Source organism: Planobispora longispora, from assembly GCF_016863135.1.
In the GTDB taxonomy this organism is placed as follows: Bacteria; Actinomycetota; Actinomycetes; order Streptosporangiales; family Streptosporangiaceae; genus Planobispora; species Planobispora longispora.
Genome location: NZ_BOOH01000021.1, coordinates 343253 through 400923, shown reverse-complemented (window position 1 = coordinate 400923; position 57671 = coordinate 343253). Strand labels below are relative to the sequence as shown.

Below are 57671 nucleotides of genomic sequence, written 5' to 3'. Positions count from 1 at the left end.
CGAGCCCGGGGAGAACCCGTCGGCGGCGTTCCACTGCGCCGGGTCGACCGGCGTGCCGGCCGCGTTCCGCGGCATGGCCTCGGCGGCGACGTTCACCCTCAGGCCGGTGGGGGTGCGCGCGGCCGCGGTGAACCAGTCGTTGGGGAACGGGAGCAGGCACTCGGCGCCGGCGATCGGGTCGCATCCCGGCACGGCCGGGGCGACCGGCGCGGCGGAGGGGACGGGGGGCTCGGGGACGTCCGAAGCGAGGGCGGGAGCGGCCGACACGGATGTCACGACCAGCGCGAGACTCGCCACGATCATGCGAAGACGCATGCGACTCCTCCTCGGACCTCACCCCCCGACGAAGATTCCCACAGCAGACCCCAGAATTGACAGCCTCGTCAACAAAACATGCAGAATCGTGTTCTAAGCCGACATCTCTCCCAGGTGACCGACGTCATTGAAGATCACCAGTTCACCGCCCCGCCAGACGGAGACCGAGGTGTTGCCGATCGCGACGTGATCGATCGACTTGGCCGCCTCGGCCAGCACCTGCCGCAGCGTCAGCACCACGGCGTCGTGCGCCACGACCAGCACCCGCCGGCCCGCGCACTCGGCCCGCATGTCCCGGACCGCCTCCGCGACCCGGGCCGCGACGTCGGCGAAGCTCTCCCCCGCCGGGGGACGGTGGTGATGGTCCCGCCGCCGGAGGAACTCGGCCTCCTCCGGGTAGTACTTCTCGATCGCGGCCAGGTTCATCCCCGACAGCCGGCCCATCCGCCGGTCCCCGAGCCGGGAGTCGAACCGGATCGCGGGGGTCGCCGGCAGCTCCGCGGCGATCAGCTCCCAGGTCTGCACCGCCCGCCGGTACGGCGAGCACCACACCACCTCCTGCGGATCCCCCTGGGCCAGCCGCCGGCCCAGCGCCGTCGCCTGACGGCGGCCCAGCTCGCTCAGCCCCACCCCCCCGTCGGGCTGGCCCAGGACGACGGCCTTGCCCTCCGCCTCGGCCCGCGCGAACGCCACATTCGACTCGCTCTCTCCGTGACGTACAGCGGTGATCGTCAGAGGCATGCCTCCAGCCAACCCCCACGAGCCCGCCCCATCAAGCCCCGTTTCCCGAGAGGCCGGGAGGGACCACCGGAGGCGGCGGCCCGGCCTCCGCCCGTGTCGGGGTCACATCAGGTCGACGTCCGCGTACGGCCGGCCGTCCGACAGCGACGGGAAGCCCGGGCCGCGGTCGAAGAACGGCCCGTCCTGGGGCAGGAGGGCGCGGAGTTCCGCGCGGCGGGCCTCGGTGGCCTCGGCGTCCACCCTCGGGTCGTCGCGGGGGCCGTGCAGGACGACCCCGTAGTCGTCGCGGGCGCCCTCCGCCGAGACCTTGCCGTCGCGCACGTCGGCGGCCACCGTCTCGGCCGGGCGGTCCAGCGGGCAGCCCCAGCCGCCGCCCCCGGTGGTGCGGACCCGGATGACCTCGCCCGCGCGGACCGGTGAGTCGTCGACCAGGCCCTCCATCTCGCGTCCCTCGATCTCGACGCGGAACGGCCGCCCGGCCCGGCCGCCGTTCACGCCCCAGCACGACAGGATCGAGCGGTCGGCGATGGACATGAACGAGGCGTCGCGGAGCATCCGGATGTGCTTGTCGTAGCCGAGGCCGCCCCGGTACAGGCCGGGCCCGCCGGAGTCGACGGCCAGGCCGAGGCGTTCGACGCGGAACGGCCAGCGGGACTCGGCGAACTCGACCGGGATGTTGCGCGAGTCGGGCACGACGTGGATCGTGTCCTCCCCGTCGGCGTACCAGCGCCCGCCCGAGCCCCCGCCCAGGACCTCCCGCATCAGGTACGGCGCGCCGGAGGCGTCCTCGCCGTGGACGCCGGTGTAGCGGATGGTCTCCTGGTCGGCGGGCATCCGGCCGCCGGTGGCCTTGGCCAGCACCCCGGCCAGCACGCCCAGCAGCCGCAGGATCACGAACGTGCGGGCGTTGGTGGGCGCCGGGAAGATCGGGGTGAGCAGCGTGCCCTTCTCCGGGAAGCGCATCTCGATCAGCGGGACGACGCCCTCGTTGACGTCGAGCTCGGCCATGCGCTCGGGGGTGTCGGCGAGGTTGCGCAGGATCGGGGCGAGCCACTTCTTCAGGAACACCCCGTCCGCGTAGTCGCCCGCGTGGTTGATCGGCCCCTTGGCCTGCGGCGACGTGCCGGTGAAGTCGATGACCAGCGGGACGTCCGCGGAGTGGTCGACGGTGAGGGTGATGCGCTGGGCGTGCAGGCGGGGATCGTCCACCCCGTCGTGCTCGGCGTAGTCCTCCCACACGTGCGCGCCTTCCGGGATCTTGGCCAGCAGCTCCCGGCGGAACGTCTCGGTGGTCTTGGAGATGATCGCGTCGAAGCACGCCTCCACGGCCTCGCGCCCGTAGCGGGCGAACAGCTCGCCCAGCCGCCGCGCGCCCATCAGGCAGGCCGAGCACTCGGCGTCCAGATCCCCGGCGAGCGAGTCGGGCATCCGGGAGTTCCGCGTCATGATCGTCAGCGCGGCCCGGTTGGGCACGCCCCGGTCCCAGAGCTTGATCGGCGGGACCATCAGCCCCTCCTCGAACACGCTGCGCGCGTGCGAGGGCATCGAGCCGGGGACCGCCCCGCCGATGTCGTCGTGGTGCCCGAACGCCTGCACGAACGCGACCACCTCGCCGTCGTGGAAGACGGGCACGGTGACGCACAGGTCGGGCAGGTGGCCGATGCCGCCCTCGGACAGGTAGACGTCGTTGTGGAAGAACACGTCGCCGGGGTTCATCTCCCCGATCGGGAAGTCCCGGACGACCGGCTGGACCAGCGCCGAGTAGGACCGGCCGGTCAGCTTGCGCAGCCGTACGTCGTGGATGCCCGCGCGGAAGTCGTGCGCGTCGCGGATCATCGGCGAGCGGGCCGTGCGCGCGATCGCGGTCTCGACCTCCTTCTCCACCGAGGCGAGCGTGCCCTCGACGATCTCCACCAGCACCGGATCGGCGGCCCGCACGGCCTCGTCAGTCTCCCCCACGACGTACCTCCAGGTTGCCGAACTCGTCCATCGTCGCCGTGAAGCCGGGGTGCACCGGGAGCGTGGAGCCGTACTCCTCGATGACCGCGGGTCCGGTGACCACCGCGCCCGCGCCCAGGTCGGCGCGGCGGTAGAGGGGGGCCGGACCCCACTCGTCGTAGCAGACCTCGCGGGCGCCCGCCGGCTGCGGATCCGCGGCGCCGTACGGCCTGCGCCTGATCGCCGGGCGGGTGATCGGGCCGATGCCGGAGACCCGGAGGTTGACCCACTCGACGCCGTGCCGGGGGTCGTCGCGGTAGCCGTACCCGTAGAGCTTGCCGTGCTCGCGGTGGAAGCGGTCCAGCACCTCCTCGCGCCAGGACTCGTCCAGCGGACCGGCCGGGGCGGGGACGCGGACCTCGTACGCCTGGCCGTAGTAACGCAGGTCGGCGCTGCGCGCGAAGACGTGGCCGGTGAACCCCTCGCGGTCGAGGGCGTCGGCCGCCTGGCCCTCCAGCTCGCCGAAGATCTCGGCGGCGGCGTCGAGGGAGAGGTCGCGGGTGACGAAGGTGCGCACGTAGTCGTTCTTGACGTCCACGGTGAGCAGGCCGAACGCCGAGACGTTGCCCGGGTCGGGCGGGACGAGCACCGCGGGCAGGCCGAGGATGTCGATCAGCCGGCAGACCAGCAGCGGGCCGGAGCCGCCGAAGGCGACCATCGGGAAGTCCCGCACGTCCAGGCCGCGCTTCACGGTGATCTGCCGGATGGCGTTGGACTGGTTGAACGCGCTGATCTCCAGGATGCCGGTCGCGGTCCGCTCCGGGCTCAGCCCGAGCTTGCCGGCCAGCGCCTCGACGCCCTGCCGGGCGGCCCCGGCGTCGAGCGGGATCTCCCCGCCGAGCAGGTGGGGCGGGACCCGGCCGAGGAAGACGTGCGCGTCGGTGACGGTGACCTCGGTGCCGCCCCGGCCGTAGCAGAGCGGGCCGGGGTCGGCCCCGGCGGACTGCGGGCCGACCTTGAGCGTGCCCTCGGGCGAGATCCACGCGATGGACCCGCCGCCCGCGCCCACGGTCACGATGTCGATCATCGGGATCTTGCACGGGTAGCGGCCGATGCTTCCCTCGGTGGTCAGCGACGGCTCCCCGTCGACCACGACCGCGACGTCGGTGGAGGTGCCCCCGCCGTCCAGCGTGATCACCGAGGGATGCCCGGCGGTGGAGGCGATCAGCGCCGCGCCGAGCGCGCCCGCGGCCGGTCCGGAGAGCACGGTGGTGATCGGCTGGTGCACGACCTCGGCCGCCGACAGCACGCCGCCGTTGCTCTTCATCACCGAGAACGGCATGCCGAGCCGTTCGGCCAGGTTGGCGATGTAGCGGCGCATGGTCGGCTTGACGGCGGCGTCGACCAGCGTGGTGACCGACCGCTCGTACTCGCGGTACTCGCGCAGCACGTCGCTGGAGATCGAGACGGTCGCCTCGGGGTGCTCGCGGGCCAGGACCTCGCGCATGCGCGTCTCGTGCTCCGGGTTGGCGTAGGAGTGCAGGAAGCACACGCCGATCGCGGTGATCCCCCGGTCCCGGAACCACCGGGCGACCTCGGCGGCCCGCTCCTCGTCGAACGGCCGGACCTCCGCGCCGGTGTGGTCCAGCCGCCCGCCGACGGTCCTGACCCGGTGCACCGGGACGATGCGGGGCGGCTTGATCCAGAAGTAGGAGTTGCCGTAGCCGTCCGGCACGCTCTGGCGGGCGATCTCCAGGATGGACTCGAAGCCCTCGGTGGTGACGAAGCCGAGGTCGGCGATGCGGTCCTCGAGGAGCTGGTTGGTGGCGACCGTGGTGCCGTGCACCACCGACGACACCCTGACGCCGTCCGCGGCCGCCGGCGCCGCGGGATCGTGCTCGCCGAGCACCTTCCGCACGCCCGTCATGAATCCGTCGGCGGGATTGGCGGGGGTGGAGGGGGTCTTGGTGGTGGTGATCTCACCGGTCTGCTCGTCCACCGCGACCACGTCGGTGAACGTGCCCCCGGTGTCGACACCGATACGGACGCTGCGCATGCCCCCGTGTCTACCCAGTCGTGCCGAGCCCGCAAATCGGCGGACCCTGCCGAAACCGGCCCGGATCCTTGGCAATCTCATCGGCCCGTTCCTCCTCCGGGCGTCCCCGCCGCTCTCCGGAACTCCCACCCGGTCCCGTTCGTCACAAAAGATGCGGTTTCGAGACGAGACCCAGTCGACGAGAGGGGCGGTCTCCGTGCGCAGCGCGTTCTTCGGCAACCTGAACGAGGGTCAGGCACCCGGGCACTTCGTCCTGCAGAACAACAAGATGCTGCGGGTACAGCTCAACGGGGAGGTGCTGGCGCGGCAGGGCTCGATGGTCGCCTTCCAGGGGAACATGGACTTCAACTACGAGGGATCCGGCGGGGTCGGCAAATTCCTGAAGAAGATGATGACCGGGGAGGGCGCGCCGCTGATGCGCGTGCGCGGGCAGGGCCTGCTCTTCCTCGCCGACAAGGCCCAGGATGTGCACCTGTTCTACCTGGAGAACGAGGCGCTGACCGTCAACGGCAAGAACCTGCTGGCCTTCGACCCGCAGCTCACCTGGGACATCCAGCGGGTGCAGGGCGCCGGGATCGCCGCCGGCGGTCTGTTCAACACCACGCTGACGGGCACCGGCTGGGTGGCGGTCACCGCGCACGGCACGCCGGTGCTCCTCGACGCCTCCCAGGCGCCGACCTACGCCGACGGCCAGTCCGCGGTGTGCTGGAGCGCCGGGCTGCACGTGGGCGTCAACCACACCTTCAAGGCGGGCGCGATGATCGGGCGCGGGAGCGGCGAGGCCGTGCAGCTCGCCTTCAAGGGGCAGGGCTTCGTCCTGGTCCAGGCCAGCGAGGGCCCGATCATCCCCCAGTCCGGCGGCTGACCGTCCGGCCCGCCCGGCACCACGCTCACGGACCGGTGAGCAGCACTCTCACGAGCCGGTGAACAGCACTTTCACGGACCGGTGAACTGCACTTTCACGGACCGGCGGCCGGCACCGTAAGCCTGGCGGAAGGAGATCGTAAGGACCTCCCGGCACGGTGGAGTCATCGACGACGAAGAGCCGCCGAAGAACCGGAAGGAAGCACCTCGTGCGCAAGCTCAAGCTCCAGGTCCAGACCACCGCCGACGGCTACATGGCCGGCCCGAACGGCGAGATGGACTGGATGAGGTTCCCCTGGACCGACGACATCAACGCCTACATCGAGGCCCTGACCGCGCCGGTGGACTGCATGGTGCTGGGCCGCAAGCTCGCCGAGGGCTTCATCCCGCACTGGGCCTCCCTGCCCGAGGGCGAGGACAAGGCCTCCATCGACTGGATGAACGAGACGCCCAAGGTCGTCATCTCCGACAGTCTCACCGAGTCGCCCTGGGACAACGCCGTCGTGGCCGGCGGCGACCTCACCGAGGCCGTCAACGCCCTCAAGGCCCGGCCGGGCGGGGACATCGTCGTCTACGGGGGCAGCACGCTCGTGTCGAACCTGATCGCCGAGGGCCTGGTCGACGAGCTGCACCTGTTCGTCAACCCCACCGCGATCGGGACCGGCCTGCCGGTCTTCCCGGCCACCGGCGCCAACCAGCCCTTCCGCCTGGTCGGCGCGCACCCCTTCGAGTGCGGCATCACCGCGATGCACTACGAGCCGGAGCGCTCCGCGCCGCGGGCCGCCCCGGACGCCGACCGCTCCGAGAGCGGCGACTCCGGCGCCGCCCACCGCGCGCAGGACGGGCCGCCGCGGCCCACGCAGGGATCTTCCGGCGTGGGGACCGCGGAGCGGCCGGTTTCCGGGACGGGCCTCAGCGGCGGCGAGCTCCCATGGTGGAGTTGATCACAGCGTCGGCGTCGTGCGCGTGGATCTTGGCGGCGAGCCGGATCGCCAGCTCGTTCGTCCGGCGCAGCTCGGCCTCGACCCGGGCCTTGCCCGACTGGCCGACCTGAACGCCGAAGTAGGCGCCGATGATCGCCCCGGCGACCCCGACGAGCCCGGCGAACTGCACGCCGCCCCCGTCACTGGTCAGCGAGATCACCACGAATCCGGCCAGGATGACGATCAGGCCGGTCAGGACGATGTAGAACCCGTACCTCCAGCGAGCCGCCTCCGACTCGGCCGCGACCCTCTCGTCGTCGGTCATCATCGCGGCGAGGGCGGGAGGGAACTCCGCGGTCGCGGGAGCGGCGGGGGCCGTGGGGGCCGCGGGACTCTCCTGGGCCGGGACCGGCCTGGCGGCGGGCAGGGTGGGGGTTTTGGCTGTCGTCACATGTTCTCCCATGTCTCGGTCGGCCAAAAGAATCTCCCACGCTTTCTGGAAACCGACCAAGTCGGACATTGACCAGCGTGGGACCTGACACCCCTACCAAGAAGCGCGCCTGCCCAAACACTCCTCGCGAACCCACTAAGCTGGCCCCCTGTGACCGAATTGTCCGCCCTCTCCGCCGTCCCCGCCGGGCCCCGGGACGGGGTGCTGCGCTTCTACTTCGGCCCGATGGACTGCGGCAAGTCCACTCTGGCCCTGCAGATGAACTACAACCACGGCCGGCAGGGCAGGCGTGGTCTCGTGCTGACCAAGCACGACCGTTCGGGCGGGCCGCGGATCACCAGCCGGATCGGCCTGGACAGCGAGGCCGTCGAGGTCGAGGACGATCTCGACCTGGTGGCGCTGGTCCTGTCCCGCAAGCCGATCGACTACGTGATCTGCGACGAGGCCTGCTTCTACACGGTCCCCCAGATCGAGCAGCTCGCCCACCTCGCCGACGAGCACGGCGTCGACGTCTACGCCTTCGGCCTGGCCTCCGACTTCCGCTCCCAGATGTTCCCCGCCTCCCAGCGCCTGTTCGAGCTCGCCGACGAGATCAGCCGCCTGCAGGTCGAGGTCCTGTGCTGGTGCGGCCGCCCCGGCCGGCTGAACGCCCGGGTGGCCGGGGGCAAGCTGGTGCGCACCGGCGAGCAGATCGTGATCGGCGACACCGGCGACGCCCCGGTCCGCTACCAGGTCCTGTGCCGCCGGCACTACCTCACCGGCGACCTCGGCGACGCCTGATCCGGTACGGCCCGCCGCACCGCCTCCCGGCGGGCCGCCCAGAACCCCAGCGCCACCAGCGCCGCGACCTCGGTGACGGCCATGCCCCGCTCGACCAGGCCGAGCGGCATCACCCGCCACCAGGGCAGGCCGCTGCGCTCGGCGACCACCACGGCCCCGGCGATGCCCAGCACCCACAGCAGCGATCCCAGCCCCAGCACGGACACGACCAGGGCGGAGCCGCGCCACTCGGGGTGGCGCCGCCACGGCCGGGAGATGATCAGGGCGGCCAGCGGCAGGCTGAGGAAGGCGACGATGCCGCCCACCCGGTGGATGCTCCCGCTGAGGCTCGGGCCGACGGACCAGTCGTGCTTGGGGAACCAGGCGGTCACCAGCAGCCCGGCGCTCCACGCGAGCAGCGCGAGCACCCCTGGCGACCGGATCGCGGCCAGCCCCCGCCGTACCAGCGACAGCCCGATGGCCAGGGAGCCTGCGGCGAGCAGGCCCAGGCCCAGCGAGAAGAGCCAGCCGTGCTCGCCGATCCCGTGCTCGCTGATCGTCCGCCGGAACGGGTCGACCTCGGCCAGGTAGGCCAGGTCCAGGCCGAGGACGATCATCGCCCCGGCGCCCACCGCTGCCAGCCCCGCACGTGCGGCTCTCTGCACGATCGTCCTTCCACCGGTCCTTTCCTCATCCCAACGGGAACCTCCCGCCCGGGATTCCGGCGCGAGCCGGAACGGCCGGAGATCAGCTTTTCAGTTTCCTGAACGTGCGGACGGAGAGCGGAAGGAAGACGGCGGTGATCAGAACCGGCCAGGCGACCGACATGAGAGCCGCGTTCTGCGCGATCCACGACTCTCCCCCGTAGCCGGGGTTGCCGAAGAGCTCACGGACGGCCGAGGCGGTCACCGACAGGGGGTTCCACGCGGCGATCGCGCCGAGCCAGGGGGACATCGTCGCCGGGTCGACGAAGACGTTCGACAGGAAGCCCACGGGCCAGACCAGGATCTGGACCGCCGTCACCGTCTCCGGCCCGCTCGCGGCCAGGCCGATGAAGATCCCCGCCCAGAGCAGGGCGAAGCGGAGCAGCAGGAGCAGGCCGACGGCGGCGAGGGCGGCGCCGATCCCGCCGTGCCACCTCCAGCCCAGCAGCAGACCGGCTCCGATCATGACGGCCAGGCCGACGACCGAGTTGAGCATGTCGGCCACGCACCGGCCCAGCACGACGGCCGAGGAGCTCATCGGCAGCGAGCGGAACCGGTCGGTCACCCCCTTGGCCGCATCCGTGGTGACGGCCATCATGGTGGACTCCAGGCCGAAGAGCATGGTCAGGGCGAACATGCCGGGCATCAGGAACTCGAAATACCCGCTCCCGCCGGGGGCGTCGATCGCGCCGCCGAACAGGCCGCCGAACATCAGCACGATCATCACGGGGAAGAACCATCCGACGATGACGGCGCCCGGCCGCAGGACCCAGTGGTTCAGGTCGCGCAAAGTGACCGTCCAGGCGTCCGCCAGGGCCCAGCCGAGCCGGGACAGCGGCGAGCCGGCGGAAAGGGGGTGCGCCTGCGTGCTCATACGGACTCCTCCGTCGCGTTGTCGGATCCGGCGGTCGCGCTCGCGCCGGTCTTCACCCGGCCCGCGGGCGCGGTCGCCGTACTCGCGCGAGCGCCTCCTCCCGGCTCCCGCCCGTGCGCCTCCCCCGCCCCCTCACCCGTCAGGTGGAGGAAGACCTCGTCGAGGGTGGGACGGCGGAGCACGATGTCCTCCGGCTCGATCCCCGCCTCGTTCAGCGCGGTCGCGACCTGGATCAGCGCCCGGGTGCGCTCGGCGACGGGGATGCCGATCCGGCGGGCCGGAGCCTCGACGAGCGGCTCCCCCGCGGCGAGCCGGGCGGCGATGGGCCGGGCCGCCTCGACGTCCGCCGGCCCGGAGAGCACCAGGTCGACCCGGTCCCCGCCGATGGCGGACTTGAGCTCGTCGGGGCTCCCCTCCGCGACGACCCGGCCCGCCCCGAGCATGCAGATGCGATCCGCCAGCCGGTCGGCCTCCTCCAGGTACTGCGTGGTCAGCAGCACGGTGGTCCCGGCGTCCACCAGCTCGCGGACGGCCGTCCACACCTCCTGCCGGGCCGCCGGGTCCAGCCCCGTCGTCGGCTCGTCGACGAACAGCACCGGAGGCGACACGATCAGGCTCGCCGCGAGGTCGAGCCTGCGGCGCATGCCGCCCGAGTAGCCGCCCGCCGGGCGTCCCGCGGCCTCGGTGAGCGAGAACCGCTCCAGCAGCTCGTCGGCCCGCCGCCTGGCCGCCGCCACGGGCAGGTGGTTCAGCCTGCCGAACATCACCAGGTTCTGCCGCCCGGTCAGGATCTCGTCGACCGCGGCGTACTGCCCGACGAGCCCGATGCGCTCGCGGACCCGCCTGCCCTGCGTCCGGACGTCGAACCCGGCCACGCTCGCCCGGCCCGCGTCCATGTCCAGCAACGTCGACAGGATCCGGACCGCCGTCGTCTTGCCGGCCCCGTTGGGCCCCAGCAGCCCGCAGACGGAACCCGCGGGCACCCGCAGGTCGAACCCGTTCAGGCCCGCGCCGCCCGCCTGTCCTCCGTAGTTCTTGCGCACTCCCTGTGCGGTGATGGCACTCTCCGGCTCGTTCACGCCGCCCTTCCTCCCGCTCTCCGTCCCGTCGCGCCGCCGCTTCTCCGGCGCCGCGACGCAAAGCTACCGTATCCTGTACCGTACAGCGTACGGAAGCGCTACGATGAAGGCAACGACGAGAATTTGGAGTCTGTTCCCGTGAGCGGAAAAAAGGCCCCCGGCGTGGACCCGGCCCGCAGCCTGGCACTGCTGTGGGGCTCGCACACCAAGCCGGGGCGCTCGGGCCTGACGGTGCGCGCCATCGTCGAGGCCGCCCTCGGGATCGCCGACGCCGAAGGGCTCGACGCCCTGTCCATGCGCCACGTCGCCGAGCGGCTCGGGGTGGGCACCATGTCCCTCTACACCCATGTGCCCGGCAAGGGCGAGCTGACCGATCTCATGATCGACGCCGCCTACGGGGAGCTCTACCGGGACGTGGACGAGCCGTCCTCCCAGCCGGACGGCTGGCGGGGCGCGCTGGAGTTCGTCGCCGCGCGCAACTGGGACCTCTACCGGCGGCACCCCTGGATGCTGCAGATCGTCACCCCCCGCCCGGTGCTGGGCCCCAACGCCTCACTCAAATACGAGGCCGAGCTGCGCCCCCTGGACGGCGTCGGGCTCTCCGACGTCGAGATGGACTCCGTCCTCGCCCTGGTCCTGACCCACGTGGAGGGCACGGCCAGGGTCCGGGCCGGCCTGGCGCAGGTCGAGCAGGCCACCGGGATGAACGAGGCCGAGTGGTGGCTGGCCAGCGCGCCCGTCCTCGACAAGGTCATGGACGCCTCCCGCTTCCCCGTCGCCTCCCGGGTCGGAACGGCGGCCGGTCAGGAGCACCAGGGGGCCTCGGACCCCGCGCACGCGCTCGCCTTCGGCCTGGCGCGGATCCTCGACGGGGTGGCCGACCTGATCACGAGGAGGTAGGCGGGCCGACCGGCAGGATGACGGTGAAGACGGTGCCGCCGCCCTCTCCGGGTGCGGCGGTGATGGCGCCGCCGTGCGCGGTCACGATCGCCTTGGTGATGGCCAGGCCCAGCCCGGTGCCCTTGACGCCGGCCTCACGGGCGGTGGAGGCGCGGAAGAACCGCTCGAACAGCCGCCCGTACTGCTCGGCGGGGATGCCGATGCCGGTGTCGGCGACGGTCAGCACGACGGAGGGGTTCCCGGCATCGGCGGCGGCGGCGGGTCCCGCGGCCACGGTGACGATCCCCCCGTCGGGGGTGTACTTGACGGCGTTGGACAGAAGGTTGTCCAGCACCTGGCGCAGCCGCAGCGCGTCGGCGTGCACGGGCAGGTGGCCGGGCAGGTCGGCGGCGAGGGTGAGGCGCTTGGCGAGGGCGGCGGGCCGGTGGTCCTCCACGGCCTGGCGCACCAGGCGGGCCAGGTCGCACTCGCGCGCCTCGATGGCGATGTATCCGGCCTGCAGGCGGGCCAGATCCAGCAGGTCGTCGACCAGACGCTGCAGGTGGGCGCTCTTACGGTCGATGACCTCCACGAAGGCGCGCTGGGCGTGGCTCAGCTCCGGATCGTCGGTGAGCATCTCGGCGTAGCCCCGGATGGCCCCGATCGGGTTGCGCAGCTCGTGGGTGACCAGCGCCATCAGCTCGTCTTTCATGCGGTCGAGCTCCTGCAGCTGCCGTACCTGGCGCTGCTGCTGGTCCAGCAGGCGTTCCCGCTGGTCGGCCAGCTGGTGGCGTTCGGTGATGTCGGTGGAGATGCCGTCGACGAACAGGCGGTCGCCCTCGTGGCGCGGGATGGCGCGTATCCAGACCCAGCGGGTGCGCTCGTCCAGGCCGAGGATGCGGCACTCGATCTCGACCGGGTGCTCGCCGGCGCACAGTTCCCGGACGAAGGCGGCGTAGGCGGCCCGGTCCTCGGGGTGGACGCGCTCGGCCATCACCTGGGCCAGATCCTCCTGCGGCGGCAGGGGCCGGCCCAGGATGGGGGCGGCGTTCTGGCTCTGGTACACCGAACGGGTCGTGCCGGCGTCCAGCACCTCGGCGGTCCAGACGTTGTCGGTGATGTGGGAGACGACCCGGTCGAACTGGCGGCGGCTGGCGGCCAGGGCCAGGGCGAGTTCCTCGGCGCGGCGGCGCTCCACGTACCGGCCCACATGCGCGCACACCCCGTCCAGCATGCTCACCAGGTCTTCGTCGGGTTCCTGGACGGTGTCGGTGAAGAACACCAGCACCCCCAGCACCTGCGCGCCGCTGCGCACCGGCAGGCCGATCGCGGCGCGCAGCCCGGCCGCCAGCGCCTGCCCCCTGGCGACGACGGCCCGCCGGTCGCCGGCCGGACCGGCCGCCGGGTCACCGTCCAGGTCGTCATCCGGATCCTCGCCCAGATCCTCGCCCAGGTCACTGACCCACAACGCGCGGCGACCGGCCCAGGCGGTCCCGGCCACCCCCTGGCCGGGCCGCATCGCCTGCGGCCGGGCGGCGAGGAAGGCCGACAGGTCCCGGCTGGGCGCGGTCCAGGCGCCCAGCCGGGTGATGACGCTCTGGTCGGGGCCGACCTCCCAGTACTCGCCGCAACGCCAGCCCAGCGCGGCGGTGACCGCGGCGACCACGTCGGTGGCGGCCTGCTCGGCCGACGGTGACGCGGCCAGCGCCTCGACCACGGCGTGCTGGGCGGCGCGCAACACCTGGGCGCGGTGGACCTGGGTGATGTCGTCCATCACCGCCATCGCGCCCAGCCGCTGCCCGTCGGGCGCGTCGACGGGCCGGGCGGTGACGGAGAAGCGGCGCTCGGGCGTGCCGGGCAGGCGCACGATCACGTGCTCGCCGTCGACGCGCTCGCCGCCCAGCGCCCGCGCCAGCGGCACCTGGTCGGGCTGGAGCGGGCTGCGGCCGTCCGCGGCGTACAGGTGAAAGGCGTCGGCGACGTCCCGCACGTGCAGGCCGGGCACGCTCGGCCGGCTCTGCCGCATCGACTGGTTGAACACCACCATGCGGCCGTCGGCGTCGCAGGCCGCCACCCCGGAGCTCATGCTGTCCAGCAGCGCCTGCAGGAACGTCTGCTGCAACCGGACGCCGGCGTCGTCGTCTGCGTGCTCCCCGCCGGCGTGCGGGCCGCGCGCGGCCCGCGATCGATCGACGCCGTGTCCGGCACGCGAACGCATCGCGCTCATCTCCCCCTTGAGGCCCCCTCCCGCGCTCTTCCCCCGCTTCTCCTGTCCCCAGAGATTCGGACAACAACCCAAAAAGGATGAAAAAAGGGAATGGAGAGGATGCCGACAACGGGCGGGGTCAGGAGGCCGCGGCGATCTCCTCCAGGCGGGCGGACAGCTGGGCGGGATCCCCATCGACGAGCGCGGCGACTCCGCGCCACCAGGCGAACCACTCGCCGCTGCGCCACATCCAGTCGACCCGCTCGATCGCGGCCACGACGTCGCCCTTGACCCTCCACTCCCGGCCCGTCTGCTCGGCCGTGGCGCCGTGCCGCAGCGCCCAGTCGTACAGGACCCGGGCCGCGGTGCCGTCCACGGGCGCCTGGTAGGGGTCGGGGTCCTCGCCGATGAGGCGGTGCGGGCCCAGTCCCGCGGCGACGCCCCAGCTCCACTGGGTCTCGGCCGGGCGGGAGTAGCGCAACGAGCTGAAGTCCAGGTTCGAGCCCAGGTCGTCGTCGGGACGGCGGATCACCACGGCGTCGAGCCGCCCGCCCGCGTCGAAGGAGACCACCACCCGCTGGCCGGGCACGGCGTCGCGGGGAAGCGTGATCCGGTCCTCGGCCTGCCAGGAGTTCAGGTCGGTGACCGCGACGGGCGACCCCCAGACGTGGTCCGCGGCGTCGTCGGCGATCCGGGCGGCCAGCGTCTCCAGCACGGTCAGCTCGGTCCACGAGTCCGCGGAGCCGGCGGTGCGGAGCACCTCTCCGGGCGCGGGCGCCCCCTCGGCCCGAGACCGTTCCCACCAGTCCGCCCCCAGCTCCCGGGTGCCCACCAGGAGCCCCGCCAGCGAGGCCAGCTCGGCGGACCTGCGGGTCAGCGGGGCCCCTCGGACGAGCTCGGCGCAGCGCGTGACGCGCTCCGTGCCCAGAACGGCCTCCGCCTCGCGCAGCAGAGCACCGGCAGACAGCTGCTCCTCGCCCAGAATCTCCCGGATCAGTCGCCTGGCCTCGGTTCGGGCATCCTCCGCACGTGCCTCGCGCATACCGTCACGTTACGCTGGAAGATCCATATTCGCGAGAGGTTGCAATGGAATCACCCGTTCCGACCGAACGGGTGGACGGGAGCGGCCCGAGCCGGGACACGGGCGAGACCGGCGTCCGGCCCGGTCCCAGGACTCAGGAGGGGCCGGACCCGGGAGGAGTCAGCGCTTCCGCTCGGCGCGGCCCAGCAGCCAGCCGATCACGGCGCTGCCCAGCGCGATGCCCGCCCCCATGCCGAACGCCGTGACGACCGTCCACACGGGCACGCCCTGCCGGGGGGCGGGGGCGGGACGCTCGAAGACCCGCGCCGCGCGCTCCGGGGTCTCGGCGGCCACCCGGCCGGGGACGCCCTCGGCGGCGACCGGCGCCGGAGACGTCCCCGCGAGGGCGGGAGCGGCGGGGGCCGCACCGGGCGCCGTGCCGCCCGCGCCGGAGACGCCGGACACACCGGAGACCAGGTGGTTCTCGACCGCCGAGAAGAACTCGCCCGCGGTCCGCTTCGCCACCGTGGTGAGCATCCGCTGGCCGACGCCGCCGATCATTCCGCCGACCACGGCCTCGGCGTCGTAGTCGATCCGGGTACCGCCGTCGACCTCGCTGAGCCGTACCTCCACCGTGGCCTCCACCGTGCCCGGGGCGCCCTGGCCGCGGGCCCGCAGCACGAACCGGTTCGGGGCCTCGGGCTCCGACAGGGCGACCTCGCCCTGGTAGACGCCCTTGATCGAGGCGACTCCGGCGGTGACCGTCATCCGGTAGGTGTCGGGCCCCGTCTCCTCCAGGCGCTCGCACCCCGGGATCGTGCGCACCAGCACGTCCGGGTTCTGCAGCGCGGACCACACGCGATCCCTGTCGGCGCCGAGCACGGCGCTGCCTGCGACTTTCACAGGCAGCACCCTAGGCAATCCCGGGCCCCGGGGTTAAGAGCAACATCTGCCCTCCGGCCCGGCCGGGGATTGTCAGCCCTGCGGGCGCCCGGTCACGCGGCGCTCCGCGACGATCTGGGCGTAGATCGACAGGGCGATCTCGCCCGGCGTCCGGGAGCCCAGATCGAGCCCGGCCGGGGCGTGCACCCGCTCGCCGCCCTCGACCCCGGCGAGCACGGCCGCGGCACGGCGGCGGCTGGCCACCAGCCCGACGTACGGCACGCCCGCGCGCAGGGCCGCCGTCAGCACCGGCGCCTCGCCGACCCCGTGCGAGGCCACCACCACGGCGGCGGTGTCCGGGGCCGGCGGGCCGGCGGCCGGCTCGACCTGGTAGCCCAGGGCCGCGCCGACCCGCCGCAGCGCCAGCGCGATCGGCCCCTCCCCGTGCACCCGGACCAGCGCAGGCGGGAGCACCGCCTCCAGGAAGATCTCCAGCGTCCCGCCGGACAGGCAGGGCTGGCCCACCGCGACCAGCCCCTCCTCCTCGTACGGCTCCGCCGCCGCCGGCGTGATCCGCAGCAGCGTCGAGTCCCCGCTCCGCAGCAGCCGCAGGCTCTGGGCGCGCACGGCCGAAGTGGCGCAGTGCCCGCCGACGAACCCCTCGATGGTGCCGTCCGCGCGCACCAGCGCCCGGTCTCCCGGCTTGGCGCTGGTGGGGCGCCCGGCCCGCACGACCGTCGCCATGACGTACGGCTCCCGCCCGGCGCGGGGCCGCCGTTCCGGCATGCCCAGGAACTCACTCATGTGACCGCCAGGTCGGTCCGGATCGGCGTGCCCTGCAGGGCGCTCCACACGTTGGCGGGGGTGAGCGGCATGTCGGCGTGGCGGACGCCGTACGGGCGCAGCGCGTCGAGCACCGCGTTGACCACCGCGGCGGGCGAGCCGACCGTGGCCGACTCCCCCACCCCCTTGGCGCCGACGGGGTGGTGCGGCGAGGGCGTGACGGTCTCGCCGAGTTCCCAGGAGGGGCACTCCATCGAGGTCGGCAGCAGGTAGTCCATGAAGGACGCGCCCAGGTGGTTGCCGTCCTCGTCGAAGGCCATCAGCTGCATCAGCGCCATCCCGATCCCGTCGGCGAGGCCGCCGTGGATCTGCCCCTCGACGATCATGGGGTTGATCCGCACGCCGCAGTCGTCCACCGCCACGAACCGGCGGACCTTCACCTGCCCGGTGCCGGGGTCCACGTCCACGACGCAGACGTACGCCCCGAAGGGATAGGTGAGGTTGGGCGGGTTGTAGACGGTGACGGCGTCCAGGTGTCCCTCCACGCCCTCGGGCAGCTCCAGGTTGGAGTGGGCGGCCATCGCGATCTCCTGGATGGTCCTGCCGTGCTCGGCCGAGCCCTGGACCGACCAGCGGCCCCCGGCCTCGGAGACCGACCACTCCAGGTCGTCCGGGGACGCCTCCAGCATCGCCGCGGCGACCAGCCGGGCCCGCTCCCTGACCTTCCGGGCCACGATGGCGGTCGCGGCGCCGGAGACGGGGGTGGAGCGCGAGCCGTACGTCCCCAGGCCGAAGGGCGTCTGGTCGGTGTCGCCGTGGACCACCTCGACGTCGTCGGGGGAGACGCCCAGCTCCGCGGCCACGATCTGGGCGAACGTGGTCTCGTGGCCCTGTCCCTGCGACTGGCAGGAGACCCGGAGCACGGCCTTGCCGGTCGGGTGCACGCGCAGTTCGGCGCCGTCGGCCATGCCGAGGCCGAGGATGTCCATGTGCTTGCGCGGGCCCGCGCCGACGGCCTCGGTGAAGAAGCTGATCCCGATGCCGAGCAGGGGTCCTCCGTCGCGCCGCCGCTCGGCCTGCTCGGCGCGGAGCTTGTCGTACTCCACCATGTCCAGGGCCAGGCGCAGCGCCCTGGGGTAGTCGCCGGAGTCGTACTCCCAGCCGGTGGGCGAGGTGTACGGGAACCGCTCGGGGCGGATCAGGTTCTTCATCCGCAGCTCGGCCGGGTCGGCGTCCAGCTCGCAGGCGAGCACGTCCATCATGCGCTCGACCAGGTAGACGGCCTCGGTGATGCGGAAGGAGCAGGCGTAGGCGACGCCGCCGGGGGCCTTGTTGGTGTGGACTCCGGTGACCTCGCAGTGCGCGGCCCGGATGTCGTAGGAGCCGGTGAAGACGCCGAAGAACCCGGCGGGGAACTTGGTGGGCTGGGCGGTGCCGTTGAACGCGCCGTGGTCGGCGAGGACCTTGACCCGGATGGCCAGGACCTTCCCGTCGCGGGTCGCCGCGATCTCCCCGCGCATGTGGTAGTCGCGGGCGAAGGCGGTGCTCATCAGGTTCTCCGAGCGGTCCTCCATCCACTTGACCGGCCTGCCGGTGGCGATGGAGCCGACGATCGCACAGACATATCCTGGATATATCCCGACCTTGCCGCCGAAGCCGCCACCGACGTCGGGGGAGATCACCCGGATTTTGTGCTCGGGCAGCCCGGCCACCAGCGCGTACAGCGTGCGGTGGGCGTGCGGGGCCTGCGTCGGGCACCAGACGGTGAGCTTGCCGGTGACCCTGTCGAAGTCGGCGACCGCCCCGCAGGTCTCCAGCGGCGCGGGGTGGACGCGCGGGTAGAGCATGTCCTGCGCGACCGTCACCTCGGCCCGCTCGAAGATCGCGTCGGTCTGCTCGCGGTCGCCCGCCTCCCAGTCGAAGATGTGGTTGCCGGTCCGGCCCTCGACGTCGTCGCGGATCACCGGCGCGCCCTCGTCCAGCGCCCGGCGCGCGTCGATCACCGGCTCCAGCGGCTCGTAGTCGACCTCGATCAGCTCCAGCGCGTCCCGCGCCGTGTACGGGTCCTCGGCGACGACGAACGCCACCTCCTGCCCCTGGAAGCGGACCTTGTCGGTGGCCAGCACGGCCTGCACGTCGCCCGAGAGGGTCGGCATCCAGGCCAGGTCCATCCCGGCCAGGGTCTCGCCGGTGATCACGGCCTTGACCCCGGGGTGCGCCTCGGCGGCCGAGGCGTCGACCGACAGGATCCGGGCGTGCGCGTGGGGGCTGCGCAGGATCGCGCCGTGCAGCATGCCGGGCAGCCGGACGTCGTCGACGTAGTTCCCGCGGCCCCGGATGAAGCGCGCGTCCTCCTTGCGGTGCATCCGGCCGAAACCCATGGGAGTCGCCGTCGCGCCCGTCTCCGTGTCCGTCGCGGTCGTGTCCGTCGCGTTCGCAGTCGTGTCCGTCGTCTCCGCGGTCATGGCCCGGTCCCTTCGCGTGTCCCCCCGGCCGCTCCGTCACCCGTCCCCGCGCGCGCCTCCGTGCCCGCGCCCGCGCGGGCCGCCTCGTGCCGGGCCGCCCAGCGGACGGCGCGGACGATGTTCTCGTAGCCGGTGCACCGGCACAGCTGCCCGGAGACGGCCTCGCGGATCCGGGCCTCGTCCGGGTCGGGGTCGCGGTCGAGCAGCCAGCGGGCGGTCAGCATCATGCCCGGCGTGCAGAAGCCGCACTGCAGGCCGTGGCACTCGGCGAAGCCCTTCTGCACGGCGTCGAGGTCGCCGTCGCGCTCCAGCCCCTCGACGGTGGTGACCTCGTGCCCGTCGCACATCACGGCGAGCGCGGTGCACGACTTGACCGGCGTGCCGTCCACGTGGACCACGCACGCGCCGCAGTTGGAGGTGTCGCAGCCCCAGTGGGTGCCGGTGAGCCCGAGCCCGTCGCGGAGGAAGTGCACCAGCAGCAGCCGGGGCTCGACGTCCCCGGTGTACGGCTGCCCGTTCACGGTCACGGTGATCTGCACGGTCACCCCTCTCCCCGGCGGTCTCCGGTACGGTCCCCCGCTCCCTGGGCGGTCCCCTCGGCGGCCCGGCCGGCGGCCCTGGTCAGGGCGCGGCGGACGAGCTCTCCGGCCAGGTGCCGTTTGTAGGCCGCCGGCCCGCGCTGGTCGGCCCGCGGGGCGCAGTTCGCGGCGGCGATCCGGCCCGCCTCGGCGAACGCCTCCGCGCCCGGAGCCTTCCCCGCCAGGTATTCCTCCGCCTCCGGCGCGGCGAAGTGCTCGGCTCCGACGGCGGTCAGCCCGATCCCGGCCTCGGCGATCACCCCGCCGTCGAGGCGGAGCTGCGCTCCGGCGGCGGCGACCGGCCAGTCGCCCGCCCGCCGCTCGACCTTCTCGTAGGCGCTTGCGGCGCCGGGCCGGATCGGCACGCGGAGCCGGACGAGCAGCTCGCCGGGTTCCACCGCCGTCTCGTACGGCCCGCGGTGGAACCGCCTGATCGGCACCTCCCTGACGCCGCCCGGCCCCTGGATCACCGCCGTGGCCCGGACCGCGGCGAAGGCGGCCGACAGGTCCTCCGAGGGGTCGGCCTGGCAGAGCGAGCCGCCGACCGTGCCCCGGTTGCGGACCACCGGGTCGGCGATCACGCGCTCTGCATCATGAAATATCGGGAAATATCGTCCGACCGCGGGGTCGGCGAGGAACTGCGCGTGCCGTACCAGCGCGCCGATGACCAGAACGTCGTCCTCGACTCCGAGGAAGGACAGCTCCTCCAGGCCGTTGATGTCGATCAACACGTCCGGCCGGGCCAGCCTGAGCTTCATCATCGGAATGAGGCTGTGCCCCCCGGCGATCACCCGGGACTCCGGGCCGTACCTCTCCAGGAGAGCGAGCGCGTGCGGCACGCTGCTCGCCCTTTCGTACTCGAACCGCGCGGGAACTTGCATCGAACGCCTCCCGGGAAGGGGTTTCGCCCATCCTCATCCTGCGGGAGCGATCGGACAATGCGTCATCAAGCATTTGCTTGGTCAGACTTCCCCGGAGGGCGGACCGCTCCCCCGGCGGAGCGCGCCGTTCGCCCGCATCCGGCGGGGCGGGGTGTGGATGTCGAAGTGGATGCTCTCCTGGGCCAGGACCGAGTGCGGCCGGGACTCCGGAGTGGTCAGGCCGAGCTCCTCGAAGACGCGGAACCGGGCCGACTCGGCGGTCAGATGGCGGGGACGCATCGGCGGGTGCCAGATGCTGTAGGTGCCGACCCCACCGCCCCGGCGGCGGTACCAGCCGAGGGTGGGATGGGTGAGCACGGCCATCCAGTGGCTCTCACCGGTGAAGCCGTCCAGGCGCTCGGGCGGCGCGGCCGGCTCGGCGGCCGCGCAGCTCACCCCGTCGCCGTCCAGCCGCCAGCGCGCCGGGGCGGCGTCCCAGTCGGCGGTGATCCTGATCCGTTCGCGCCGCCACGGCATCCCCCACAGCAGCCGCGGCACCGCGACCACCGGGTGGTCCAGGCTCGTGCCGAAGAACCAGACGCCCGGCTCGCCGCCCGCGGTGACGTAGGCCCGGTAGTTGATCTGGCCGCAGCTGATCGCCGCCGGCGGGCAGAAGCGGAAGTGGAAGTCCCGGTCGCGGAAGGCGACCGCGGAGACCATGGCCGCCGCCCCGCCGTCGAAGGCGAACTCCATCGGCGCGAACCCGGCGGGCAGCAGCCGGCCGAGGGCCTCGGCGGACACCCGGTAGCTGACGATCGCGAAGTCGTCGAGCTCGGTCTCGGCATGGTGCCAGCGCAGGCGCGGCCTCGGGGTCCCGCTGAACGTCATGCGCAGAGGATAGGCGCGCCGCCGCCGCGACCGGTCCGGGGGCGGTCCTCATCCCGCGACCGGGCCGGCGCCGCCCCGCGATCAGGACGAGGGGTGATCGCGGGACGGGGCGGCGGTCAGTCCTCGTCCTGGTCGCGGTGGTGGTCGAGGTTGGCGGTGCCGCGCTTCCAGTAGCCGTCGATGTCCGTCCACTCCTTGGGGTGCCCGGCCGCGCGCAGGTGGCGGCGGATCGGCTTGAGGGCGCCGGCCTCACCGGCGATCCAGACGAACCCGTCGCCCGGCGGGAGCTCCAGCTCTCGTACGGCCCTCTCCAGCGCGTCGGAGGCGCCCGGCGCGACGCCGTCGCGGTGCAGCCAGGTCAGGGTGACGTCGGCGGCGGTCTCGATGTGCTGCTCCTCCCGGGCGTCGGCGACCTCGGCGAAGGCGATGACCCGCGCACCCGCGGGCAGCGCCTCCAGCCAGCGGGCCAGGGCGGGCAGGGCGGTCTCGTCGGCGCCCAGGAGGTACCAGTCGAAGTCGAAGGGGACCACGACGGAGCCCCGCGGCCCGAGCACGCCGATCCGCTGCCCCGGCGCGGCCTGCGCCGCCCAGGCGGAGGCGGGGCCGTGACCGTGGACCACCATGTCGATGTCGAGCTCGCCCGCCCCGGGACGGTGACTCCGGACGGTGTAGTCACGGAAGACCGGGTCGGGGGCGCCGGGCGGGAACTCCCAGCCGCCGGGGCCGACGGCCGGCATGACCGGCGGTTCGGTCCCGTCCACCGGGAAGAACAGCTTCACGTGGTCCTGGGGCGCCTGTTCCCGGAAACCCGCCAGGTCGTCACCGGCGAGGGTCACGCGCACGGTCGTGGGAGTGATCCACTCCGCACGCCGTACCTCCAGCAGGCGGGGCTTGAGGTCGTACCGGACGACACGGGTGTCATGCATGATCGGAGTTCATCCTTCACAGTAACTTAGGTAAGCCTTGCCTAAGCTTCCCTTTTTCCGGCCGTGTGTCAACCGGAACCCCTCCGCCCGCCCGGGCGAATCCTTAAGGTCGGGCCGCACGGTGTCGATGGGTGTTCGTCAAGATCAGACCTCGTGCGATGGATTGGGTGGCATGGCGGCAGAGGACTGGACGGCCGGATGGGACAAGCGTGAGGACCCGGCCGCGCTCATCCCGCGGGTGCTCGCGCGGCGCGCGGTCTTCCCGCTGTACCAGCCGATCGTCGACCTCGCCACGGAGAACATCGTCGCCGTCGAGGCGCTGGCGCGCGGCCCGGCCGGCTCGCCGCTGGAGTTCCCGGACGCGTTGTTCGCGGCGGCCGTCCGCGCCGGGATGATGCCGCTGCTGGACCAGCTCTGCGTCGCCCGGGCCATGGAGATCGCCCGGGACGCCGCCGAGGGGGTGCCGCCGCTGGTCTTCCTCAACGCCGAACCGGCCGCGCTGAACCACCCGTACACCCCCGAGCTGCTGGCCGTGGTGCACTCCGAGCGACCGTACCGGGCCGTGCTGGAGTTCACCGAACGCGCCCTGGCCGACCACCCGGCCGCGCTGCTGAACATCGCCGCCGGCGTGCAGCAGACCGACGGAGCGCTCGCCCTGGACGACGTCGGCGCCGACCCGCTGTCGCTGGCCTTCCTGCCGCTCATCGAGCCGGAGGTGATCAAGCTGGACATGCACCTGCTGCGCGACCCGCACGCGCCGGCCACCATCGCGACCGCCGCGACCGTCACCGCCCACGCCGAGCGCGCCGGGGCGATGGTGCTCGCCGAGGGCATCGAGACCGAAGCCGACGCGGCGACCGCGCGGGCGCTCGGCGCCCGGTGGGGACAGGGCTGGCTGTTCGGGCGGCCCGGCCCGCTCGGCGCGCTCGCCGGCCGCCCGACGGACCCGCACGCCCGGCTCCGCCCGCCCCGGCCGGACCTGCACATGCCGGACGGGACCCCGTTCAGCATGGCCGCGGTGCGGCACCACAGCCGGGCCGGGGATCAGCCGATGATCGACGGCCTCACCGGCTACCTGCTGTCGCTGGCCGCGGACGCCGGCCCGTACGCGGTGGTGCTCGGCGCGTATCCGGACGCGGCGGTCGGCCGGGCCTGGCTGCCCCGCCTCGCGTCGCTGGCCGGCCGGGCGGCCTTCGTCGGCGTCGTCGGCCCCGCGCCGATCGCCGCCGACGCGCGTCCGCTGCGGACAGCGGTGGCGCCCGCCGAGGGGCCGGCCACCCGCGAGACGGTCCTGGCCGTGGTCGGCCCGCACACCTCGGCCGCACTGTGCGTGCGGCCGGGCCCGGACGGCGGGCTGGATTTCGTCGTGAGCCACGAGCCCGACCTGGTGCGCGCGATCATCCGCATGCTGATGCGGCGGCTGGACGCCGCGGCCGAGCGGCTGGACCCGCCCACCGCCGGCCGCTGGACCAGTCCCGCCGTGACCCCGTAGCCGGCGGCCGGGTCCGGCCCGGTGGCCCGGCACGGCGGCCCGGGCCCTCCGAGGGCGTTCGCGTTGGGCGTTCGCGTTCCGCAGGAGGCCGCGTCCCTGGCAGGATGATCGACCATGTCGGGGGATAAATCATGGAAAGTCGGACTTGCGAGTGCGCTGGCCGCCCTGCTCGCGGCAGGATGCGGAGCCGAGGGACATCCCGGCGCCGCCCAGTCGTCCCCGCAGGCCACCGGTACGGACGCCCGCCCCACCTCCTCGCCGATGAGGGCCCAGGGCCCGCCGGGCGCGCTGCCCGGGCCGGGTGAGGTGGGACGTGTTCCCCGCCCCGCGGACGGGCTGCCCCCGGTGATCAGCTCCATCCCGACGAAGCGGAAAGTGGTCTTCCTCACCATCGACGACGGCTGGGAGCAGGATCCGGGCTTCGTACGGCAGGTCCGCGACGATCGGATCCCCATCGCCGCCTTCGTCACCCGCGACGCCGTCGAGGCGCGCGGCGCGGCCGATCCGACCGCGCAGGGCGGGAAGTACCTGGGCGCGGGCGAGTGGGACTACGTCCGGGAACTGCGCGAGGCGGGCGCCACGGTCGAGAACCACACGCTGACCCATCCCGACCTGCACACGCTCGGCTACGAGGGACAGCGGGCCGAGATCTGCGGCGCCTCCCGGCTGATCCGCAGGCAGGTCGGGACCACGCCGTGGCTGCTGCGCCCGCCGTTCGGCAACCACAACACGCCGACCCGGCGCGCGGCCAAGGCCTGCGGCATCAAAGCCCTGCTGCTGTGGACCGCGACCGTCCAGCCCGGCGGGAAGATCGCCTACCAGGTCCCGGACAAGAAGCTCCGCCCCGGCGACGTGCTGCTCCTGCACTTCCGCCCGAACCTGTCACGGGACTTCCGCGTCCTGGTCGGCAAGATCAGGCGTCGCGGCTTCGAGATCGGCAACCTCGACGCCTACCTCAGGGCCGCCGGCGTCACCCGCTGACCCACGGGTCCCGCGGGCGTACCGGGATCGTGCGGGGTGACGGCGCCGTGCGAGTGCGGCGGCGCCGTACAGGGGCGGCGCCCGAAAAAGCGGCGGCCCGCCCCGGGAGGGGACGGGCCGCCGTGGAGCTATGCGATCACTCGCTCTCGGTGCTGTAGATGTACTCCCAGTCGCCGCAGCGGGTCGGGTAGCTGCTGTGCAGGCCGATCTGGCAGACCTTCACGCGGACGTCGGCGATGTCCTCGCCGTAGAGGTGGAACTTCTTGTAGTCGCCCGCGCCGCAGTACTTGTAGTTCTTGCTCTTGAACCAGTAGCCGTGGTGGTCCTCGAAGTGGCGCGCCTGGATCTTGACGTAGGCGCACTTGCCGCCCTGGCTGTAGGTGCGGTAGTCGAGGTCGTAGAGCTTGCCGCGGACGTGCACCTCGTTGGAGGTCTGGTGGTGGTTCCACTCGACGCCGATCCAGCCCTTGGCCTTGGCCTTGTGGTTGCTCGAGAAGACCGGCCCCCAGTAGTCGTCGTAGTCGTAGCCGGACGACGTGCTCCCCGTGGACGCGGTGACCGGGGTCGTGGCGGCCTGGGCGGCGGCCGGGACCGCCAGCGTGAGGGCGGCGGCGGTAGCGGTGGCGGCCAGCAGACCCGTGGTCAGTCGCTTCATCGTGATCTCCTTCAGCCCTCCTCGGACCGGCTCCCTGCCGGCTCCCCCCTGGGCTTGTGAGTCATTGATAACGGGGGCCGCTTTCAGCCCTCCTTATCCCGGCTTTATTCGCGCTTGCACGCCTCCGTCACGGCGCTTGCAGGCAGACGGAGCACACCCTTGATCGTGTCCGTCGCCCGGCGTACCCCGGAATCACCCGAGCGGCGGACGCGCCCCGCCCACCGCCTGCCGCAGGATTGGGTCATCGCTTCCGGGGGCCTGGCGGCCCCGGAAGCCACCCGGCGCGAGACCGAGCCGCCAGCTCTGTCGGGCCGGGTCGTGCGGGGAGGAATCCCCGCCATCGCAAGGGGAGAACGGGCGCCGCGAGCCAGAGGGACGATCTGGCCCGGCGGAGAAGTGCGGTCTCCGACCGGACCGTGTGACGAAGATCGCAGCAGCTCGCGGCGCCCACCCCTGCCAATGCTCTACAACTCGTAGTACTACTAGAAGTAGAACTACGGCTTGTAGAGCTTCGGATCCACGGGGAGCATCATGGAGGCGCTTGACCTGGCGCGGTGGCAGTTCGGGGTCACCACCGTGTACCACTTTCTGTTCGTACCTCTGACGATCGGGCTCGGCGTCTTCGTGGCCGGCCTGCAGACCGCCTGGCACCGCACGGGCAAGGAGCAGTACCTGAGGTTGACGAAGTTCTTCGGGAAGCTCTTCCTGATCAACTTCGCGATGGGCGTGGTCACCGGCATCGTGCAGGAATTCCAGTTCGGGATGAACTGGAGCGAGTACTCGATCTTCGTCGGCGACGTCTTCGGCGCCCCGCTGGCACTCGAGGCGCTGCTCGCGTTCTTCCTGGAATCGACCTTCCTCGGGCTGTGGATCTTCGGCTGGGACAAGCTGCCCAAGCGGGTGCACCTGGCCACGATCTGGGCCGCGGTCATCGGCTCCAACCTGTCGGCCTACTTCATCCTGGCCGCCAACGCCTGGATGAAGCACCCGGTCGGCTACGAGGTGGTCGACGGTAAGGCCCGGATGACCGACCTGTGGGCCGTGCTGACCAACTCCACCGCGCTCGCCCAGGTGCCCCACGTGGTGGCGGGGGCCTTCATCATCGCCGGCGGGTTCGTGCTCGCGGTCTGCGGCTACAACATCCTGAAGGAGCGCCGGACCGACCCCGACCGGACCGTCCCGATGCGACGGGGCGCGGGAAGCATCTGGCGCACGCCGATGCGGGCCGCCCTGGTCATGACGGCGATCGCGGGGGCGGTCTCCGCCGGCACCGGAGACCTGTCGGGCAAACTCCTGTACGAGCAGCAGCCCATGAAGCTGGCCGCCGCCGAGGGGCTGGAGCGCGACACGGCGGGCGCCGCCTTCTCCCCGGTGCCCGGGGTCGAGATACCGATGCTGCTCAGCTTCCTGGCCACCAACGCCCCGGACGCGGTCGTCCGGGGCGCCGAGGACCTGCAGGCCGAGTTCGCGAAGAAGTTCGGCCCCGGGGACTACCGGCCCAACGTGCCGGTGGTCTACGCCTCCTTCCGAGTGATGATCACCTTCGGGATGGCCACGGTGGGGCTGTCGGTCCTCGGCCTCTGGCTGACCCGGCGGCGCCGTACCCCCGCGGCCTCGCGCGAGCACCCCGCCCCCCACGGACCGGTCCGCGGGCGCCGCCGCACCGTCAGGGTGCCGCGCGAGATCCCGTCCTGGTTCGCCCGCGCCTGCCTGCTGGCGCTGCCGCTGCCGGTCCTCGCGATGATCGCGGGCTGGCTGCTCAGCGAGATCGGCCGCCAGCCGTGGACCGTCCAGGGCGAGCTGCTCACCGCGGCGAGCGTCTCGCCCGGCGTCAGCCTGACCGAGGTGGCCGTCTCACTGGCGGTCTTCACCCTCCTGTACGGCCTGCTCGCGGTGGCCGAGGCCGTCCTGCTCGTCCGGTACGTGAAGGCGGGTCCCGAGCAGGTCTCCCCCGCCCCGTCCACGCCGGCCGGCGGCAGCGGGAACGGCGACGCCACGGCCGTCATGCTCCAGCCGACGCTGATGTACTGAGGGGGAACGATGGAACTCACCACCGTCTGGTTCACGGTCATCGCCTTCCTCTGGACCGGCTTCTTCGTCCTGGAGGGTTTCGACTTCGGCGTCGGCATGCTCGCCCCGGCGCTGTCCCGCGGCGAGGCCGAGCGCAAGCAGGTCCTCGGCACGATCGGCCCGGTCTGGGACGGCAACGAGGTCTGGCTGATCAGCGCGGTGGGCGCGATGTTCGCCGCGTTCCCCGCCTGGTACGCCGGGATGCTCAGCGAGTTCTACCTGCCGATCGTGCTGGTCCTGGTCGGGCTGATCGTGCGCGGCGTCGGCCTGGAGTGGCGGGGCAAGGTCCACCACGCCTCCGACCGCGCCTGGTGCGACCTGGGCATCCTCATCGGCAGCGCGCTCCCGGCCTTCCTGTGGGGCGCGGTCTTCGCCGACCTGCTGCACGACAGCGTGACGGCCATGCTGGTCGGCGGGGTGTTCTCGGTGTCGCTGTGCCTGCTGCACGGCGCGGTCTTCGTGGCGCTGAAGACCCTGGGCCCGGTGCGCGCCCGCGCCCGCCGGGCCGCGCTGGTCCTCTCCGCGGTGGCGCTGCCGGCCGGGGTCGCGGCGCTGTCCGGCATCCCCTCGGCGGGGACGGCCGCCGGCGGGCCGGACGCCCCGGTCTGGATCTGGGCCCTCGCGCTGGCCGCGACCGCGGCCCTGGCCGCCGGGGTGGCCCTGACCTGGCGCGGACGGGACGGCTGGGCCTTCACCGCCACCGCCTCGTCCGTCGCCCTGACCGGGGCCGCCCTGTTCGGCGCCCTGTGGCCGGCCCCGCTCCCCGGCCTCACCCTCGCCGAGGCCGCCTCGGGACCGTACGCGCTGCAGACGCTCACCTGGATCGGCCTGATCGCGCTTCCGTTCGTGGTGGGCTACCAGGCGTGGTCGTACTGGGTCTTCCGCAAGCGCCTGGTCGCCCAGCCGTCCTGACCCGGCGGGGACGGCCGGTCCGCATCCGCCGGAAGTCGGCGGAGGAGCCGTAAAGCATTGGCACACCACAGTACGTGACGTGTGGGTATGCCAGTTCGTGCATACCCGCACGCATGCCTATGAGGCATGCTGAAGATATGGGCATGACGACAATCAAGATCTCGACCGATCTCCGTGATCGACTCGCCGGCGTGGCGGCCGAGTACGGCGGCGCCACTCTGGCGGACACTTTGCGGCGGCTGATCGACGAGCACGAGGAGCAAGCGGTGCTCGCCGCGTACGACCAGTTGCGGGCCGACCCGGCCGAATGGGCCTCATACAGGGAGGAGTCCCTCCTCACCGACAACGCCGCCGGAGACTGGCGGCACGGCGAGGACGCCGCGTGAGCCGTGTGCTGCCCTGGCAGACATGGCTGGTCGACTTCGGCATGCCCGTCGGCGGCGAGCAAGGGGGACGGAGACCCGCGCTCATCGTGGCCTCCGGCCTTCACTGCCGGTTTCCCATCGAGATGACACTTGTGGTGCCGCTGACCACTCGCGATCGCGGGCTTCCCCATCATGTCTGCATCTCCTCTCCGAGTTCCGGACTCCGGCAGCGGAGTTGGGCCCGCACCGAGGACATCACCTCGATCTCCACACACCGCCTCGTCGGCGACGGCCCTCTCGGATGCGCCGACGATCAGGAGATCGGCGCGGTCCAGCACTGGCTCCGGCGTCTCATCGCCGTCTGAGCGCACCGGTTCAAAGAAGTTGCGGGGCGGCGCAATCGTCGTAACGATGCCCGGATGACCTCCCCCAGCCTGTTCCGGCACCGGAACTTCATGCTCCTGTTCGGCGCCGACACGATCAGTCAGTTCGGCACGCAGATCAGCCTCCTCGCGCTCCCGCTCGTGGCCGTCGGCGTGCTGGGGGCGAGCGAGCTGGAGACCGGCCTGCTGGTGGCGGCGGAGACCGCGGCGTTCCTGCTGGTCGGGCTGCCCGCCGGGGTGTGGGTGGACCGGACGGCGCGGCGCCGGATCCTGATCTCCGCGGATCTGGTCCGGGGCGTGCTGCTGGCCTCGGTGCCGGTCGCCTGGTGGCTGGGAGCGTTGACCATGCCCCAGTTGTACGGCGTGGCGCTCGGCACCGGCCTGGCCACGGTCTTCTTCGACATCGCCTACCAGAGCTACCTGCCGAGCCTCGTCGACCGCGACCGGCTCGTGGACGGCAACGCCAAGCTGGAGATCGTGCGCTCGTCGGCGGCCGTGGCCGGTCCCGGAGCGGGCGGCGGGCTCGTGCAGCTGCTCACCGCGCCCGTCGCGGTGCTCGTGGACGCACTCAGTTTCCTCGGCTCCGCCCTGTTCCTGTGGCGGATCGACGCCGCCGAGCAGGCGCCGGGCCGGGAGGGGCGCCGGGGGCTGCTCAAGGAGATCGGCGAGGGTCTGCGGTTCGTGGCCACGCACCGCATCCTGCGGATGATCGCCGCCTGCACCGCCACCGCGAACTTCGCCAGCGGAGTGTTCGCCGCCGTTGAGATGATCTTCCTGGTCCGGGTGATCGGTCTCACCCCCGGCGCCATCGGCCTGCTGCTCTCGGCCGCGGCCGTCGGCGGCCTGACCGGCGCGGCGATCGTGGGGCGGGCGAGCCGCCGGGTCGGGTCGGCCCGGATCATCTGGCTCTCCATCCTGGTCACCCAGCCGTTCATGCTCCTGGTTCCGCTCACCCAGCCCGGCTGGAAGGTCGCGTTCTTCGCGGCCGGGACGTTCGTGAACTCGATCGGCGTCGTCGTCTACAACGTCGGCCAGGTGAGCTTCCGTCAGGCGGTCACCCCCGAGCACATGCTCGGCCGGATGAACGCCACGATGCGCTTCGTGGTGTGGGGCGTCCTCCCCCTCGGCGGTCTCGCCGGCGGCCTTCTGGGCGAGGCGTTCGGCGCCCGGTCCACGGTGTGGATCAGCGCCGCGGCCGGGCTGCTCTGCGTGGTGCCGCTGCTGCTCTCCCCGCTGCGCGGGATGCGCGACCTGCCCGCCGCGGACGAGACGCCCGCCTGACCTTCCCGCCCGCCGGGCAGGCCGTCCTCCCGGCTTCCCCGCACGACCCGCCTGGCCGGACGACCTCCCTGGCCGGACGATCCGCTTGGCCGGCGTCCCGCGCCGGACGGGCCCCGGAAATCACCCAGTGTCGTCTCACTGTCGCCGGTTGTTATGGTGGAGGGTTGGGGAAGCCGATGATGGGGGGTCTGATGGAGGAGAGGTCCATACTCGGGGAAGGACCGGAGCACGCCGCGCGGCAGATGGCGATGGTGTTCACGCTCGGAGCGGTCCTGGCCGTCGTGGGACTGCTGACGGCGCCTCCCGGCGAGAAGGGCAAGCTCCTCGTGGTCTCCCTGCTCGCCGCGATCACGGCCGTGGCGACGTGGTGGATCCCCTGGGGCCGCCTCGATCCGCGCGCGCCCCTGGCGCTGTGCCTGCCCGTGCTGCTGCTGCTCGCCTACTGCACCGGAACGTTCCAGGGGGGCTCGATCGGCACCGCGCCCTTCCTCACCCTGCTCTTCGTCTGGGTGGGGCTGCATTTCTCGACCGCGGCCGTGCTGATTCTGGGACCGGTCGCCGGGGTGGCCTACGTGACCCCGCTGGTCCTCGACCACCGCGGGGCACTGGTGATCAGTGGTGCGGTGATGTTCGTCCCCGCGGTGATGAGCGTGGGCGTTCTGCTCTCCCGGCAGATGGACCACCAGCGGCGGGACCGCGACACGATCCGGCGCATGGAGCGCTGGCGGGCGGCGCTGACCGCCACCCTCGCCCACGACGTGCGCTCCCCGCTGACCTCGGTGCAGTTCGCCCTGGAGACCCTGGACGAGGACGACGGCGACCTGGCGGAAGGACAGCGGCACGAGCTCATCGCCATGGCCCTGCGGCAGACCAACCGGATCCGGCGGCTGGCCGCCAGCCTGCTGGACGCCGAACGGGTCGACAGCCGCGGCCTCCAGCTCGACCTGCACTCCATCCCGCTGCGCCCCGCGGTCGACGAGGCCGTCGGCTACCTCACCGCCCCGGTGGGCGTGGCGGTGAGCGACGACCTGACCGTCCGGGTCGACCCGCAGCGGCTGGAGCAGATCCTGGTCAACCTCGCCGCCAACGCCATCCGGCACGGCGCTCCGCCGATCGTCATCAGCGCCGAACCCACCGGTCACGGCATGGTCGCCATCCACGTGCGCGACCACGGCCCCGGCGTGCCCAGGGACAAGCGGGATCTGCTGTTCGCCCGGTTCAGCAGCGCCGACACCAGCCCCGAGTCGGTCGGGCTGGGACTGTGGATCACCCGGGAGCTGGCCCTCGCCCACGGCGGGGACGTGCGGTACACCCCCGCCGATCCCGGCAGCTGCTTCACGGTCATCGTCCCCGCCGCCGGCCCGGCGCCGACCTGACGGGCCCGCCGCCCCGGCCGATGGTCATCGCGGACGCCGTACGGACCTCATGCCTCCTGCGGCGCGGCCACCATGACCGCGCGCGCACTCCCTCGGTCACGCGGCCGCCGCACGCGTCCGGCGACCGCGGTCAGCACCGCCAGCCCGGCCAGCGCGAGCAGGATGGTGAACATCCACTCCCCCGAGCCGCCCGGTCCGTAGACGCGGGTCGCGCGCCCCGTGTCCACGGCCGGGGTGGTCTGCCCGGCGGTGAGCGTGTCGCGGTCGCTGCCGTACAGCTCGACACCGGGCCGCAGGATCCGTCCGTCGGCGGAGGCGAAGTCCCCGGCCCAGACGCAGGACTCGTGCCCGGGATGCTGGACGCACCGCAGTTCCTCGGCGGTGAACACGCCGCTCACCCCGTCGGCGCGCGCGGCCCGGATGGAGGGACCGATCTCGGGGACGGACGCGAGCAGCATCAGCAACCCCATGACGACCAGAGCCAGGTCGAACGCGCCCGGACGTCGTTTCGCAACCGTCATGACCTGGGCGCGACGGCGCAGGTGCAGGAGGCCCCGGCCCCGTGCTCGGAGCTGCGGTGGAGCAGCATCGCGACCACCATGGGCACGAAGACGAGGGCGTTGTAGAACAGGTGCAGCTCCATCCTGGGCAGGACCAGCTGCAGGAGGCTCGTCGGGGCCGGCTTGCCCATCAGGTACAGGCCGCTGAGCTTCTGCAGGAGCAGCAGCAGGTGCTCCAGGTGGTGCCACGCCTGGATGCCCAGGGAGATGTTCCACCACGTGCGCGACCTGCCGGCGAAGCCCTTGCGCAGCATGATGAGACCCACGAGCATGATCAGCGCGTACCCGTAGTGCATCCACTCCGAGGTCACCAGCCACGGGAAGGGGATGCCGAGCACGCCCCGGGCCTCGCTCAGCGGCCAGCCCCACACGTAGACCTGGACGGCCTGGACCACATGCTCGGCCCAGTGGCCTATCACGATGGCCAGGTAGAACATGAGCGCGGGCTTGTGATGGCGGCCGTTGAGGGTGGAGAGGCTGATCTTCGGGGGGAGACTGACCGTGGTCGCCATTTCTCATCTCGCTTTTCTTACGTGTCGTGCTGAATCGCTGATGCGCAGCGTGAACACGAGAATCCCGGGTCACACTGGCAGCCCGCTTGCAGGTGGCTGAACGGGTCGCGGCCCGGGCGGGCGCGCGCGTCGGCCGCCGGCGGGGCCGTTCCGGGCGAAATCGACCGCAGACAACGGAACCCTCTTCGGCTAGCCTGAGTTCACAAATCAAACACAGGGAGCCGGAATGGACTGGAAGCCCACCGCCTGCGTGTTGTGCGCGTGCAACTGCGGCATCGAGATCCGCCTCGACGGGCGGCGGTTCGACCGCATCCGGGGGGACAAGGCCCACCCCTCCTCCCAGGGCTACGCGTGCGAGAAACCACTCCGGCTCGACCACTACCAGAACGGCGCCGACCGGCTGACCCACCCGCTCCGCCGCCGCCCGGACGGCACGTTCGAGCGGATCGACTGGGACACCGCCATCCGGGAGGTGGCCCAGCGGTTCACGGCCGTACGGGACGCCGGCGGCGGGGAGTCGATCTTCTACTACGGCGGCGGCGGGCAGGGCAACCACCTCGGCGGCTCCTACGCGGGGTCGTTCATGCGCGCCCTCGGCGCCCGCTACCGCTCCAACGCCCTGGCCCAGGAGAAGACCGGCCAGTTCTGGGTCGGGGACCGGATGTACGGCAACGTGGCCGTCGGCGACTTCGAGCACTGCGAGGTGGCGCTGTTCATCGGCAAGAACCCCTGGCAGTCGCACGGCTTCCCGCAGGCCCGCCCCACGCTGCGCGAGATCGCCCGCGACCCGGGCCGCTGCCTGATCGTGGTGGACCCGCGCCGCACGGAGACCGCCGAGCTGGCGGACATCCACCTGCGGGTACGGCCCGGCACCGACGCCCTTCTGCTGACCGCCCTGGCGGCCGTCCTCGTCCAGGAGGACCTGATCGCCGCCGAGTGGCTGGCCCGGCACGCCGTGGGGCTCGACGAGGTCACGACGGTCCTCTCCGAGGTCCCGGTGGCGGAGTACGCGACGGGCTGCGGCGTCCCCGAGGGGCTGATCCGCGGCACGGCCCGGCGGATCGCCGCCGCCCGCAGCGTCGCCGTCCACGAGGACCTGGGCGTGCAGATGTCCCCGCACTCGACCCTGAACAGCTACCTCGACAACCTGATCTACCTGCTCACCGGGAACTTCGGCCGGGCCGGCACGAACAACCCGCCCATCCCGTTCGCCCCGATGATCTCCTTCTCCCACTGGGGCCCCCGGCGCGACCGCTTCAGCCCGGTGGCCGGGGCCCGCATCGTCTCCGGCCTCGTCCCGTGCAACGTGATCCCGGAGGAGATCCTCACCGACCACCCCGCCCGCTACCGGGCGATGTTCGTGGAGACGGCCAACCCCGCGCACTCGCTGGCCGACTCGGCGCGGATGCGCGAGGCGCTGGAGGCGCTGGACCTGCTGGTGGTCGTCGACGTCGCCATGACCGAGACCGCGCGGCTGGCGGACTACGTGCTCCCCGCGCCCACCCAGTTCGAGAAGTGGGAGGCGACGTTCTTCAACTTCGAGACCCCGGCGAACTACTTCCACCTGCGCGCCCCGGTGCTGGACCCGCCGCCGGGCTCGGACCTGCTGCCCGAGCCCGAGATCCACGCCCGGCTCTGCGAGGCGATCGGCGCGGTCCCCGACCTCACCGCGCTGCGCGAGGCGCTGTCCCGGGGCCGGGCCGCGTTCGCCGAGGCGTTCCTGTCCGCGGCGGCCGCCGACCCCGCGCTCGCCACGGTCGCCCCGGTCGCGCTGTACCGCGCCCTCGGCCCGTCCCTGCCCGACGGCTCCGCCGCGGCGGCGTCCCTGTGGGCGCTGGCGCACAAGGTCGCCTTCGCCCACCCGCAGGCCGTGCGGCGGGCCGGGATCCCCGGTGAGGGGCTGGAACTGGGCGACAACCTGTTCGACGCCATCCTGCGGAGCCGGTCGGGCGTGGTCTTCGCGGTCGACGAGCCGGGTGACGCGCTCGCCCGCGTCGGCACGCCGGACGGGAAGATCCACCTCGCGATCCCCGAACTGCTGGAGGAGATCTCCCGGCTCGGCGGGACGCCGCGTTCCGACCCCGCCTTCCCGTTCGTGCTCTCCGCCGGGGAGCGCCGGGCGTTCACGGCCAACACCATCGTGCGCGACCCCGCCTGGCGCCGCCGCGACGGCGCGGGCGTGCTGCGCGTCAACCCCGACGACGCCGCCGCCCTCGGCCTGGCCGACGGCGGGCCCGCCCGGCTGACCACCCGCCGGGGCAGCGCCGAGGTCACGGTGGAGCTGACCGACAGCCTCCAGCCCGGACACGTCTCGCTCCCCAACGGCCTCGGGCTGGACTACGCCGGCACGGTGACCGGCGTCGCCCCCAACGAGCTGACCTCCCTCGAGGACCGCGATCCCTACGTGGGAACCCCCTGGCACAAGCACGTCCCGGCCCGGGTCGAGGCGCTGAGCTGACGCGCGGCCGATCCGGGCCGGGGCGATCTCCCCGCCCTCGCGGAAGACCGGTCAGGGCTTCATCGTCCGCCAGGACGCGTAGTGGTGGACCGCGACGCCGGCGAAGGCCGGGTACGCCCGGGCGGCCGTGTCCACCGCCGTCAGGGCCGCGCTCATCCGCGCGGAGCCCTCCTCGTAGAAGGTGCAGTGGGCGCAGTCGGCCAGCTGGGTGGTCTCGGTGGACAGCCGGACCGGCTTGCCCGCCTTCGTCCCGCGGGTGAGGATGTCGGCGCTGACGTCCATCATCGAGTTGGGGCCGGTGACGGTGTCGCGGTAGCTCATGACGGTGACCGCGTTGACCCGTGCCAGCACCGCGTCGGCCAGCGTGACGCCCGGCCCGGCGGGGATCGTGTGGTACCAGAACGGGATGTCGGCCTCCAGCGGGCGCGGGTTGTCGGCCTGCAGCAGCTGCAGCATCCGCAGCAGGCCCGTGACCAGCGTGGCCTGGTCGGTCTGCCAGCCCGGCAGGGCGTACGGCTCCACGTCGACGTGGCTGCCGGCGAACAGCCCGGTGCCGAGGACGGCCCGCTGCCAGGCCCGCGCCGCCGCGTGGTCGGTGGTCCACGCCGGGTCGCCGCCCAGCGCGCTCAGGCGGATCCCGTACTTGTCCGCGCCGCGCTTCAGCTCCCGGATCCGGGTCAGCCGGGCGGTGTCGGAGGGCAGCCGCGGACCGGCGTGAACGAAGATCTCCCGCACGCCCCGGGTGCGCGCCCAGCTCAGCACGTCGGCCGGGCGTGCCGTGCCGATGTCCCACAGCCACATCGCCCGGGTCCCCGCCGTCGCGGCCTTCATCCGGGGAGCGGCCGAGGCGGGCGCGGAGAAGATCACTCCCAGCAGCAGCGTCACGGCGAGGACGACCCATCCGGTCCGCGCCGCCGTTCCCAGTCTGTTGTCCATCGCTTCCCTGCTCCTCCCGACTTCCTGTCGTCCGCCGATCCGTGGCAGGGGATCTCATCGGACCGGGAGGCCGGGAGCTGAGCGGTTTTCCGTGTTCTTTGCACCCGATCGGCAACACATCCGTGACCGGACGCGCAACCGGCCGGGAAAACCGTCCCCGCGACGCCTCAGGAGGCGGCGCGGCGCAGGTCGAACAGCTCGGACGGGGACAGCGGCATCCTGGTGATCGGGATGCCCTCGGCGTCCTCGACCGCCGAGGCGATCACCGCCGAGACCGGGATGACCCCCGCCTCCCCGGCGCCCTTGATGCCGAGCGGGTTGAGCGGGGACGGGGTCTGCAGGTGCGCGGTCTCCACCTTCGGGACCTCCGTCGCGTACGGCATCAGGAAGTCCATGAACGAGGCGTTGAGCAGCTGCCCGTGGCCGTCGTAGACCATCCGCTCGTACAGCGCGCCGCCGACGCCCTGGGCGACGCCGCCGTGGATCTGCCCCTCGACGATCATCGGGTTGACGAGGTTGCCGCAGTCGTGGACGACGGCGTAGCGCAGGATGCGGATCTCGGCGGTGAGCGGGTCGGTCTCCACGATCGCGGCGTGCATGCCGGAGGCGAAGGTCGAGCGGATCGGCGAGTAGTAGTCGCGTCCCTCCAGGCCCGGCTCCTCGCCCTCGTCCACCGGCGGCCGGTCCGGCGACGACGCGCCCGCGAACTGCGTGGCGCGCGCCGCCTCCGCGTCGAAGGCGTAGCGCAGCGGGTTGGACAGCACCGCCACGGTCGCCAGCGGGATCGCGGCGCCCGGGGAGCCGGCGACGTGCACCATGCCGTCGGTGATCTCCAGGTCCCGGGGGTCGGCCTCCAGCGCGTCGGCGGCGATCCGCAGCGCCTTCTCCCGGACCTTCCGGCAGGCCAGCGCGATCGCGTTGCCGCTCATCACCGCGGCGCGCGAGGCGAAGGTGCCGACCGCGTAGCCGAACCTGCGGGTGTCGCCGGTGACGACCGAGACCCGTTCCAGCGGCACGCCCAGCTCGGTCGCGGCGATCTGCGCGAAGACGGTCTCGTGCCCCTGGCCCTGCGAGGTGAGACCGGTGGAGACGTGCACCCGGCCGTCGGAGGTGATCTGGACGTGGCCGCCCTCGTACGGCCCGACGCCGGTGCCCTCGACGTAGCAGCCGACGCCGATGCCGATGCGCCGGCCCTCGGCCGCGGCCCGCTCCTTCTCCGCCGGGAAGGCGTCCCAGCCGATCAGCTCCTTGAGCATCCGCAGCGACTCGGGGTAGTCCCCGCTGTCGTAGATCAGCGGGCGGCCGTCCTGGAAGGTCAGCCCCTGGTCGTAGGGGAACTCGTCGGGCTGGATGAAGTTGGCCGCGCGCACCGCCGTACGGTCCAGGCCGAGATGGGCGGCGATGCGGTCCATCGTGCGCTCCATGCAGAACACCGCCTGCGGGCGGCCCGCCCCCCGGTACGGCGTGACCTGCACGGTGTTGGTGTAGACGGAGGAGAACTCGACCCGGTAGGCCCCCAGCTTGTACGGCCCCGGCAGCTGGGTGGAGGTGATGATCGGCACGATGATCCCGTACGGCGTGTAGGCGCCGTGGTCGTGCAGGATGGTCACCTCCAGGCCGAGCAGCCGTCCGTCGTCGTCGAAGCCGACCCGGACGAACTGCACCTGCGCCCGCTCGTGCGCCGAGGAGATGAAATGCTCGCGCCGGTCCTCGGCCCACTTGACCTCGCGGCCGAGCAGCATCGCCGCCCACGGCACGAGGACCTCCTCCGGCCACGGGTGCACGATCTTCACGCCGAACCCGCCGCCCACGTCCGGCGCGATCACCTCGACCTTGGGCAGCGGCAGGCCGAGCTTGGCGGCCACGGCCATCCGGACGCTGGTGGAGGTCTGGGTGCTGGAGTAGACCCGCAGGGAGGAGTCGTCGGCGTCCCAGCGGGCGTAGACGCCGCGCCCCTCCAGCGGCATGGACGCGCTGCGCTCGACGTCCAGCCGGAAGGCCAGGGTGTGCGGCGCGTCCTCGATGAGCTCGCGCGCGTCGCGGCCGTCGGCCGCGGGCGCCTCCTGGACCAGGTGCGCCCCGACGTTGCCCGGCACGTCGTCGTGGACCAGCCGCGCGCCCTGCGCCGCCTCCTCCACGCCCACCACGGGCTTGAGGACCTCGTAGTCCACCCGGATGAGCGCGCAGGCGTCCTCGGCCAGGTAGCGGTCGCGGGCGACGACCATCACGACCGGCTCGCCGACGTGCCGGACCCGCTCGCGGGCCAGCGGGTGGGCGGTGCGGCCGTGGGTCAGCGCCGGGTGCGGGATGAGCAGCGGGAGCGGCTCGGCGAGCCGGTCCGGCAGGTCCTCCCAGGTGTAGATCGCCACCAGCCCGTCCACGTCGAGCGCGTCGGAGACGTCGATGTCGCGGATCAGCGCGTGCGCGTGCGGGGAGCGGACGAACGCCGCCGCCAGCGCGTCCGGCCCGAGGTCGTCCAGGTAGCGGCCCCGCCCGGTGAGCAGCCGGGGGTCCTCCCGCCGCTGGACCGGCTCGCCGAACAGCTTCGTCGTCATCGCCCGGCCTCCCGCCCGTCGGATCGCGGTGGGCGGCGGGCGCCTGGGCCGAAGACGGTCACGATTCCTCCGCCGTGAGCTCGGCCGCGCGGTGCACGGCCTTGATGATGTTCTGGTAGCCCGTGCACCGGCACAGGTTCCCGGAGATGCCCTCCAGCACCTCCTCGTCGGTCGGCGCCGGGTTCTCCCGGAGCAGGGCGGTGACCGTGCACAGGAACCCCGGGGTGCAGAACCCGCACTGCAGGCCGTGGCACTCGGCGAAGGCCCGCTGCACCGGCGACATCCGCTCGCCGTCCGCGAGCCCCTCGACGGTGGTGATCTCGTGCCCGTCCGCGGTCACCGCGAACGTCAGGCACGAGCGGACCGGCTCGCCGTCCAGCAGCACCGTGCAGCACCCGCACACCCCGTGCTCGCACCCGACGTGCGTGCCGGTCAGCCCCAGGTCGTGCCGGAGGCAGTCCGACAACAACCGCCGCCCCGGCACCGCGACCCGCCGCACCGTCCCGTTGACGGTCAGCGTGATCTCGTGGACCCGCTCAGGCATGCAGCGCCTCCCTGGCCGCGTCGCGGAGCGCCCGCTCGGCGAGGACACCGGTCAGGTGCCGCCGGTAGTCCGCGGTCGCGTGGATGTCGGTCTCCGGTTCGATCCGGTCCTGTACGGCCCGCGCCGCCCCGGCCCAGTCCGCCGAGGCGGGCGGCCGGTGCCCGCACGCGCCGACGACGTCGGCGACCAGCGGGACCGGTCCCACGCTCACGCACGCCACCCGGGCGACGCTGACGCGCAGGTCGTCGTCCAGGCCGACCAGGGCCGCGACCCCGGCCAGGGCGTAGTCGCCGTGCCTCCTGGCCACCTCGTGGAAGGCGGTGCCCGAGCGCGGGGCCAGCGCGGGGAAGAAGGCGGAGACGGCCAGTTCCCCGGGGCCGGCCGCCGACTCCAGCGGGCCGGTGAAGAACCCCGCCGCCGGGACGTCGCGCGTGCCGCCGCGCCGCGCCAGCCGTACCGAACCTCCGAGCAGGGCCAGCACCGCGGGCAGCTCCGCGGCCGGGTCGGCGTGGACCAGGCTGCCGACGACGGTGCCCCGGTTGCGGATCACCGGGTGGGCCACCAGCCGCAGCGCCTGGCCCAGCAGCGGCTGGACCTCGGCGGCCCGCGCCGAGCGCTCCACCCGGGAGTGCCGGGCCAGCGCCCCGACTCGGAGCCCGCCCGGCTCCTCCTCGACGGCGGCCAGGTCCGTCAGCCGGTTGATGTCGACCAGGTGCGCGGGCGCGGCCAGCCTCATGTTCAGCAGCGGGATCAGGCTCTGGCCGCCCGCGAGGACCTTGCCGTCCTCCCCCGTCCCGGCCAGGACGTCGAGCGCCTCACCGAGGGAGGAGGGACGGTGGTAGTCGAAGGGGGGTGGCTTCACCCGGCGGCCTCCCGACCGGGATCGACGGGCCGTTTGGGATGCGCCGTCGTCCCCCGGGGGCCGCCGTCGTCCCCCACCCCGGTGCCGCGCCGATCGGCGATCGCGCGGAGCAGGTGGTAGCCGCCCAGGACCACGATGGTGCCGAGCGCGATCCCGGAGATCCTGAAGTCCTCGGAGATCACCTGCTCGACCGGGCCGATGGCCAGGATGATGCCCGCCCCGACGGGGACCATGTTGACCGGGTCGGCGAAGTCCACCCGGTTCTCGATCCAGATCTTCGCGCCGAGCAGACCGATCATCCCGTAGAGGATGACCGTGATGCCGCCGAGCACGCCCCCCGGGGTCGCCGCGACGAGCGCGCCGAACTTGGGGCACAGGCCGAACAGGATCGCGATGACGGCCGCGATGTAGTAGGCGGCCGTCGAGTAGACCCGGGTGGCGGCCATCACGCCGATGTTCTCGGCGTAGGTGGTGGTCGGCGAGCCGCCCGCGGCGCTGGCGACCGCGGTGGCCACGCCGTCGCCGATGATCGCCCGGCCCATGTAGGGGTTGACGTCCGTCCCGGTCATCTCGCCGACGGCCTTGACGTGGCCGACGTTCTCGGCGACGAGGGCGATGACCGCCGGGAGGACCAGCAGGACGGCGGAGAACTCGAAGTCGGGCCAGTGCATGCCGGGCAGGCCGATCCAGTCGGCCTGCGCGACCGCGTCGAAGCTCACCCGGGGGTGCGTGTCGACCTTCCCCGCGGCCGCGTTGAAGGCCGTGATGTCGCCGAAGACCCGGTCGGCCAGCCAGGAGAGGACGAAACCGATGACCAGCCCGAGGAGGATGCCGATGCGGCCGATGAAGCCGCGGAACAGCACGATGATCAGGAACGTGACCGTCATCGTGATCAGCGCGATCCACTGGTCCTGGGGCCAGTAGACGTCCGCGACCACGTAGGCCAGGCCGAAGCCGATCAGCATGACGACCGCGCCCGTGACGACGGGCGGGAAGACCCTGTTGATGACCTGCACGCCCAGGACGTGCATCGCCACGCCGATCAGGGCCAGCACCAGGCCCGCGACGAGGATCGCGCCCGTGACGATCGCGTCGACCTCGGGCGTGTCGCCGCCGAAGATCGCCCTGATCGCCAGCACGCCGCCCACGAACGAGGCGCTGGTCCCGAGGTAGCTGGGGACCTTGCCCTGCACGATGAGCAGGAACAGGATCGTCGCGACCCCGGAGAACATGATCGCGACGTTCGGGTCCAGGCCCATGACCAGCGGGAAGACGAAGGTCGCCCCGAACATCGCGATGACGTGCTGCGCCCCGAACCCGACCATGCGCGGCCAGGACAGGCGTTCCTCGGGCTTGACGACCTCCCCCGGCGCGAGAGACCGGCCGTCGCCGTGTTTCGTCCAACCTGCAACCATCAAGCCCACCTTTCCCGGGCCGTCGGTCGGTGGCCGCCCCGCAGGCTCCCTCCGGCGGATCGCTTGCTGCCGTTGCGGGCACATTAGGCCCGCGAACCCGGCCCCACACCGTCATGATCTGCCAAAACTAACCCATTGACCAGGGAACGCGTTACGCACCGCCAGCAAGAGCGCCGTGTCGGCCATGAAAGATCACGGAAAGTCCCGCCGTCCGGGCCGCACCGGGCGCTTCCACGGGGGAGGAACAGGGACTCACCGGCCGGAAGGCCGCGCGCCCACACAGCGGCAGAGGGCCCCGGCCCGACCGCGTCGGTGGAGGCGGCGCCGTACGGCTCGGCCGTCTCGATGCCCGGGATCGGCGGGACGTCGGGCCGGCCGACCCCGGTGGCCACGATCACCCGCCGCGCCTCACGGGTCCGGCCGCGCTCGTCGGTCACCTGGAACAGGTCCTCCCCGGGGACGCGGGCGACGTGGCGGACCCGGGTGCCGTAGAGCACCCGCAGCCCGCAGGCGGCGGCGAAGTCGCCGAGATAGCGGACCATGTCGTCGGCGTCGGGGAAGTACCGGTCGCTGTAGCGGGTGGACAGCAGGTCCGGATCGTCCGAGAGCAGCGAGTTCCAGTCCATCCGGAGGTTCAGCTCCGGGTCCTGCCGTCCGGTGTGCTTCTTGTTGATCGAGATGAGTCTGCGGTGGCGTGAAGGTCCGGAAGAACGTGCCCGCTGCGGGGCCCGCCTCGATGATCAGATACCTCCATCCCTCATGTGGTTGAATGTTCAACCTCAGTCTTGCCGGGGGATTCTCGGGGAATTCTCAGAGCGGCGCCTCCCGGGGGGCGTTGCCGGGAGTCAGGACCCGGCGGAGCAGAAGCCGGCGGTCAGCACGTCGGTGAAGAGGCTCAGCGGCGCCCAGTCGCCGTTGACGTGGGCGGCCAGGCGGCGCTCGCCGTCCAGGGTGCCCATGGCGTAGCTCCAGGAGCCGTAGGTGGCGCCGGCGTTGCCCCAGACGCTCACCCCGCAGGGCAGTTCCTGGGTGAAGACGCCCAGGCCGTACCTGGTGCCGGGGATCCAGCCCGAGTCGTCGGTGGAGACGGTGGTGAGCATCTCGCGCAGCTGCGCGTCCGGGAGCAGGCGGCCGCCGAACAGGGCGGAGAAGAAGCGGTTGAGGTCACCGGTGGTGGAGATCATGCCGCCGGCGGCCCAGGCGAAGGACTGGTCCATCTCGGTGGTGTCGTAGACGGCCGGGTCCGGGTCCTGGGAGAACAGGGTGGAGTAGTGCACCGGGTGCGGGCCCCGGATCCCGGGGTCGGCGCCGGGCAACCAGGTGCCGGTCAGGCGCAGCGGGCGGATGACGGTCCGGTCGAGCTCCTGGGCGAAGGGGCGGCCGGTCGCCTTCTCGACGATCATGGCGGCGAGGATGTAGTTGGTGTTGGAGTACCAGAAGCGCTCACCGGGCCGGTTGACCGGCGGGTGCTTGAGAGCGATCTTCACCAGCCGCTCGGGGGTGTAGGTGTCGTAGCGGTGCTTGAACCACTCCTGACCCACGCCCAGCTTGATGAGGTCGGGGTCGTGGGTGTAGGCGAACAGGCCGCTGGTCTGGTTGAGCAGCTGCCGAATGGTGATCTTGTCGGGCTCGTAGGCCGTGCCGGTGAACAGGCCGGGCAGATGCCGCCCCAGGGTGTCGTCCAGGCTCAGCCTGCCCTCGGCGACCAGCTTGAGCACCACGGCGGCGGTGAAGGACTTGGTGGCGCTGCCGATACGGAACCGCTCGCCCCGGTGGCGCTTGCGGCCGGTCTCGGTGTCGGACACGCCTGCCGCGCCGTACCACACCTGCCGGCCGTCGCGGATCTCGGCGATCATGCCGGGCGCGAGCTTGGCGGCCACGGCCCGCTCCAGCACGCGCCGCACCTCAGGATGATCGGGGGCGGGCGACACGGAGGCGGGCAGGGCCGTGGTGACCAGGGTCGCGGCGATGAGCAGGCTCGCCTTGGCGAACATCGTCATCCGTTCCTTTCGCATCATTCGCCCGGCCGTCGAGCAGCAGGCCGAGGCCGCGGGCGAGGATCAGGACGCACATCAGGACCGCGCAGGCCGCCGGCGGGCGGCGCCGGGTCTCACGAGGAGCTCCGATTGCGTCCAACGTTTACAACACGAGAAAAGGTAACTTGCATTCATATTTTCGTCAACGCTGTAAGGCGGCATTAACCACGCAATTGCAATGAGAATGGCGATGAATGCAAGGCGATTCTTGCAATGAGATGGCGGCTAATGCAAGACTGAGCCGACCGCACAGGCGAGAAGAGGAGGACCTTCGCTGATGCCCGGAGGCAGGCTGACCCAGCAGGACCGCAGGCAGATCGCCGACGGACTGGCCGACGGGCTCACCTACACCGAGATCGCCGCCCGCCTGAACCGGCCGCTCTCCACCGTCACCCGCGAGGTGGCCCGCAACGGCGGCCCCGCCGGCTACCAGGCCGATCAGGCGCACCAGGCCACCAGGGAACGCGCCAAGCGGAGCCACCCCGCCCCGGCCGAACGCGACGCCCCCGCCGAACGCGACCCCGGCGCGGTCGATGACCTGGAAGAGCAGTTCACCGGCATCATGGTCGCCACCGGCCTGTCCCGCATGACCGCCCGCGTGCTGGCCAGCCTCTACCTCACCGACAGCGGCAGCCTCACCGCCGCCGAGCTCACCCGGCGGCTCCGGGTCAGCCCCGCCTCCGTCTCCAAGGCCATCGGCGAGCTGGAGCAGCAGGAAATGATCAGGCGCGAGCGCGACCCCCGCCGGCGTCGCGACCGCTACGTCATCGACGCCGACGCCCTGTTCCGGGCCTGGATGGCCAGCGCCCGCCAGAACACCCTGGTGGCCGACTTCGCCCGCCACGGAGCCCGGACCCTCGGTCCCGCCTCACCGGCCGGGATGCGGTTGCGCGACATCGGCGACTTCTTCGACCACGTCGGCCAGGCCATGCTGCGGGCGGCCGAGCAGTGGCGCCGGACCTACGCGACCCACGAGGGACGACGGCACGGGAACGTTCGCTGAGCACCGGATTCCCGCGCTCACCAGGGCGTCCGGCCGACCGAGGCCAGGACGCGTTCCGGGCCCCGGGCGATGTCACCGGGGGTGAGCATCGAGATCGATCCGGCCTCGGTCTGGCCGTACCCCTGGTAGACCACGGGGCCCAGCCGCCCGGGGCCGATCGGCGAGCCGGAGACCATCAGCGCCCGCAGGCTGCCGACGTCGGCCGGCTCCTCCCGGAGCAGGCCGAGCATCTGGCCCAGGCGGGGCACGGTGATGACGGGGCCGGTGATCCGGTGACGCTCGATCGCGTACGGGAACAGGGGACGGCCAGCAGGTCGGTCGCGCGGCGCGCCCCGGACTTCGCCCTCTACCCGCGCATGGCCAGGGCGACCGTCATGGACCGCCTCTTCGACGGCCGCATCGACGACCGCGAGCACGTCCTGGAGGTCTTTGAGCGGCACATCGCCGAGGTGAAGGCCACGATCCCGGCCGACCGGCTGCCGGTCTTCACCGTCCGTCAGGGCTGGGAGCCGCTGTGCGCCTTCCTCGGCCGCCCCGTCCCCGACGAGCCCTTCCCCCAGGTCAACGAGCGCGCGGCCTTCCGGCGCAAACGTCCCCGCCGGCAACTCCGCCTCATCCTCCACGGCCGCTGAACCACGGCACGGCCGTACGGGAGCGAGGTCAGACTGGAGATCAGCTCCAGTACGCCGGACGGTGGTGGGACACTCCGTCACCACCGTGAACGACGGCCGGCAGCTGGGAACCACGGATGATCGCCTCACCGAGGGGGGAACCAGGCGTCGGCTGCTTCCCGCAGCCGGTCGGAACGCCTCCCCGGGGGGAACACCGCGACGATCCGGGTCTTCGTCCCGCGATGTGCGTCGATCTCCCTTATCGTGTGGATACCCGCACAAAGGTCCGAGTCTGCCGAGATCAGGAGCACGGCATCGACGCGGTCGAGAGCGACATCCGCGACCATCGCCGTAGCGATTGCGACATCAGTCTGCTTCTCCTCATAGGTCCGCCACTCGGCCCCACAACCACGGCACCCCACCCGCTGCTCCTGAAACCTGCCGAGCACCACCTTCACATCACCGCCGCACTCAAGCGCCGCCAAGTATCCCCGCTGGCGAACCAGCGCGGCGGAATCGTGCCGGACCGGCGCCGTGAAGTAGTACAGCGTTCGGAGAATCTGATCCTCTTTGAGGAGGCGCGTGGCCAGCGCGACGAGATCGAGCCAGAGATAACGACGCCCCTTCAGTCTGCGCAGGGCGTAGTAGAGGTTGTATCCGTCGATGTCGACGCCCACCCGAGCAGGTTCGTCATTCAACTTGTCACGCACCGCCACCGCCGCCTATCATGGAGTTAATCGCGCCAGGGGCTACTCCCCCCGGCTCTACGGCCTCCTTCGGGGGGCCGTTTCTTTTTCCGCTCACCAGTTCGAGCCGAGCATGGTAAATGGAAAGCAATCACTCCATCACTACGAGTGAAAAGCGTTGGGATGGGAGACCCCGGCGGTATCGACTCCTTCGAGGAGAACGGCGGCGAGCCCTGATCCGGCACGGCCGTACGGGAGGCGATCGGCTCTCTTGCCGTCGGCCGGCACCCGGAGGCCGGCGCCCCGGGGCTTCGGTCAGCGGCCCTGAGGGGCGATGACGTGGATCTCGAAGCCGTCGCCGGTGACGACCTGGCCGGCGCGGATCTTGCAGGTCTTGCGGAGCTCGACCCGGCCGTCGACCATGACGTTCCCGTCGGCGATGAAGTGCTTGGCCTGGCCGCCGGTGTCGGTGACGGCGCAGTACTTCAGCAGGTCGCACAGCGGGATGTAGTCGGTTTCCAGCTCAAAGGTCTCGTTCACCCCCACAGCTTAGAGCCGGTCAGATGCCGCGCATGCGCAGGACGTGCAGGGCCAGCGTGAGGTTGAGCCGCAGGTGGGCGTCCTCGGTGAAGTTGCCGAGCAGGCGCTCCAGCTTGCCGATCCGGTAGCGCAGCGTGTTGTAGTGGAAGTGCAGCCGCCGGGCGGTCTCGGCGACGTTGAGGTTGGTCTCCAGCAGCACCTGCAGGGTCCGGCGCAGGTCGGCGTTCTCGGCGTCGTCGTCGGAGGCGAGCCGGCCGAGGGTCTCGCGGACGAACGCGTGCAGCTCGTCGGTGTCGCCGACCAGGGAGAGCAGCCGGTAGACGCCGAGCTGGTCGAAGTGGGCGACCGCGCCGGGGCCGTGCAGCTGGCGGCCGACCCTGCTGGCCTTCAGCGCCTGGCCGTACGCCTCGGCCAGCTCCTGCGCCCCGGTGGCGGTACGGCTCGCGCCGGTGGAGAAGGTCGCGGGCAGGCACTCGGCGAAGGCCGCGGCGGCGTCCCTGGCCAGGCGGGCGGTGTCGGCGGCGGCGTCCACGACGGCGACGACCTCGTGGGAGAAGCCCGCCACCGCGCCGCGCGGGTCGTGCCGGCGCAGCGCCGCGGCCCAGCAGGCGACCAGCCGGTCCTGGGCGGCCCGCTCGTCGCCGTCCGGGTCGAGCTCGGCCACCAGGACGGTGACGGGGCGCTCCAGATCCCAGCCGAAGGCCCTGGCCCGGGAGATGACCCGTTCGGAGCCGCCCGCCCGGCCGGTGAGCACATCGCGCAGGAAGTCGGCCCGGTACTTGCTCTCGACCGCGTTGACCGCCTCCTGCCGGGTGACCACGAGGGCCGCGACCGTGGCGGCACGTTCCAAGATGCCGACGTCGTTGTCGTCGATCGAGCCGGCGGGGCCGTAGGCGACGATCCGGCCGTGGTGGTGCCCGCCCGCGACGACGGGGACGGAGGTGCGGCGGGATTCGGGGGCTCCGCGCAGCGCGGCCAGGTACTCGGCGGGCCCGGCCGCGGCCAGGGTCTGCCCCGCGCCGTCGAGGACGGCCACGGCCACGCCGAGCAGCCCGGCCACCTCCGCGGCCACCTCCCGCAGCCCGCCCCCGGCCAGCACGACGGCCACCAGCGCCCGGTGCGCCTCCTCCACCCGGGCCAGCACTCCGGCCTGCCGGTTGAGGATGTCGGTGAGGACCTGGTTGAGGATGTCGTCGAAGCCGACGTCGTCGGGGAGCTGGATCAGCGGGAACCCCAGCCGGTCGGCCTGCTCCACCATCACGTCGGGCAGCTCGTCCAGGTAGCGGCCGAGCTTGATGGCCAGCGCGGCCAGTCCCCGCTCGTCCAGGTCGGCCACGAGCCGGTCGAGCGACTGGGGCGTGTTGCGCAGCGGGTAGCCGGTGGTGAGCAGCAGTTCGTGGGGCTTGACCCAGGCGAGGATGTCCGGGACCTCCATCACGTTGAGCCGCTGCACGATGCGGTCCAGTCCGCGCTCCCCCGCGATCAGCCGGGCTCCGGCCAGCGTCGAGACGCCGAGAACCTCGCCGACGGCGACGCCGTGCGTGATCGTTCCAGTGCTGGCCAGGCGTACGGGGGGTTCCATGAGGGGATTGTGACTGATAGAGCCGTCTGTCAGGAAGAGCCAACCTTTGGGCGAACCGTTGGCAGCTTTCTCCGTACGTCGGTGATCGCATGCCGTTCTACCGTCAGGCCATGGACGGTGAGCTCCGGTGACGGTTGGAACGCGCCCGAGGACGCAGCGGGTCCCCGCACGGGCTCCGGCGAGGACGCACGCGACCGGTGCGGCCAGCACGGCCCTGCGCCGGACGCTGGAGTCGTCCCGCCGCCCCGCGCGGGTGCTGGCGGCCTTCCCCGCCGGGGTCTACCTGGAGGTCCGCGCGGACCTCGAACCGCACGTGATCGCGGTGGTCACCGGGGAGGCCACCCGGCTGCCCAACGCGATGGTCGTCGGCGACCCGATCCCGCGGGTCTCGGTGGGGGCCGACGCCTCCGTCGGGGACGGCGTGATCGAGATCGGCTCGCTCAGCCTGCGCGCCCACCGCTGGTGGGACCCCGCCCCTCCGCTCGGCCCGGCCGATCCGGTACGGCTGGCGCAGGCGCTGCCCGTGATGACCGAGCTGTGCGACCGGTCGCCGAAACGCCCCGGGCTGGAGGGCAACGGCGCGGCCGGGCTGCTGACCGAGGGGTGCGCCGAGGCCTCACTGCTGCGCGGCATCATGGCCGCCGAGCAACTCGTCGGACTGGGCCCCGGCCTCACCCCGAGCGGTGACGACATGCTCGCCGGGCTGCTGGTGGCCCTGCGCCACCTGGGCACGGCCACCGGGACGGGCCGCGCGGTCTGGCTGGCCGACTGGCTGGCCGCCGCCGTCACCTTCGACGCCCGCGGCAGGACCACCCCCATCTCGGCGACGCTGCTGCACTGCGCGGCCCGGGGCGAGGCCAGCGGCGAGGTCCTGGCCGTCCTGCGCGGCCTGGCGGGACGGCAGTCCCTGGAACCCGCGCTGCACCGGCTGCTCCAGCTCGGCCACACCTCCGGCGCGGACCTGGCGTGGGGCCTGCGCATCGGCCTGAGCTCCGTCCTCGACCTGCGGGACGGCGGCGGCGAGCCCGGGGGCGGGGGCCGTGGGCGGGCGTGACGGGCGGGCCGCCGAACACGACGTCGCGGCCGTGACCGGCGTGACCGGTGAGCACGACGACGTCATGGCCGCGACCGGCGTGACCGGTGAGGGAGGTCCCGTGGATGTCGTTCAGATCCGGACCGGGACGTACCACGACTCGGTGAGCCTCATGCGGGTCAGCCAGGTCCTGTCCGGGCTGCCCGGGGTGAAGGCCGCGGTGGTGGCCATGGCCACCGAGCTCAACCGCGGCATCGCCGCCGAACTGGGCTTCGCGCTGCCCGGCTCCGGCCCGGCCGACCTGCTGGTCGCGCTCCGCGCGGACGACGAGGACGCCGCCGGGCGGGCCGCCGCCGAGCTCGACCGCCTCCTGGCCGGTCTCGCGGTCCGTACGGCGGGCCGGGCCGCCGCCGACCACCCGCCGCGCACCGTCCGCGCCGCCCTGCGGGAGACCGCCGGGGTCACCGGAGCCGGCGGAGTCAGCCGGGCCGACGGAACCTATCGGGAGACCGCCGGGGCCAGCGCAGCCGGCGGAGTCAGCGGGGCCGACGGAACCCGCGAGGAGGCGACCGGGACCGGCGAGGCGCTGACCGGTGACGCCGCCGGGACGGGGAGCGCGGCGCTGGCGCTGGTCTCGGTCCCGGGACCGCACGCGTTCGCCGAGGCCCTGGACGCGGTCGAGGCGGGCCTCCCTGTGATGATCTTCAGCGACAACATGCCCGTCGAGCAGGAGGTCCTGCTCAAGCGGCGGGCCGAGCAGACCGGCTCGCTGGTGATGGGCCCGGACTGCGGCACCGCCGTGGTCGGCGGGGCCGGGCTCGGCTTCGCCAACGTGCTCCGCCCCGGCCCGGTCGGGATCGTGGCCGCCTCGGGGACCGGCGCGCAGCAGGTGGCGTGCCTGCTGGACCTGGCCGGCGTGGGGGTCAGCCACATCCTGGGGGTGGGCGGGCGCGATCTTTCGGCCGAGGTGGGCGGCCTGTCCACGCTCCGGGCCCTGGACGCGCTCGACGCCGATCCCGCGACCCGGCTGATCGCCCTGGTCTCCAAGCCGCCCGCCCCGGAGGTGGCGGAGGCCGTACGGGAGGCCGTGGACAAGCTCGCCACGCCCGTGGTGACCGTCCTGCTCGGCTCCGGCGAGGACCTGACCTCCGCGGCCGAGTCCGTCCTGCGCGCGCTGGGAACCGAACCGCCCGCCTGGCCGTCGTGGCCCGCGATCCCCACCGGAGAGACCTCGCCCGGAGAAACCCGGGACACCGGAGAGGCCGCGCCCGGCGGATTCCCGGATGCCGGAGAGGCCATACCGGGCGGGATCCCGGACAGCGGAGAAGCCGTACCGGGCGGGATCCCGGACGCCGGAGAGGCCGCGTCCGGTGGGATTCTGGATGCCGGGAGCCGTCCCGGTCTCCCCTCCGGGCCGGCGTCGCTGCGGGGGATCTACTCGGGCGGCACGCTCTGCGCGGAGGCGCGGCTGGTCGCCGGGTCCGGGGAGTTCACCGACTACGGCGACGACGCCTACACCCGGGGCCGCGCCCACCCGATGATCGATCCGGCGCTCCGCCTGGAGGCCCTGGCCGCGGTCCCCCGCGGCGACGTGGCCCTGCTCGACGTGGTGCTCGGCCACGGCGCCGACCCCGATCCCGCCGCGCGGCTCGCGCCCGCGATCGCCGCCGCCGTCGCACGGGGGGTGCCCGTGGTCGTCGCCCTGGTCGGCTCCGCGGGCGACCCCCAGGGCCTGCCCGCGCAGGCGGAGGCGCTGCGCGCGGCCGGGGCGGACGTGTTCGCCTCCAACGCGCTGGCCGCCCGGCACGCGGCCCGCCTGGCGGGATTCAGGAGCGTTCGATGACGTTGCCCATGCTCTCCGGCGAGCTCCACGTGATCACCGCCGGGACGGAGGTGCTCGGCGAGGCGCTGGACGCGCAGGCCGTACCGCGTGTGACGGTGGACTGGCGGCCGCCGCTGCCCGGGACCGAGGACGACCTGGCGCGGGTGCTGGCCGACCCGCGCAGGGCCGCCGCCAACGACCGCGCGGTGGGCCGGCTGACCTCCGCGCGCCCGCAGCTGGTCGCGGTGCGGCCCGCGCACGAGGTGCTGGACCTGCCGCCGGGCACGTTCCTGCACGCCGGGCCGCCGATCACCTGGGAGCGCGCGTCGGGGCCGATGCGCGGCGCGCTGATCGGCGCGACGCTGCTGGAGGGCCTGGCCGCCGACGAGGAGGAGGCCGCCGCGCGACTGGCCGCCGGGGCCGTCCGGCTGGAGCCCTGCCACCACCACCGGACGGTGGGGCCGATGGCGGGCGTGGTCAGCCGGTCGATGTGGATGTTCGAGGTGCGCGACGCCGAGTACGGCGGCACCGCCTACTGCTCGCTCAACGAGGGGCTCGGCAAGGTGCTGCGCTACGGCGCCTACGGGCCCGAGGTGATCGGGCGGCTGCGCTGGATGGGCGAGGTGCTCGGCCCGGTGCTCCGGGCGGCCCTGGAGCTGACCGGCCCGCTGGACCTGCGCGCGCTGATCGCGCAGGCCCTGCAGATGGGCGACGAGCTGCACAACCGCAACCGGGCCGCGACCTCGCTGCTGGTGCGCGAGCTGGCCCCGGCCGTGGTGGAGGCCGCTCCGGGGCGCGCGGCCGAGGTGCTGCGCTTCGCCGGCGGCAACGACCACTTCTTCCTCAATCCGGGCATGGCCGCGTGCAAGGTGAGCGCCGACGCCGCCCGGGACGTCCCCGGCTCCACCCTGGTCGTCGCGATGGCCCGCAACGGCACCGACTTCGGCGTCCAGGTCTCCGGGCTGGGCGACCGCTGGTTCACCGGCCCGGCGGGCGTGCCGGACGGGCTCTATCTCGGCGCGTACGGCCCCGCGGACGCCAACCCCGACATCGGCGACTCGACGATCACCGAGACGGCGGGCCTGGGCGGCTTCGCGATGGCGGCGGCCCCGGCGATCGTCAGGTTCGTCGGCGGCGACGTCTCCGAGGCCGTGGCGGCCACCCGGTCGATGTACGAGATCACCCTGGCCGAGCACCCGGCCTACCAGATCCCCGGTCTCGGCTTCCGGGGCACGCCGGTCGGCGTGGACGTGACGCTGGTGGCCAGGACCGGGCTGCTGCCCACGGTGAACACCGGCATCGCCGGCCGGGTCGCGGGCACCGGGCAGGTGGGCGCCGGACTGGTCAGCCCGCCCGCCTCGGCGTTCACCGCCGCCCTGGCGGCCCTGGCGGAGGCCGTACCGGTCGCATAAATGATCGTTTACAATGGATCCCGGCGATCACGGGGAGCGAAAACAGGCCCGTGCGCCGGGCCGGATCGCGGCGGGGAGTCGGCCCACGTCGCGCCCCGTGCATCCCGCCGGTCTCACAAAGCGCATCAGACTGCGACAAAGGTAAAGACTTGCTTTCTTCGCGTCCCAGCTTCCATTACCGAACGTAAGCGCTATATCGTGTTCAACCTCACAAATTGGGCTGAACATGGGGGCGGGGTATGTCAGCGGATCGTTTGATCGGCAAGGTACCCCCTGGACCGGAGGGTGCGAACATCACCGGGACCGCACCGCAGGGCCAGGGCAGACTGGTGGGCAGGCGCTACCGCCTGATGTCGCCGGTCGGCCGGGGCGGCATGGGCATGGTCTGGCACGCGCACGACGTGCTGCTCGACCGCGACGTCGCGGTGAAGGAGCTGATCCTTCCCTACGGGCTGGACCACGCGGGCAAGCAGGTGGCGCACCGGCGCATGATGCGCGAGGCGCGCTCCGCCGCCCGCATCAGCCACCCGGGGATCGTGACCGTCCACGACGTCGTCGAGGAGGACGGGCGGCCGTGGATCGTGATGGAGCTGGTCCGCGCCTGGTCGCTGGAGCAGGCCGTACGGCAGAGCGGGCCGCTGCCGGTGGCCCAGGCCGCCGAGATCGGCATCCGGGTCCTCGACGCGCTGCGGCACGCGCACGCCGCCGGGATCCTGCACCGTGACATCAAGCCCGGAAACGTTCTGCTCACCTCCGACCGGGTGGTGCTCACCGACTTCGGCATCGCCGCCATCGAGGGCGACGTCACGATCACCCAGACCGGCCTGCTGATGGGGTCGCCCGCCTACATCCCGCCGGAGCGGCTCTCCGGCCAGCCGATCACGCAGGCCGCCGACCTGTGGTCCTTCGGCGCCACCCTGTACGCGGCGGTCGAGGGCCGCCCGCCGTACGAGGGGCCCGACGCCATGGCCGTCCTCGGCGCGATCCTGACCCAGGAGCCCGCCCGGCCGCAGCGGGCCGGGGCGCTGGCCGGCATCATCGAGGGCCTGCTCCGCAAGAACCCCGCCGACCGGATGTCCGCGGCGCAGGTGTCGGACCTGCTGGAGCAGGTGCTGCGCAGCCACGGCTCGAACACCCCGAACCGGGGGCCCACCTCCCAGGTGCCCGCGGTGATGCCGGTGCCCGGCAACTCCATGCCGATGAACCTGATGCCGCCGCTGGACCCGCCGTCCGGCCCGATGCCCTCGCGGATCATCGAGACCCCCTCCGGCCCGGTGCGGGTGCCGTACGACCCGCAGAACAGCACCTCGGGCGGTTACCCGGTGGGCTATGACGTGCTGTCCGCCCCTTCCGGAGCCCACCCCACCGACCTGCTGTCCGCCTCCGGGCCGGTCGGCGCCGTCCCGGGCGCGCCCGCCGACCCGTTCACCTCTCTCAGCAGCCCCTCCGGCGGGCACCAGCGCGGCTACGACGCGCTGCGCAGCACCTCCGCCGAGCTGGGCGGGGCCACCGGCTTCCCCGGCGCGGACCCGTTCGACTCGCTGCGCAGCGTCTCCGGCGAGTTCGCCTCCCGCAGCGGGCCCCAGCCCGCCCCGGTCCTGCCGGTCCACGCCTCCGCCGACCAGGTGCTGGACACCGGGGGGAGACGGGCCCGGCGTTCCGCGAGCTCCGCGAGCTCCACGGGCCCGGTCAGAACCGGGCCGTCCACGGAGGAGACCTCCCCGGGGCGCAGGACCGCGCGCCGCAGGACGTCCGCCGACAGCGACTGGATGCGCGACGGACGGCCGACCGCGCGCCTGATGCTGGCCACCGGGGCCGGGGCGCTGGGAGTCGTGGTCGCCGTGGCGCTGCTGCTGACGCCGGGAGAGTCCTCCGACACCGACCCCTCCAGCACGTCGCCGGCGATCTCCGCGCCCGCCGATCCGGCGTCGCCGAGCAGCCGGAGCACCGACATCCCCGAGGGGTTCGCCAAGCTGAGCGAGGGCGGCGTCTCCGCCGTGCTCCCCGAGGGCTGGACGGCGAAGGCCTCCGACGACGGCACCGTCACCTTCTCCGGGCCGAAGAACAGCGGCCGGAGCATCGTGGTCGCCGAGGCTTCCGTGGCCGATCCGGTGACCGCGCTGCGCAAGGCCGACAAGAAGGGCCTGGACGAGTACATCGAGGTCGGCGTGGCCGCGGTCTCCTACGGCTCCTGGAAGGCCGCCGACTGGGAGTACACCTTCGTCCAGGACGGGATCGTCCCGATGCACGGTCTGACCCGGTACGTGGCGGTGAGCGGTGACAACGCCTACCAGATCGCGATCGTGGTGCGGGACCTGGACTGGGAGAAGAGCTCCGGCATGATCGAGACGTTCTTCGCGACCTTCGACCCCGGGATCTGAGGCCCCGGGATCTGAGTCCTCCCCGGGACGCACTCTAGGGTCGCGTCATGAGTGATGGCAGACTTCACCCGTGACTACGATCCCCACTGATCCCGACATATCGCAAAAAGCTCCCCCGCTGGCCGCCGCCGTCCAGCGGCGGACCCTGGGGGTCCTGACCGCCGCCCAGGTCACCAGTGGGATGGGCACCGCCGTGGGGTTCACCCTCAGCTCGGTGGTGGTCACGAACCTGTCCGGCTCCAAGGCGATCGGCGGGCTCGCCGGCACCGCGACCGTGCTCGGAGCAGCCCTGTTCGCGCTGCCCACGGCCAAGGCGTCCGGCCGGGGAGGCAGGCGCACCGGGCTGAGCCTGGCCTACCTCTGCGCGATGCTCGGCTGCCTGATCTCGACGCTCGCCATCACCGTCGGGTCGTGGCCGCTGCTGCTGGCCGGGCTGGTGCTGTTCGGCAGCGGAAGCGCGGGCAACCTGGCATCGCGTTACTCGGCCACGGACCTGTCGCCTCCCGGGCACGCCGCCCGGCACCTGTCGTGGGTGGTGTGGGCCGCCACCGTCGGCTCGGTCGCCGGCCCCAACCTCGCCCAGCCCGCCGAGGACCTCGGGCGCCGGCTCGGCCTGGCCGCCTACACCGGCCCGTTCGTGCTGGCCCTGCTGGCCTTCGCCATCGCGACGGTCATCATCGTGATCGGTCTGCGTCCCGACCCTCTGGTCCTGGCCCGATCCCTCGCGACGAGGGCTGCGGAGAAGACCGGCGGGCCCGGGAAGCCCGGGAAGCTTGGTGAGCCCGCGAAGCTTGGTGAGCCCGGGGAGACCGGCGGGTCCGGCGGGTCCGGGAGGACCCTCCCAGCAGGGGAGGCCGCCGGCGTGCCGGTCGGCGCGGAGACCCCGTCCACCGCTACGGCCCCGGCCGACCCGAAAGGCCCGGTCACCGCGGAGACTTCGATCACCGCGGAGACTCCGCCCGCCGCAACCGCCCCGGCCGGCGCGACGGCCCCGGTCGTGAACCCCCGGGGCGGGGCCCTGCGCACGGCCTGGCGCTCGTTGCGGGAGTCCCCCGCCGCGATGCGGGCGCTCGTCGCGATCGCGGTCGGCCACACCGCCATGGTGTCGGTCATGTCGATGACCCCGATCCACCTCGACCAGCACGGCGCGAGCTTCTCGATCATCGGTTTGGTGATCAGTCTCCACGTCGCGGGCATGTACGTGCTGTCGCCGGTGGTGGGATGGCTCGCCGACCGGATCGGCCGGGTCCGCGTCCTGGTTCTCGGCATGGCGCTGCTGCTGGTGTCAGCCGTCCTGGCCGGCACGGCGGGCGAGCACGGCGTGGCGCAGGTGACCGCCGGCCTGACCCTGCTCGGCCTGGGCTGGTCCTGCGGCCTGGTCGCCGGCTCGGCGATGCTCACCGAGGCCGTGCCGCTGGAGCGGCGCCCCGCCGTACAGGGCCTGTCGGACCTGGTGATGAACACCTGCGGCGCGACCGGCACGGTGATCGCCGGAGTGATCGTGGAGACGCTGTCGTACGGAACGCTCGGCGCGGCCGTGGCGGTCATGGTGACGGTCACCGGCGCCTGGCTCGCCCTGGGCCGCCGCCGGACCGGGCGGTCTCACTTGGCGTCGGCGTAGCACCGCACCGCGACGGCCTCCATCGGGAAGCGCACCGGGGTCGGGCCGAACAGCAGCCGGGTCGCCTGCTCGGCGGCCCGGCCCACCGCGGCGATCACCTCGTCCGCCAGCCCGGCCGGGCAGTGCACCATCACCTCGTCGTGCTGGAAGAACACCAGGCGGGCCGGGTCGGGAAGCAGCCCGCGCAGCACCGCCATCAGCGCCAGCGCCCACTCCGCCGCGGTCGCCTGGACCACGAAGTTGCGGGTGAACCGGCCCCGGTCGCGGGCCGCCCGGCCGCCCTCCGGGCCGGAGACCAGCTCCCGCCAGCGGGCCGAGGGCGGCGGGCAGGTGCGGCCCAGCCAGGAGCGGACCAGCTTGCCCTCCTCCCCGGCGCGGGCGGCGTCCTCCACGAACCGGTAGGCGGCCGGGAAGCGCTGCCGCATCACGGCCAGGAGCTTGGGGGCGTCCCCGCTGGTCCCGCCGTACATCGCCGAGAGCATGGCGATCTTGGCGTGGTCGCGCTCGCCGCCGAACGCCTGGGCGAGCGCCTGGTAGAGGTCGATCTGCCCGGCCGCCCGGGCCAGCCCGCCGTCCCCGGCCATCGCGGCCAGCACCCGGGGTTCGAGCTGGGCGGCGTCGGCGACGACGAGCGTCCAGCCGTCGTCGGCCACGACGGCCCGGCGCATGGCCCGGTGGATCTGCAGCGCGCCGCCCCCGCTGGTGGCCCACCGGCCGGTCACGACCCCGGCCACCACGAACTCCGGCCGGAAGCGGTCGTCGCGGACCCACTGGTCGGCCCAGGCCCAGCCGTGGAAGCTGTGGAACCTGGCCAGCTCCTTGTAGGCGAGCAGCGGCGCGACACCGGGGTGCTCGATCTTCCGGAGCTCGTGGGCCCGGGCCGAGGAGACGGTCACCCCGGCGGCCTTGAACGCCTTGATGATCTGCTGCGAGGAGTCGGGGTTGAACGACGTGCCGAAGACGGCGGCGACCTGGTCGGCCAGCGCCTGGAGCTTGGCCGGGCGCAGGCCGGGCACCGGGCGCGGGCCGAGCATCTCCAGCAGCAGCGCGTCGTGCTCGGAGCGCCGCCAGGGCATGCCGTCGTGGCCCATCTCCGCGGCGATCAGCGCCCCGGCCGACTCTGCGGCGACCAGCAGCCGGAACCGGTGCGGGTCGGGCAGCGCCTCGATCCGCCGGAGCTGGTCGGCGTGGACCTCGGCGACCAGCTCCGCGTCGAGCGGGGGCGGCTCCTCGTCGAACAGCGTGGCCTGCCGCGCCTCGGGCACGTGGTGGTCGTCCGGGACCGGCAGGCCGTGCAGCCGGGCGTGGGCGGCCCGGACCGAGCGGGACTCGCCGTACCGGCCCTCGTGCGCCAGGAGCAGGCCCTCGGTCAGGACGAGGTCGTGGCAGCGCGAG

51 protein-coding genes and 1 pseudogene (2 of these 52 running past the window's edge) are annotated in these 57671 nt (G+C 72.9%); 20 read left to right on the top strand and 32 right to left on the bottom strand.

Features of this window, described 5'->3' with window-relative positions; translation table 11 throughout:
* The 4 genes from Plo01_RS15750 to Plo01_RS15735 all read right to left on the bottom strand — a co-directional run.
* On the bottom strand, positions 1-315 hold the 5' portion of the coding sequence (locus Plo01_RS15750) for a hypothetical protein (RefSeq protein ID WP_203891307.1). It extends 1710 nt beyond the left edge of the window; only the first 315 of its 2025 coding nucleotides appear in the window; the start codon lies at positions 313-315; its stop codon lies beyond the left edge, outside the window.
* Between the two features lie 93 nt (positions 316-408).
* Positions 409-1056 carry a histidine phosphatase family protein gene (locus Plo01_RS15745; RefSeq protein WP_275415391.1) on the bottom strand — a complete coding sequence of 216 codons (648 nt, stop codon included), beginning with the start codon at positions 1054-1056 and terminating at the stop codon, positions 409-411.
* Between the two features lie 102 nt (positions 1057-1158).
* Complete coding sequence (locus tag Plo01_RS15740; RefSeq protein ID WP_203891305.1) at positions 1159-3015, bottom strand: hydantoinase B/oxoprolinase family protein; 1857 nt, start codon at positions 3013-3015, stop codon at positions 1159-1161.
* The gene (locus tag Plo01_RS15735; protein ID WP_203891304.1) at positions 3002-5050 is read right to left on the bottom strand and encodes a hydantoinase/oxoprolinase family protein; all 2049 of its coding nucleotides are present in this window, start codon (positions 5048-5050) and stop codon (positions 3002-3004) included. Before Plo01_RS15735 ends, Plo01_RS15740 begins: the two co-directional genes overlap by 14 nt.
* A 196-nt stretch (positions 5051-5246) precedes the next feature.
* On the opposite strand from Plo01_RS15735, the gene Plo01_RS15730 reads away from it, so the two are divergent.
* Positions 5247-5915, top strand: coding sequence for an AIM24 family protein (locus Plo01_RS15730; protein ID WP_239316385.1), 669 nt, complete (start codon positions 5247-5249; stop codon positions 5913-5915).
* Positions 5916-6123: 208 nt separating this feature from the next.
* Entirely contained in the window at positions 6124-6858 is a 735-nt protein-coding gene (locus tag Plo01_RS15725) for a dihydrofolate reductase family protein (protein WP_203891302.1), read from the top strand.
* Here the strand turns inward: Plo01_RS15725 and Plo01_RS15720 are convergent.
* Positions 6827-7288 (bottom strand): hypothetical protein, encoded by a 462-nt coding sequence (locus tag Plo01_RS15720; protein WP_203891301.1) that lies wholly within the window; start codon positions 7286-7288, stop codon positions 6827-6829. The two genes, Plo01_RS15725 and Plo01_RS15720, sit on opposite strands and share 32 nt — an antisense overlap.
* 150 nt (positions 7289-7438) lie before the next feature.
* On the opposite strand from Plo01_RS15720, the gene Plo01_RS15715 reads away from it, so the two are divergent.
* Positions 7439-8068 carry a thymidine kinase gene (locus Plo01_RS15715; RefSeq protein WP_239316383.1) on the top strand — a complete coding sequence of 210 codons (630 nt, stop codon included), beginning with the start codon at positions 7439-7441 and terminating at the stop codon, positions 8066-8068.
* Here Plo01_RS15715 and Plo01_RS15710 read toward each other — a convergent pair.
* The 3 genes from Plo01_RS15710 to Plo01_RS15700 form a co-directional block, all read right to left on the bottom strand.
* A complete protein-coding gene (locus tag Plo01_RS15710; RefSeq protein ID WP_203891300.1) occupies positions 8038-8712 on the bottom strand; it encodes a DUF998 domain-containing protein in 675 nt (224 codons plus the stop codon). The two genes, Plo01_RS15715 and Plo01_RS15710, sit on opposite strands and share 31 nt — an antisense overlap.
* 82 nt (positions 8713-8794) lie before the next feature.
* Positions 8795-9625 carry an ABC transporter permease gene (locus Plo01_RS15705; protein ID WP_203891299.1) on the bottom strand — a complete coding sequence of 277 codons (831 nt, stop codon included), beginning with the start codon at positions 9623-9625 and terminating at the stop codon, positions 8795-8797.
* Entirely contained in the window at positions 9622-10704 is a 1083-nt protein-coding gene (locus Plo01_RS15700) for an ATP-binding cassette domain-containing protein (RefSeq protein ID WP_203891298.1), read from the bottom strand. The genes Plo01_RS15705 and Plo01_RS15700 overlap by 4 nt, the downstream gene beginning before the upstream one ends.
* 138 nt (positions 10705-10842) lie before the next feature.
* On the opposite strand from Plo01_RS15700, the gene Plo01_RS15695 reads away from it, so the two are divergent.
* Positions 10843-11604, top strand: coding sequence for a TetR/AcrR family transcriptional regulator (locus Plo01_RS15695; RefSeq protein ID WP_203891297.1), 762 nt, complete (start codon positions 10843-10845; stop codon positions 11602-11604).
* Here the strand turns inward: Plo01_RS15695 and Plo01_RS15690 are convergent.
* From Plo01_RS15690 to Plo01_RS15650, 9 genes are all read right to left on the bottom strand, one after another.
* Complete coding sequence (locus tag Plo01_RS15690; RefSeq protein ID WP_203891296.1) at positions 11591-13801, bottom strand: ATP-binding protein; 2211 nt, start codon at positions 13799-13801, stop codon at positions 11591-11593. The two genes, Plo01_RS15695 and Plo01_RS15690, sit on opposite strands and share 14 nt — an antisense overlap.
* Before the next feature lie 127 nt (positions 13802-13928).
* Positions 13929-14831 carry a hypothetical protein gene (locus Plo01_RS15685; RefSeq protein WP_203891295.1) on the bottom strand — a complete coding sequence of 301 codons (903 nt, stop codon included), beginning with the start codon at positions 14829-14831 and terminating at the stop codon, positions 13929-13931.
* A gap of 159 nt (positions 14832-14990) precedes the next feature.
* A complete protein-coding gene (locus tag Plo01_RS15680) occupies positions 14991-15713 on the bottom strand; it encodes an SRPBCC family protein (protein ID WP_203891294.1) in 723 nt (240 codons plus the stop codon).
* A gap of 72 nt (positions 15714-15785) precedes the next feature.
* Positions 15786-16496, bottom strand: a complete 711-nt coding sequence (locus Plo01_RS15675) for an XdhC family protein (protein WP_203891293.1) — start codon at positions 16494-16496, stop codon at positions 15786-15788.
* Positions 16493-18940 carry an aerobic carbon-monoxide dehydrogenase large subunit gene (locus tag Plo01_RS15670; RefSeq protein WP_239316381.1) on the bottom strand — a complete coding sequence of 816 codons (2448 nt, stop codon included), beginning with the start codon at positions 18938-18940 and terminating at the stop codon, positions 16493-16495. The genes Plo01_RS15675 and Plo01_RS15670 overlap by 4 nt, the downstream gene beginning before the upstream one ends.
* Positions 18937-19479: a (2Fe-2S)-binding protein gene (locus Plo01_RS15665; protein WP_203891343.1), complete on the bottom strand. Its 543-nt coding sequence runs from the start codon at positions 19477-19479 to the stop codon at positions 18937-18939. The genes Plo01_RS15670 and Plo01_RS15665 overlap by 4 nt, the downstream gene beginning before the upstream one ends.
* Before the next feature lie 2 nt (positions 19480-19481).
* A complete protein-coding gene (locus Plo01_RS15660; protein ID WP_203891292.1) occupies positions 19482-20399 on the bottom strand; it encodes an FAD binding domain-containing protein in 918 nt (305 codons plus the stop codon).
* An 81-nt stretch (positions 20400-20480) separates the two neighbouring features.
* Complete coding sequence (locus Plo01_RS15655) at positions 20481-21266, bottom strand: DUF2071 domain-containing protein (RefSeq protein ID WP_203891291.1); 786 nt, start codon at positions 21264-21266, stop codon at positions 20481-20483.
* A 116-nt stretch (positions 21267-21382) separates the two neighbouring features.
* A complete protein-coding gene (locus tag Plo01_RS15650) occupies positions 21383-22192 on the bottom strand; it encodes a siderophore-interacting protein (RefSeq protein ID WP_203891290.1) in 810 nt (269 codons plus the stop codon).
* A gap of 172 nt (positions 22193-22364) precedes the next feature.
* Between Plo01_RS15650 and Plo01_RS15645 the strand changes: the two genes are divergently transcribed.
* Positions 22365-23684, top strand: a complete 1320-nt coding sequence (locus Plo01_RS15645; RefSeq protein ID WP_203891289.1) for an EAL domain-containing protein — start codon at positions 22365-22367, stop codon at positions 23682-23684.
* A gap of 114 nt (positions 23685-23798) precedes the next feature.
* A complete protein-coding gene (locus Plo01_RS15640; RefSeq protein WP_203891288.1) occupies positions 23799-24665 on the top strand; it encodes a polysaccharide deacetylase family protein in 867 nt (288 codons plus the stop codon).
* Between the two features lie 136 nt (positions 24666-24801).
* Here Plo01_RS15640 and Plo01_RS15635 read toward each other — a convergent pair whose 3' ends face one another.
* Complete coding sequence (locus Plo01_RS15635; RefSeq protein ID WP_203891287.1) at positions 24802-25320, bottom strand: hypothetical protein; 519 nt, start codon at positions 25318-25320, stop codon at positions 24802-24804.
* 531 nt (positions 25321-25851) lie between these two features.
* Between Plo01_RS15635 and Plo01_RS15630 the strand changes: the two genes are divergently transcribed.
* The 6 genes from Plo01_RS15630 to Plo01_RS15605 all read left to right on the top strand — a co-directional run bounded on the left by Plo01_RS15630 (position 25852) and on the right by Plo01_RS15605 (position 31707).
* On the top strand, positions 25852-27351 hold the full coding sequence (locus tag Plo01_RS15630) for a cytochrome ubiquinol oxidase subunit I (protein WP_203891286.1): 1500 nt from the start codon (positions 25852-25854) through the stop codon (positions 27349-27351).
* A gap of 9 nt (positions 27352-27360) precedes the next feature.
* Entirely contained in the window at positions 27361-28302 is a 942-nt protein-coding gene (cydB, locus tag Plo01_RS15625; protein ID WP_203891285.1) for a cytochrome d ubiquinol oxidase subunit II, read from the top strand.
* A gap of 143 nt (positions 28303-28445) precedes the next feature.
* Positions 28446-28688 (top strand): hypothetical protein, encoded by a 243-nt coding sequence (locus tag Plo01_RS15620; protein WP_203891284.1) that lies wholly within the window; start codon positions 28446-28448, stop codon positions 28686-28688.
* A complete protein-coding gene (locus tag Plo01_RS15615; RefSeq protein ID WP_203891283.1) occupies positions 28685-29032 on the top strand; it encodes a type II toxin-antitoxin system PemK/MazF family toxin in 348 nt (115 codons plus the stop codon). The genes Plo01_RS15620 and Plo01_RS15615 overlap by 4 nt, the downstream gene beginning before the upstream one ends.
* 54 nt (positions 29033-29086) lie before the next feature.
* Positions 29087-30331 carry an MFS transporter gene (locus Plo01_RS15610; RefSeq protein ID WP_203891282.1) on the top strand — a complete coding sequence of 415 codons (1245 nt, stop codon included), beginning with the start codon at positions 29087-29089 and terminating at the stop codon, positions 30329-30331.
* A gap of 164 nt (positions 30332-30495) precedes the next feature.
* Positions 30496-31707 carry a sensor histidine kinase gene (locus tag Plo01_RS15605; RefSeq protein WP_203891281.1) on the top strand — a complete coding sequence of 404 codons (1212 nt, stop codon included), beginning with the start codon at positions 30496-30498 and terminating at the stop codon, positions 31705-31707.
* A gap of 47 nt (positions 31708-31754) precedes the next feature.
* Here Plo01_RS15605 and Plo01_RS15600 read toward each other — a convergent pair whose 3' ends face one another.
* Positions 31755-32228, bottom strand: coding sequence for a hypothetical protein (locus tag Plo01_RS15600; RefSeq protein ID WP_203891280.1), 474 nt, complete (start codon positions 32226-32228; stop codon positions 31755-31757).
* Positions 32225-32779 (bottom strand): hypothetical protein, encoded by a 555-nt coding sequence (locus tag Plo01_RS15595; RefSeq protein WP_203891279.1) that lies wholly within the window; start codon positions 32777-32779, stop codon positions 32225-32227. Before Plo01_RS15595 ends, Plo01_RS15600 begins: the two co-directional genes overlap by 4 nt.
* A 226-nt stretch (positions 32780-33005) precedes the next feature.
* Here Plo01_RS15595 and Plo01_RS15590 point away from each other — a divergent pair, with 226 nt between their 5' ends.
* On the top strand, positions 33006-35237 hold the full coding sequence (locus tag Plo01_RS15590; protein ID WP_203891278.1) for a molybdopterin-dependent oxidoreductase: 2232 nt from the start codon (positions 33006-33008) through the stop codon (positions 35235-35237).
* A 51-nt stretch (positions 35238-35288) separates the two neighbouring features.
* Here the strand turns inward: Plo01_RS15590 and Plo01_RS15585 are convergent, their stop codons facing one another.
* From Plo01_RS15585 to Plo01_RS15555, 7 genes and pseudogenes are all read right to left on the bottom strand, one after another.
* Entirely contained in the window at positions 35289-36173 is an 885-nt protein-coding gene (locus tag Plo01_RS15585) for a hypothetical protein (protein WP_203891277.1), read from the bottom strand.
* Positions 36174-36340: 167 nt separating this feature from the next.
* The gene (gene cutA, locus Plo01_RS15580; protein WP_203891276.1) at positions 36341-38728 is read right to left on the bottom strand and encodes an aerobic carbon-monoxide dehydrogenase large subunit; all 2388 of its coding nucleotides are present in this window, start codon (positions 38726-38728) and stop codon (positions 36341-36343) included.
* 58 nt (positions 38729-38786) lie between these two features.
* Positions 38787-39272, bottom strand: coding sequence for a (2Fe-2S)-binding protein (locus Plo01_RS15575; protein ID WP_203891275.1), 486 nt, complete (start codon positions 39270-39272; stop codon positions 38787-38789).
* Entirely contained in the window at positions 39265-40134 is an 870-nt protein-coding gene (locus tag Plo01_RS15570) for an FAD binding domain-containing protein (RefSeq protein WP_203891274.1), read from the bottom strand. The genes Plo01_RS15575 and Plo01_RS15570 overlap by 8 nt, the downstream gene beginning before the upstream one ends.
* The gene (locus Plo01_RS15565) at positions 40131-41549 is read right to left on the bottom strand and encodes a uracil-xanthine permease family protein (protein WP_203891273.1); all 1419 of its coding nucleotides are present in this window, start codon (positions 41547-41549) and stop codon (positions 40131-40133) included. The genes Plo01_RS15570 and Plo01_RS15565 overlap by 4 nt, the downstream gene beginning before the upstream one ends.
* Positions 41550-41632: 83 nt before the next feature.
* Positions 41633-42232, bottom strand: a pseudogene (locus Plo01_RS15560) (NAD(P)-binding domain-containing protein); the annotation flags it as partial.
* 162 nt (positions 42233-42394) lie between these two features.
* On the bottom strand, positions 42395-43549 hold the full coding sequence (locus Plo01_RS15555) for a serine hydrolase domain-containing protein (RefSeq protein ID WP_203891272.1): 1155 nt from the start codon (positions 43547-43549) through the stop codon (positions 42395-42397).
* A 313-nt stretch (positions 43550-43862) separates the two neighbouring features.
* Here Plo01_RS15555 and Plo01_RS15550 point away from each other — a divergent pair, with 313 nt between their 5' ends.
* Positions 43863-44588: a MarR family transcriptional regulator gene (locus tag Plo01_RS15550; RefSeq protein ID WP_203891271.1), complete on the top strand. Its 726-nt coding sequence runs from the start codon at positions 43863-43865 to the stop codon at positions 44586-44588.
* Positions 44589-44605: 17 nt separating this feature from the next.
* On the opposite strand, the gene Plo01_RS15545 is transcribed toward Plo01_RS15550, so the two are convergent.
* Positions 44606-44836: a hypothetical protein gene (locus Plo01_RS15545; RefSeq protein ID WP_203891270.1), complete on the bottom strand. Its 231-nt coding sequence runs from the start codon at positions 44834-44836 to the stop codon at positions 44606-44608.
* A gap of 24 nt (positions 44837-44860) precedes the next feature.
* On the opposite strand from Plo01_RS15545, the gene Plo01_RS15540 reads away from it, so the two are divergent.
* Positions 44861-45220: a sulfotransferase gene (locus tag Plo01_RS15540; RefSeq protein WP_239316378.1), complete on the top strand. Its 360-nt coding sequence runs from the start codon at positions 44861-44863 to the stop codon at positions 45218-45220.
* Positions 45221-45345: 125 nt separating this feature from the next.
* Here the strand turns inward: Plo01_RS15540 and Plo01_RS15535 are convergent, their stop codons facing one another.
* The 3 genes from Plo01_RS15535 to Plo01_RS15525 all read right to left on the bottom strand — a co-directional run bounded on the left by Plo01_RS15535 (position 45346) and on the right by Plo01_RS15525 (position 48007).
* On the bottom strand, positions 45346-45915 hold the full coding sequence (locus Plo01_RS15535; protein ID WP_203891269.1) for an NYN domain-containing protein: 570 nt from the start codon (positions 45913-45915) through the stop codon (positions 45346-45348).
* A 285-nt stretch (positions 45916-46200) separates the two neighbouring features.
* Positions 46201-46425: an RNA-binding S4 domain-containing protein gene (locus Plo01_RS15530; protein ID WP_203891268.1), complete on the bottom strand. Its 225-nt coding sequence runs from the start codon at positions 46423-46425 to the stop codon at positions 46201-46203.
* 19 nt (positions 46426-46444) lie between these two features.
* Positions 46445-48007, bottom strand: coding sequence for a PucR family transcriptional regulator (locus tag Plo01_RS15525; protein ID WP_203891267.1), 1563 nt, complete (start codon positions 48005-48007; stop codon positions 46445-46447).
* A gap of 127 nt (positions 48008-48134) precedes the next feature.
* Between Plo01_RS15525 and Plo01_RS15520 the strand changes: the two genes are divergently transcribed.
* The 5 genes from Plo01_RS15520 to Plo01_RS15500 all read left to right on the top strand — a co-directional run bounded on the left by Plo01_RS15520 (position 48135) and on the right by Plo01_RS15500 (position 56276).
* Positions 48135-49061 (top strand): oxamate carbamoyltransferase subunit AllH family protein, encoded by a 927-nt coding sequence (locus Plo01_RS15520; protein WP_203891266.1) that lies wholly within the window; start codon positions 48135-48137, stop codon positions 49059-49061.
* The gene (locus Plo01_RS15515; RefSeq protein ID WP_307837380.1) at positions 49048-50883 is read left to right on the top strand and encodes an AllF/FdrA family protein; all 1836 of its coding nucleotides are present in this window, start codon (positions 49048-49050) and stop codon (positions 50881-50883) included. The genes Plo01_RS15520 and Plo01_RS15515 overlap by 14 nt, the downstream gene beginning before the upstream one ends.
* Positions 50880-52274 (top strand): YlbE family protein, encoded by a 1395-nt coding sequence (locus Plo01_RS15510; protein WP_203891265.1) that lies wholly within the window; start codon positions 50880-50882, stop codon positions 52272-52274. Before Plo01_RS15515 ends, Plo01_RS15510 begins: the two co-directional genes overlap by 4 nt.
* A gap of 239 nt (positions 52275-52513) precedes the next feature.
* Entirely contained in the window at positions 52514-54655 is a 2142-nt protein-coding gene (locus Plo01_RS15505) for a serine/threonine-protein kinase (RefSeq protein WP_203891264.1), read from the top strand.
* Between the two features lie 70 nt (positions 54656-54725).
* Positions 54726-56276: an MFS transporter gene (locus Plo01_RS15500; protein WP_203891263.1), complete on the top strand. Its 1551-nt coding sequence runs from the start codon at positions 54726-54728 to the stop codon at positions 56274-56276.
* Here Plo01_RS15500 and Plo01_RS15495 read toward each other — a convergent pair.
* Positions 56258-57671 carry the 3' portion of a bifunctional 3'-5' exonuclease/DNA polymerase gene (locus Plo01_RS15495; protein ID WP_203891262.1) on the bottom strand. The gene runs 269 nt beyond the window's last position, so 1414 of the gene's 1683 nt are visible here — the last part of the coding sequence; its start codon lies beyond the right edge, outside the window; its stop codon occupies positions 56258-56260. The genes Plo01_RS15500 and Plo01_RS15495 overlap by 19 nt on opposite strands.

Bases quoted from the DNA above. Each gene is read 5' to 3' on its own strand.
- Plo01_RS15650 (WP_203891290.1), bottom strand. From the start codon at position 22,192: ATGCATGACACCCGTGTCGTCCGGTACGACCTCAAGCCCCGCCTGCTG.
- Plo01_RS15635 (WP_203891287.1), bottom strand. From the start codon at position 25,320: ATGAAGCGACTGACCACGGGTCTGCTGGCCGCCACCGCTACCGCCGCC.
- Plo01_RS15550 (WP_203891271.1), top strand. From the start codon at position 43,863: ATGCCCGGAGGCAGGCTGACCCAGCAGGACCGCAGGCAGATCGCCGAC.
- Plo01_RS15575 (WP_203891275.1), bottom strand. From the start codon at position 39,272: ATGCCTGAGCGGGTCCACGAGATCACGCTGACCGTCAACGGGACGGTG.
- Plo01_RS15735 (WP_203891304.1), bottom strand. From the start codon at position 5,050: ATGCGCAGCGTCCGTATCGGTGTCGACACCGGGGGCACGTTCACCGAC.
- Plo01_RS15640 (WP_203891288.1), top strand. From the start codon at position 23,799: ATGTCGGGGGATAAATCATGGAAAGTCGGACTTGCGAGTGCGCTGGCC.
- Plo01_RS15685 (WP_203891295.1), bottom strand. From the start codon at position 14,831: ATGCGCGAGGCACGTGCGGAGGATGCCCGAACCGAGGCCAGGCGACTG.
- cutA (WP_203891276.1), bottom strand. From the start codon at position 38,728: ATGACGACGAAGCTGTTCGGCGAGCCGGTCCAGCGGCGGGAGGACCCC.
- Plo01_RS15630 (WP_203891286.1), top strand. From the start codon at position 25,852: ATGGAGGCGCTTGACCTGGCGCGGTGGCAGTTCGGGGTCACCACCGTG.
- Plo01_RS15645 (WP_203891289.1), top strand. From the start codon at position 22,365: ATGGCGGCAGAGGACTGGACGGCCGGATGGGACAAGCGTGAGGACCCG.
- Plo01_RS15610 (WP_203891282.1), top strand. From the start codon at position 29,087: ATGACCTCCCCCAGCCTGTTCCGGCACCGGAACTTCATGCTCCTGTTC.
- Plo01_RS15565 (WP_203891273.1), bottom strand. From the start codon at position 41,549: ATGGTTGCAGGTTGGACGAAACACGGCGACGGCCGGTCTCTCGCGCCG.
- Plo01_RS15505 (WP_203891264.1), top strand. From the start codon at position 52,514: ATGTCAGCGGATCGTTTGATCGGCAAGGTACCCCCTGGACCGGAGGGT.
- Plo01_RS15675 (WP_203891293.1), bottom strand. From the start codon at position 16,496: ATGAGTGAGTTCCTGGGCATGCCGGAACGGCGGCCCCGCGCCGGGCGG.
- Plo01_RS15585 (WP_203891277.1), bottom strand. From the start codon at position 36,173: ATGGACAACAGACTGGGAACGGCGGCGCGGACCGGATGGGTCGTCCTC.
- Plo01_RS15510 (WP_203891265.1), top strand. From the start codon at position 50,880: ATGACGTTGCCCATGCTCTCCGGCGAGCTCCACGTGATCACCGCCGGG.
- Plo01_RS15705 (WP_203891299.1), bottom strand. From the start codon at position 9,625: ATGAGCACGCAGGCGCACCCCCTTTCCGCCGGCTCGCCGCTGTCCCGG.
- Plo01_RS15590 (WP_203891278.1), top strand. From the start codon at position 33,006: ATGGACTGGAAGCCCACCGCCTGCGTGTTGTGCGCGTGCAACTGCGGC.
- Plo01_RS15690 (WP_203891296.1), bottom strand. From the start codon at position 13,801: ATGCGTTCGCGTGCCGGACACGGCGTCGATCGATCGCGGGCCGCGCGC.
- Plo01_RS15670 (WP_239316381.1), bottom strand. From the start codon at position 18,940: ATGACCGCGGAGACGACGGACACGACTGCGAACGCGACGGACACGACC.
- Plo01_RS15595 (WP_203891279.1), bottom strand. From the start codon at position 32,779: ATGGCGACCACGGTCAGTCTCCCCCCGAAGATCAGCCTCTCCACCCTC.
- Plo01_RS15620 (WP_203891284.1), top strand. From the start codon at position 28,446: ATGACGACAATCAAGATCTCGACCGATCTCCGTGATCGACTCGCCGGC.
- cydB (WP_203891285.1), top strand. From the start codon at position 27,361: ATGGAACTCACCACCGTCTGGTTCACGGTCATCGCCTTCCTCTGGACC.
- Plo01_RS15525 (WP_203891267.1), bottom strand. From the start codon at position 48,007: ATGGAACCCCCCGTACGCCTGGCCAGCACTGGAACGATCACGCACGGC.
- Plo01_RS15660 (WP_203891292.1), bottom strand. From the start codon at position 20,399: ATGCAAGTTCCCGCGCGGTTCGAGTACGAAAGGGCGAGCAGCGTGCCG.
- Plo01_RS15655 (WP_203891291.1), bottom strand. From the start codon at position 21,266: ATGACGTTCAGCGGGACCCCGAGGCCGCGCCTGCGCTGGCACCATGCC.
- Plo01_RS15745 (WP_275415391.1), bottom strand. From the start codon at position 1,056: ATGCCTCTGACGATCACCGCTGTACGTCACGGAGAGAGCGAGTCGAAT.
- Plo01_RS15555 (WP_203891272.1), bottom strand. From the start codon at position 43,549: ATGACGATGTTCGCCAAGGCGAGCCTGCTCATCGCCGCGACCCTGGTC.
- Plo01_RS15600 (WP_203891280.1), bottom strand. From the start codon at position 32,228: ATGACGGTTGCGAAACGACGTCCGGGCGCGTTCGACCTGGCTCTGGTC.